Below are 55,492 nucleotides of genomic sequence, written 5' to 3' on the forward strand. Positions count from 1 at the left end.
CTCCGCCTCGGAGACACCCAGGCCGTTGACACGGCGGTTCATGATGTCGACCGCGGTGTCCATGTTGGCCTTGTTGATCGCGGACCCCTGGTCGGCCTTCGCCTTGAGCGTGATGCTCGTACCACCGGCGAGGTCGATACCGAGACGCGGAGTGGTGTTCCCGGACAGGAACATGCCTCCGGTGAGCGCCACGATGGCGATCAGGATGAGGGCCAGCGAGCGCCCTGGTTTGCTCTGGGCGCTCGCGCTCTGGCCCCTCTTAGGTGCTGCCACCTTCTCGTACTCCCTCTCGGGCCGCCCCGCGTCCGGTCGGCGCGGTCGGCCATGACATGGTGTCGGGCTGTTCCGTACGGGAAGCAGACGCCCGGTGGTGCGCGGGGCGTGATTATGCCGCGCGGCGCACCACCGGGGCGTGACTACTTCGCGTCGGAGTCGCCGTCGGTCTTCTTCGGCTCGTCGCCCGCCTTGGCCTCGGCGGCCTCGGCGCCGTCCTCGTCGGCGTCCTTCTTACCGAGGTCGACGGCCTTGTCGTCGGAGGCGGCGGCAGCGGGCGAGTCGGACTCGTCGGTCTCGGTGAGGGAGGAAGCGTCGTCCGGGACGGTGTCGGCGTCGGACTTCAGGTCGTGCTCGATGCCGTGGACGATGCGGTTGTACTCATCGTCGGTGAGGACGGCGCCGATCGCGTTCTTGGCGAAGAGGAGCTCGACGCCCGGGCCTGCGTCGAGGAGGACCGTGTCCTCGCCCACCTCCTTGACCGTCGCGTACATCCCCCCGATCGTGCGGACACCGGAGCCGGGCTGCATCTCGTTCCGCATGTTGGCGGCCTGCTGCTGCTTCTTCTTGGCCGAACGTGTCATCAGGAACATGGCCGCGATGAGCACGATGAACGGGAGAAGGGTATAGGCATTCACGGGACGGAATTTCCTTCGCGCGACCGCGCGGGTGAGCGGCCTGTTGGATGGGGGCTGGTCGGCACCGCCCGCAAAGGCGGCATCGGCGGAGTCTAAGCGAGTCCGCGCGCATGGAACAACGCTCAGCATGGCACCTGGGTTCCTGCTCGAGCCAATGCCCTGGCCGTCACAGAAACATCTCGAACATCTCGGCGCCCTCAGGTTCCGAACAGGTCCTGTTGTCCGCTTCCCCCGGTGGCCGGGCGCGGCGGGGTCAGGCCGAGGTGCGCCCAAGCTGCGGGAGTGGCGACGCGGCCGCGCGGGGTGCGGGCGAGCAGGCCCTCCCGGACGAGGAACGGTTCGGCGACCTCTTCGACGGTCTCGCGCTCCTCCCCCACCGCGACCGCGAGCGTGGACAGGCCGACCGGGCCGCCGCCGAACAGCTTCAGCAGGGCTTCCAGGACGGCGCGGTCGAGGCGGTCGAGACCGCGCGCGTCGACCTCGTAGACGGCGAGGGCGGCCGCGGCGATCTCGCGGGTGATCAGGCCGTCCGCCTTGACCTGCGCATAGTCGCGGACGCGGCGCAGCAGGCGGTTGGCGATACGGGGCGTGCCGCGGGAGCGGCCGGCGATCTCGGCGGCGCCGTCCGCATCGATCCCCACGTCCAGCAGATGCGCCGAGCGGTGCACGACGCGCTCCAGCTCGCGCGGCTCGTAGAACTCCATGTGCGCGGTGAAGCCGAAGCGGTCGCGCAGCGGGGGCGGCAGCAGGCCTGCGCGCGTGGTCGCGCCGACCAGGGTGAAGGGGGGCAGTTCGAGCGGGATGGCGGTGGCGCCGGGGCCCTTGCCGACGATGACGTCGACGCGGAAGTCCTCCATCGCCATGTACAGCATCTCCTCGGCGGGCCGGGACATGCGGTGGATCTCGTCGAGGAAGAGGACCTCGCCCTCCTGGAGGGAGGAGAGGATCGCGGCGAGGTCGCCGGCGTGCTGGATGGCGGGGCCCGAGGTGATGCGGATGGGGGCGCCCATCTCGGCCGCGATGATCATCGACAGGGTGGTCTTGCCGAGGCCGGGCGCGCCGGAGAGCAGCACATGGTCGGCGGTGGCGCCACGCGCGCGTGCGGCCCGCAGGACGAGGTCGAGCTGTTCGCGGACCTTCTCCTGGCCGATGAACTCGCCGAGGTCCTTGGGGCGCAGGGCGGCCTCGACGGCCTGGTCCTCACGGTCGGCGACAGAGCCCACCAGCCGCTCGGCGGCGGGGGTGTCGGTCGTGTCGTCCCAGTTCATGGAGTGTGCCTCGGATCTCGTGGGGGCGCGGGTTCGGGGGCTGTCAGCGGGCGCGGTTCAGGGTCTGCAGGGCCGCCTTCAGGAGCTGGCCCACCTGCGGGGTGCCTCCTGCTGCTTCGGCCTGCGGGGCTACGGCGGCCACCGCCTCGTCGGCCTCGCGGGTCGCGTAGCCGAGGCCGATCAGGGCGGCGTGCAGCTGGTCGCGCCAGCCCTGGGTGACCGGTGCCCCGATCGCGGGGGCCGTCCCGATGGGCTCGCCGAGCCGGTCCTTCAGCTCCAGCAGCAGCTTCTGCGCGCCCTTCTTGCCGATGCCGGGGACGGCGGTGAGCGCCTTCTCGTCGCCGGTGGCGACGGCGCGGCGCAGTGCGTCCGGGGTGTGCACGGCGAGCATGGCCTGGGCCAGGCGCGGGCCGACGCCGCTCGCGGTCTGCAGCAGCTCGAAGACCTGGCGCTCGTCGTCGTCGGCGAAGCCGTAGAGGGTCAGCGAGTCCTCGCGGACGACGAGCGAGGTGTGCAGCTTGGCCGGCTGGCCCATACGGAGCGTGGACAGCGTGTTCGGCGTGCACTGGACGGCCATGCCGACGCCGCCGACCTCGACGACCGCGGCGTCGGGAGCGAGCGCGGCGACCGTGCCGCTGACGAAGGCGATCATGCCGTACGGCCTTTCGTTGCGTTGACTGTGTGGCGGGCGACCGCCTGCTGGAGTCGGTTCTGGGCGGGGGCGCGCCAGATGTGGCAGATGGCGAGCGCGAGGGCGTCGGCGGCGTCGGCGGGCCGGGGCGGCGCGGAGAGTCGCAGCAGCCGGGTGACCATGGCGCCGACCTGTGCCTTGTCGGCGCGTCCGGTGCCGGTGACGGCCGCCTTGACCTCGCTCGGGGTGTGCAGGGCGACGGGGATGCCGCGTCGGGCGGCGCACAGCATGGCCACGGCGCTGGCCTGGGCGGTGCCCATCACCGTACGCACATTGTGCTGGCTGAAGACGCGCTCGACGGCGACGACCTCGGGCCGGTGCTCGTCCAGCCACTGCTCGATGCCCTGCTCGACGGCGAGGAGGCGGTGGCTGAGGTCGGCGTCCACGGCCGTGCGGACGACACCGACGCCGAGCATCGTGAGCGGCCGGCCCGCGACCCCCTCGACGACCCCGACACCACACCGGGTCAGCCCCGGGTCCACCCCCAGTACGCGCACGCGCCCCTCCCCTCCGACCGCTTGCCGATCGCCTGTTCGTGCAGGCTATCGGGTGCCACTGACAAAGCGACGGGCCGACGGGGTGTGTCCCGTCGGCCCGCCCGGCGTCACGCGCCAGCCTTCGCCATGACTTCGTCGCTGACGTCGTTTGCGACCCTCGCCCGGCCGTGCGGCCGAGCGCCTTGCCGCCGTGTCAGTCGATGGCAGCCATGATCTCGTCAGCCACGTCGAAGTTCGCGAAGACGTTCTGCACGTCGTCGCTGTCCTCCAGGGCGTCGATCAGCTTGAAGATCTTCTTGGCGCCCTCCTCGTCCAGCTCTACCTGGACGGACGGCACGAAGCTGGACTCGGCGGAGTCGTAGTCGATGCCGGCCTCCTGGAGGGCGGTGCGGACCGCGACCAGGTCGGTGGCCTCGCTGATGACCTCGAAGGTCTCGCCGAGGTCGTTGACCTCCTCGGCGCCCGCGTCCAGGACCGCGCCGAGCACGTCGTCCTCGGACAGCTCACCCTTGGGGACGATGACGACGCCCTTGCGGGTGAACATGTACGACACCGAACCAGGGTCGGCCATGTTGCCGCCGTTGCGGGTCATGGCGACGCGGACGTCGGAGGCGGCGCGGTTGCGGTTGTCGGTGAGGCACTCGATGAGCACCGCGACGCCGCTCGGGCCGTAGCCCTCGTACATGATCGTCTCGTAGTCGGCGCCGCCGGCTTCGAGGCCGCCGCCGCGCTTGATCGCGGAGTCGATGTTCTTGTTCGGGACCGACTGCTTCTTGGCCTTCTGGACCGCGTCGTACAGCGTCGGGTTGCCGTCGAGGTCGACGCCGCCCATGCGCGCCGCGACCTCGATGTTCTTGATCAGCTTCGCGAAGAGCTTGCCGCGCTTGGCGTCGATCACGGCCTTCTTGTGCTTCGTCGTGGCCCATTTAGAGTGGCCGGACATCTGCCTGTCTCCTTCGCGTAACCCATCTATGAATGAACGCCAGAGATCCTACAAGGACTCGGGTGTCCGGTTGGCGCGCACCATGTCGACGAACAGGGAGTGCACGCGGTGGTCGCCGGTCAGCTCCGGGTGGAACGACGTGGCGAGCGCGTTGCCCTGGCGGACGGCGACGATGTGACCGTCGTGCTCGGCGATCACCTCGGTCGCGGCGCCCACGGACTCCACCCAGGGGGCGCGAATGAAGACGCCCTCCACAGGATCGCCCGGGATGCCCTTCACGTCGACCGCGGCCTCGAACGACTCGTTCTGCCGGCCGAAGGCGTTGCGGCGCACGATCATGTCGATGCCGCCGATCGTCTCCTGGCCCGAGCGCGGGTCGAGGATCTTGTCGGCGAGCATGATCATGCCGGCACAGGTGCCGTAGACGGGCATTCCGTCCTGCACGCGCGCGCGGAGGGGCTCCATCACGCCGAACAGGATGGCCAGCTTGGAGATGGTGGTGGACTCGCCGCCGGGCAGGACGAGGCCGTCGACCTCGGCGAGTTCCTCGGGGCGCCTGACCGGCCTGGCCACGGCGTCAGCCGCGGCCAGGGCGATGAGGTGCTCCCGTACGTCGCCCTGGAGGGCCAGGACGCCTATGACAGGAGTGTTCATGGGGCTCGGGTTACCTGTGCTTACCAGCCGCGGTTCGCGTAGCGCTCGGCCTCGGGGAGGGTGTCGCAGTTGATGCCGACCATGGCCTCGCCGAGGTTGCGGGACGCGTCCGCGATGATCTTCGGGTCGTCGTAGAAGGTGGTGGCCTTCACGATGGCGGCGGCGCGCTTGGCCGGGTCGCCGGACTTGAAGATGCCGGAGCCGACGAACACGCCCTCGGCGCCGAGCTGGCGCATCAGGGCCGCGTCGGCCGGGGTGGCCACGCCGCCGGCGGAGAACAGCACGACCGGCAGCTTGCCCAGCTCGGCGACCTCCTTGACCAGCTCGAACGGGGCGCGCAGCTCCTTGGCGGCGGCGTAGATCTCGTTGTTGTCGCAGCCGCGCAGCTTGGCGATCTCGCCCTTGATCTGGCGCAGGTGGCGGACGGCCTCGACGACGTTGCCGGTGCCGGCCTCGCCCTTGGAGCGGATCATCGCGGCGCCCTCGGCGATACGGCGCAGGGCCTCGCCCAGGTTGGTGGCGCCACACACGAACGGGGTGGTGAAGGCCCACTTGTCGGAGTGGTTGACCTCGTCGGCCGGGGTGAGGACCTCGGACTCGTCGATGTAGTCGACGCCGAGGGACTGCAGCACCTGGGCCTCGACGAAGTGGCCGATGCGGGACTTGGCCATGACCGGGATCGAGACGGCGTCGATGATGCCCTCGATCATGTCCGGGTCGGACATGCGGGCCACGCCGCCGTCCTTGCGGATGTCGGCCGGGACCCGCTCCAGGGCCATGACGGCGACGGCGCCCGCGTCCTCGGCGATCTTCGCCTGCTCCGGCGTGACGACGTCCATGATCACGCCGCCCTTGAGCTGCTCCGCCATACCGCGCTTCACGCGGGCGGTGCCGGTCTCGGGAGCCTGGTTCTCGGTGGTGGACACGGGTGACCTCGCTGATGTGAAAGAGGGCTTCTGCACGGACGAGGAAACGCGAGTAGACCAGGCCACAGCAAGGGCCAATGGCAAGCTGGTGGATCCTTTTCGCTCACAGAGGCGTCGGCATGCGTTCAGGAAACGCGTTCCACCAGGGCCGCCGGGGGCTCGTCGTCCATCTCCACGGCCAGCGGGAACGGGGCGTGGCCGGCCAGCCGGAACCAGCGGACCTTGCGGTGCTCGCGCAGCCTGCGGGCGGCTCCCACGGCGTCGTTGTGGAAGCGGCGGGCCATCGGAACCCGGCGGACCGCCTCGGCCAGCTCACGGGCCGCCGCCTCACCGCCCGGGGCCTCCCGTACGGCCTCCACCTGGGCCGCGTCCTCGAACACCGCGCGCAGCGCCTGGCTCAGCTCGCTCTCGGCGACCTCCCGCTGCTCCTCCTCGGCCTGCCGGGCCGCGTGCGCCGCCTCGTACAGCACGATCGAGGCGGCCGGGTCCAGTACTCCGGAGGTCGCGAGTTCCTGTGCGACGGAGGCCCGGCGCAGCAGCTGCGCGTCGAGCGCGGCCCGCGCGGCGTCCATCCGCACGTGCAGCCGGTCCAGCCGCCCGGCCGTCCAGCTCAGGTACACGCCGATCGCGACGAGTGCGACGAGGATCCAGATCAGGGTTGCGGTCACGGCCGAAGGCTATCGGCACGCTCCGTCCACCCTCACGGCCCGCCGGTCCCCACCGTGCCTGACCGTCCACGCCACCGCCCCTGACCGCCCGCGCAACCCGCTCAAGCCCCGGACCGCCACCCGACCCCGGTGCCGCCCAGCCACACACCCAGCCGGCCAATTACCCCCGCACACCGCCCCTCAGCCCCACACCAGACCGAACCATCACCGCAACCCCCTCAGGCCCCCGACCGCCGCCCGACCCCGCCCAGCCACACACCCGGCCGGCCAAAAGCCCCGGCGCACACCCCGGCCCGCTCGCGGTCCCTCAGTCGCGGGCCAGTCCGAATCGCGCCCGCAGTCCTGACGTGCGCTCGTCCGTCGCGACCGCCGCGGCGCCGGCCGTCACCGTCTCGTAGACGGACAGGATGTCCGCGCCGACCGTCGACCAGTCGAAGCGCCGCACATGGGCACTGCCGCGTTCGCACAGCTCGGCGCGGCGCGCCGGGTCCTCCAGCAGTCGTACGGCCGCCTCGGCGAGCGCGTCGGCGTTCTCGTTGGCGAAGACCTCGCCCGCCTCACCCTGGTCGAGGACCTGCACAAAGGCGTCCAGGTCGGAGGCGAGCACGGGCGCGCCCGCCGACATCGCCTCGACCAGGATGATGCCGAAGCTCTCGCCGCCGGTGTTGGGCGCGACGTACAGGTCGACGCTGCGCAGGAGGCGCGCCTTGTCCTCGTCGCTGATCATGCCGAGGAACTCCACGCGCGAGCGCAGCTCCTTCGGCAGGTCCTCGACGGCGGCCTCCTCGTCGCCGCGGCCCGCGACCAGCAGCCGGGTCTGCGGGCGGACGGCGAGGATCTTCGGCAGGGCCGCCATCAGGACCGGCAGGCCCTTGCGGGGTTCGTCGATACGGCCGATGAAGCCGATGCTGTCGCCCTGCCACTCCGGTTTCGGCTCGGCCTTGGCGAAGAAGTCCACGTCGACGCCGTTGGGGATGACCACCGCGTCCCCGCCGAGGTGCTCGACCAGCGTGCGGCGGGCGTACTCGCTGACCGCGATCCGGGCGCTGATCTTCTCCAGGGCGGCCTGCAGGATCGCGTACGCGGCGATCATCGCGCGCGAGCGGGGGTTGGAGGTGTGGAAGGTGGCCACGATCGGGCCGGACGCCGCCCAGCAGGTCAGCAGGCCCAGCGAGGGCGAGGTCGGCTCGTGGATGTGGACCACGTCGAAGGCGCCCTCGTGCAGCCAGCGCCGTACCCGCGCGGCCGACAGGAAGCCGAAGTTCAGCCGGGCCACCGAGCCGTTGTAGGGCACCGGGACCGCGCGGCCAGCCGAGACGACGTACGGCGGCAGCGGCGTGTCGTCGTCGGCGGGGGCCAGGACGGAGACGTCGTGGCCGTGGCGGATGAAGTACTCGGCGAGGTCGCGGATGTGGAACTGGACGCCGCCCGGCACGTCCCAGGAGTACGGGCAGACGATGCCGATCCTCACGACGGTCCCTTCGCGGGGTCGAGGTCCGCCAGCCACAGGCGCTGCAGCATGTGCCAGTCCTCCGGATGCTCGGCGATCCCGGTGGCGAAGGTGTCGGCCAGCGCCTGTGTCATGACGGACGCCTTCTCGGCCCGGGTGCCTGACTCCGGTACCTCGATCGGGGCATGCACCTGGCCCTGCATGACCGGCGAGTCGTCGTACCAGAGCGTGACCGGGAGCAGCAGCGCGCCGGTCTGCTGGGCGAGCAGGGCCGGGCCCGCGGGCATCCGGGTCCGCTCGCCGAAGAAGTCGACCTCGACGCCGGAGGCGGACAGGTCGCGGTCGGCGACCAGGCAGACCAGGCCGCCGTCGCGCAGCCGCCGCGCCAGGGTGCCGAAGGCGGAGCCGCCGCTGTGCGGCAGGACCTCCATGCCGAGGCCCTCGCGGTAGGCGACGAAACGGTCGTACAGCGTCTCGGGCTTCAGCCGCTCGGCGACCGTCGTGAACGGCGTCGCGAGCTTGGTGGTGACCCAGGCGCCGGCCAGGTCGTAGTTGGCCATGTGCGGCAGGGCGAGGATCACGCCCTGGCCGGAGGCGAGTCCGTCGGTGAGGTAGTGGATGTCCTTGGGGTCGAAGCCGGTCTTCACGCGCTCGCGGCTCCAGGCCGGCAGCCGGAAGGACTCCATCCAGTAGCGCAGGTAGGAGCGCATGCCCGCGCGCGACAGCTCGGCGAGCCGCTCGGGGCCGGCGCCGGGCACCACGCGCGCGTAGTTGGCCTCCAGGCGCAGCACGCCCTTGCCGCGCTGCTTCCAGGCCAGGTCGGCGATGGTCCGCCCGAGACGGACCGCGACGGGCTCGGGAAGCTTCTTGACGGTGCTCCAGCCGAGGCCGTACAGCCCGTCGGTGAGCCGTTCGACGGCGCTCACTTCGCGGCCTCGCTCGGACTCTGCCGGGCCGCGGCCTCCGCCTCGGCGGATTCACGGCGGACGGTGACGACGCGCTGGATCAGCGTGACGAGGCTGCCGGCGGCGACGATCCACAGGGCGATCGGCAGCAGCCACTGGATGCCCGGCACACCGAACTTGTGCAGGCCCGCGAAACCGGCCGCGACCAGCGAGATCACCAGCCGCTCGGCCCGTTCGACGAGGCCGTTGACGGCGACCGGCAGCCCGATCGACTCGCCGCGCGCCTTGGTGTACGACACCACCTGGCCACTGGCCAGGCAGAAGATCGAGACGGCGCACAGGACGTTGTTGTCCCCGTGGCCCGCGTACCAGAGCGCGAAGCCGCCGAAGATCGCGCCGTCGGCGACCCGGTCCAGGGTGGAGTCCAGGAAGGCGCCCCAGCGGCTGGAGCGGCCCAGCTGGCGGGCCATGTTGCCGTCGACCAGGTCGGAGAAGACGAACAGAGTGATCACGACCGTGCCCCAGAAGAACTCGCCCCGGGGGTAGAAGACCAGCGCGCCCGCGACCACACCGGCCGTGCCGATGAGCGTGACCGTGTCGGGGCTCACCCCCCGCCGGATGAGAAACGCGGCGAACGGCGTGAGGACACGCGTGAAGAATGCACGCGCGTACTTGTTCAGCATGGCCTTCCCGAGGGTCGGTGTCGCCGCGGCCCTGGTGGCCGCCGGCTGGCCCATCGTAGCCACGCGCGCGTGTGCGTGACGGGCGGGCACCCACAGCCCGTGGCTTGAAACGTGTGCGCCGCCGTGCGCGGGGCGCGCGCGGCGTCCGTGGCTGTCGTTCGTATGGACGCCACGTGACGGGAGTGGAAAGCTCGAATAACCGCGGGCGTCGCCGGAGCCGCCAGTGCACGCGGGTCCCGCGCGTCCGCGCCCACAGTGACCTCACCGTGCACGGGAGGCAGGATCATGGGCGACAAGACACAAGCACACCACCCCGGGGCCGCCGGCAGGGCTCTGGAGGCCGACCAGCCCGCGTCCGTACGGAACGTGGTACTGGTCGGCCACTCCGGTTCGGGCAAGACGACTCTGGTGGAGGCCCTCGCGCTGAGTGCGGGGGCGGTGAACCGGGCGGGCCGTGTGGAGGACGGCGGCACGGTCTCCGACTACGACGAGATCGAACACCGGCAGCAGCGCTCCGTACAGCTCTCCCTGGTGCCGGTCGCATGGGACGGCATCAAGATCAATCTCCTCGACACCCCCGGATACGCCGACTTCGTCGGGGAGCTGAGGGCCGGTCTGCGCGCCGCGGACGCGGCCCTCTTCGTCGTCTCGGCCTCGGACGGCGTGGACGGTTCGACCAGGATGGTCTGGGAGGAGTGCGCGGCCGTCGGTATGCCGCGCGCGATCGTGGTCACGCATCTGGAGGCCGCGCGCGCGGACTTCGAGGAGATGACCCGCCGTTGCGCGGAGGCGTTCGGCGGCGACGACCCCGACGCGGTGCTGCCGCTGTATCTGCCGCTGCGCGGCCCTGAGGGCCCGGACGGGCACGCGTCCGTTACGGGGCTGGTCGGGCTGCTGTCGCAGAAGCTGTTCGACTACTCGACCGGGGAGCGCAAGGAGTCCGAGCCCGGCGAGGACCAGCTGCCCGACATAGAGGAGGCCCGCAACCGGCTCATCGAGGGGATCATCGCCGAGAGCGAGGACGAGACCCTCATGGACCGCTATCTCGGCGGCGAGCAGGTCGACGTCAAGACGCTGATCCAGGACCTGGAGCGGGCGGTGGCCCGCGGCTCCTTCTTCCCCGTCCTGGCCGCCGCCCCCGCGGCCGAGGGCGCCCGGCAGGGGCTCGGCACGGTCGAGCTGCTGGAGCTGGTCACCGGCGGGTTCCCGACCCCCTTCGAGCATCCGCTGCCCGAGGTCACCACCATCGACGGCACACCGCGCGAGCTGAAACCGTGCGACACCGGCGGCCCGCTGGTCGCCGAGGTCGTCAAGACCGCCTCCGACCCCTATGTCGGCCGGGTCTCCCTGGTCCGCCTCTTCTCCGGCACGCTGCGCCCCGACCAGACGGTGCACGTCTCCGGGCACGGGCTGGCCGACCGCGGCCACGAGGACCACGACGTCGACGAGAAGGTCGGCGCCCTGGCCATGCCCTTCGGCAAGCAGCAGCGTCCGGTGACGCATGCCGTCGCCGGCGATCTGGTGTGCGTGGCCAAGCTCGGCCGGGCCGAGACCGGGGACACGCTCTCCGCGAAGGACGACCCGCTCCTGATGGAGCCCTGGCGGATGCCCGACCCGCTGCTGCCGCTCGCGATCCACGCGCACAGCAAGGCCGACGAGGACAAGCTCTCGCAGGGCCTTTCCCGGCTGGTGGCCGAGGACCCGACGATGCGCCTGGAGCAGAACCAGGACACCCACCAGGTGGTCCTGTGGTGCCTGGGCGAGGCCCATGCGGACGTCGCCCTGGACCGGCTGCGCAACCGCTACGGCGTCCAGGTCGACGTCGTCCCGCACAAGGTCTCCCTCCGGGAGACGTTCGCCAACAGGGCCGCCGGACGCGGGCGGCATGTGAAGCAGTCCGGCGGACACGGCCAGTACGCCATCTGCGAGATCGAGGTGGAGCCGCTGCCGGGCGGCTCGGGCATCGAGTTCGTGGACAAGGTGGTCGGCGGCGCCGTACCGCGCCAGTTCATCCCGTCCGTGGAGAAGGGCGTACGGGCCCAGGCCGCCAAGGGGGTCGCCGCCGGCTATCCGCTGGTGGACGTGCGGATCACGCTGCTGGACGGCAAGGCGCACTCGGTGGACTCCTCCGACGCCGCCTTCCAGACCGCGGGCGCGCTCGCGCTGCGCGAGGCCGCGGCGGACGCGAAGATCCATCTGCTGGAGCCGGTGGCCGAGGTGTCCGTGCTGGTCGGCGACGACTATGTGGGCGCGGTGATGAGCGACCTGTCCAGCCGGCGCGGCCGGGTGCTCGGCACCGAGCAGGTGGGCTCGGGCCGGACCCTGATCCGGGCCGAGGTCCCCGAGTTCGAGATCGGCCGGTACGCCGTGGACCTGCGCTCGCTGTCGCACGGCACGGCCCGCTTCGACCGTGCCTACGCCCGGCACGAGCCGATGCCGCCGCAGATCGCCGAGCGGATCCGCGAACAGGCGGGCGAGAACGGATAGTTCACCGGCCTCGGCCGGGGGTGCGGGCGGGCGGCTTCGGCCGTCCGCCCGCGGGTTGTCGGTGGCGGCGGATACGCTGATCACCTGATCGTGTCCTGCCGCAGTCGTCCGGTTGTGACAGGCAATCGACGCGACGGACCTGTTCAACAGGTGTGCGGAGCCAGGAAGTCGGGAAGGCCGCAGAGACGACGCCGGCGGCCGAGGGGGCGGGAATGTCGTTGGGAACGGAGTGGGACGGGCCGCAGGTGCCCGTCTCGGGCGACGAGGGCCAGGCGGCGACCTCCGCGCTGGCCTCCGCGGCGTACCGGGACAGCATGATCGACGAGATCAAGAAGGCCGACAACGAATGGCATCAGTCGACCGTCAAGGCCGGCCGGATCAAGCTGCTGCGGCCCAACCTGGGTGAGGCGTTCTCGCGGGCCGTGGTCGCCCGGATGCTCGCTTCCGGCCGCAAGCCGCTCATCCAGTCCTTCGGCTCCGAGCCCCAGTTCGTCGTCGAGCACTGCCTCGCGGCCAACAACATCCGCAGGGAGCGCGACAACCGCCTGGCCGCCGTGACGGCCCTGTGCGGTGTCCTGTTCCTACCCGGGCTGATCGGCTGGCTGCTCGTCTTCCAGCTGCGCGCGTTCATCGCCAAGCGCGAGGACAAACGGGCCGGGACGCTCGCCACCGCCCTGCTCGTCGCCGTGTGCGTGCTCGCCGCGCTGTTCCTGATCAAGATGCCGTTCAGCGGCTTCTGGGGGTGGTACGCGCGCGCATCCGTCGTCGTGCCCGTCCTCGGCTGGTTCTGGGCCAAGCAGATCTGCGAGCGTACGGCCAAGGATCTGCGGGCCCGCTGGGACGGCCTGCTCTCGGGCACCAGCGTCGGCGCCAAGGTCCCCGAGGCCGTGCCCCGGGGCCCCGACCAGACCGCGGCCGAGGAGCTGCGCCAGTCCCTGGCCCGGCTCACCGCCGAGCAGCAGTCCAACTCGGTCTTCTACGCCGGCCCCAAGGGCATACTCGGCATGGGCACCCGCTGGGGCGCCTGGCAGCTCGCCGAGGAGCTGGTGCCCGCCGACCCGTCCCGGGAGATCCACCCCTTCCGCAGCTGGGACGTGGTGCGCGCGATCCACGACCAGCTCGCCCTGCTGGAGCGCGGCCCGCTGAACACCGGCGGCTTCCCCAAGCCGTCCATCAAGCACTGGATCGTCACGCCGATCGGTGAGAAGGCCGCAGCGGTGTCCCGGCCCGAGGGCACCGACGTCGAGGCCTTCCAGGTCAAGCCGCACGCGATACAGGACATCTGCAACAAGCAGCAGTTCGGCAGCGGCGACCGGCACTACCTGGGCGTGCAGTGGACGCTGTGGGACGGCCAGCTGGTCATCACCATGCTGATCACGGTGACCGTGCTGCACGAGACGCTGCGGATCGAGGTGACGGGGCATGCCCTGGGACCGGTGAACTCCCTGTTCACATCCAAGCCGGAAGCGCCGACCAAGGAGGTCTCCAAGTCCCTCAAGCCCTGGGAGACCCGTACGGTCAAGCTGCCGCTGGTCGACACCGACGAGGTGGTACGGCTCGCCACGCGCGCCCCGCTGACCTGGTATCCGCCGCTGCTGAACTGGCTCGGCGGCTCACTGGCCCTGCCCGAGCCGTTCGGTCTGCGGCACGCCTGGGCCGACCAGCCGTGGCGGCACCGCTTCATGGCCGACGACGCGCTGCGCGCGGCCACGCCGGTGCTGCGGGTGGTGCACTCGGCGGCGATCAGGGTGCTGCGGGAGCACGGCGTGGACACGGAGAAGTTCGGCACGCGTTCGGGCATCCTCAGTGGGCTGGTCCAGGACCCGACGCCGAGGAAGGCGGACCTCTACGACGCGTGAGCGGTGCCCTCCGCGGAGGGCACCCGGGGCCCTACGCCGGCCAGGCCTCCGCCAGCATCTTCCTGGTGTCGGCCAGCAGCTGCGGCAGCACCTTCGTGTGGCCCACGACCGGCATGAAGTTCGTGTCGCCGCCCCAGCGCGGGACGATGTGCTGGTGAAGGTGGGCGGCGATGCCGGCGCCGGCGACGCTGCCCTGGTTCATGCCGATGTTGAAGCCGTGCGCGCCGGACGCGGTGCGCAGGGCCGTCATCGCCTGCTTGGTCAGCTCGGCCAGCTCGGTGGTCTCCGGCCCGGTCAGCTCGGTGTAGTCCGCGACATGCCGGTAGGGCACGACCATGGCGTGGCCGCCGTTGTACGGGTAAAGGTTGAGCACCACGTACACCAGGTCGCCCCGCTTGACGATCAGCCCGTCCTCGTCGGACTTGGCCTGGATCGAGCAGAAGGGGCAGCCGTCGTCGGCCCCCGGGCCGGTCGGCTTGTTCTCGCCCTGGATGTAAGCCATCCGGTGGGGCGTCCACAGGCGCTGGAACGCGTCCTGCGTCCCCACTCCGATCTGCTGTTCCGGCTCAGTCGTCATGTTAGGCAGCATATGGCTTGCCGCCCCCGAACAGGGCAGGGCCCCCGGCGAGAGGAACTCACCGGGGGCCGCCCGTAGTCGCCGCTCAGACCTGGGCCCGCTCCGCCACGACCTGCGCGATCTTGGCGATGGCTTCGTCGAAGGGGATGCCGTTCTCCTGCGAGCCGTCGCGGTAGCGGAACGACACCGAGCCGTTCGACATGTCCTCGTCGCCCGCGATGACCATGAAGGGCACCTTCTGCTTCTGGGCGTTGCGGATCTTCTTCTGCATGCGGTCCGAGGAGGAGTCCACCTCGACGCGCAGGCCCTTCTTCCGAGCCGCCGCCGCGAACTTCTCCAGGTACTCCACGTGCGCGTCGCCGATCGGGATACCAATCGCCTGTACCGGCGCCAGCCACGCCGGGAACGCGCCCGCGTAGTGCTCCAGGAGGACGGCGAAGAACCGCTCGATGGAGCCGAACAGCGCGCGGTGGATCATGACCGGGCGCTGCTTGGAGCCGTCGGGGCCGGTGTACTCCAGGTTGAAGCGCTCGGGCAGGTTGAAGTCGAGCTGGATGGTCGACATCTGCCACGTACGGCCGATCGCGTCCTTGGCCTGGACGGAGATCTTCGGGCCGTAGAAGGCGGCGCCGCCCGGGTCCGGGACGAGGGGCAGGCCCTGCTTCTCGGCGACCTGGCGGAGGGTCTCCGTTGCCTCCTCCCAGACCTCGTCCGAACCGACGAACTTGGTCTCGTCCTTGGTGGACAGCTCCAGGTAGAAGTCGGTCAGACCGTAGTCGCGCAGCAGGCCGAGGACGAAGGTGAGCGTCTTGTCCAGCTCGTCGGACATCTGCTCACGGGTGCAGTAGATGTGCGCGTCGTCCTGGGTGAAGCCCCGGGCGCGGGTCAGGCCGTGCACGACACCTGACTTCTCGTAGCGATACACCGTGCCGAACTCAAAGAGCCTCAAGGGCAACTCACGGTACGAGCGGCCGCGCGCGTCGAAGATCAGGTTGTGCATCGGGCAGTTCATGGGCTTGAGGTAGTAGTCCACGCCCTCGTCGAGCTGCATGGGCGGGTACATGCCCTCGGCGTACCAGTCCAGGTGCCCGGACGTCTCGAAGAGCTTCCCCTTCGTAGCGTGCGGGGTGTAGACGAACTCGTAGCCCTCTTCCTCGTGGCGGCGCCGCGAGTAGTCCTCCATGACCCGGCGGACGATGCCGCCCCTGGGGTGGAAGACGGCGAGGCCGGAGCCGATCTGCTCCGGGATGGAGAAGAGGTCCAGCTCGGTGCCGAGCTTGCGGTGGTCGCGCTTCTCGGCCTCGGCGAGGAAGTCCAGGTACGCCTTCAGCTCGTCCTTGGACGGCCAGGCGGTGCCGTAGATGCGCTGGAGCATCGGGTTCTTCTCGCTGCCGCGCCAGTAGGCGGCCGCGTTGCGCATCAGCTTGAACGCGGGGATCAGGCGGGTCGAGGGCAGGTGGGGACCGCGGCAGAGGTCCTTCCAGCACAGCTCGCCGGTCTTGGCGTCCAGGTTGTCGTAGATCGTCAGCTCGCCGGCGCCGACCTCGACGTCCGCGCCGTCGTCGTGCGACGCCGAGCCCTTGAGGCCGATCAGCTCCAGCTTGTACGGCTCGGAGGCCAGCTCCTCACGGGCCGTCTCGTCGGTGACCACGCGGCGGGAGAAGCGCTGCCCGCGCTTCTGGATCTCCTGCATCTTCTTCTCGACGGCCTTGAGATCCTCGGGCGTGAACGGCTTCTCGACGTCGAAGTCGTAGTAGAAGCCGTCCTTGACGGGCGGGCCGATGCCCAGCTTGGCCTCGGGGAACAGCTCCTGCACGGCCTGCGCCATGACGTGCGCGGTGGAGTGGCGCAGGATGTTCAGGCCGTCCTCGGAGGAGATCTCGACGCCCTCGATCTCCTCACCGTCGACCGGCTCGTAGCTGAGGTCCTTCAGCTCGCCGGCCACGCGCGCGGCGATGATCGAGCGCTCGCCCGCGAAGAGGTCGGCGGCCGTAGTGCCCGTCGTCACCACGCGTTCTTCCCGCTCGGAATCGCGTTGGATGATCACACGGACGTCTGACACCGGTCTCTCCTGACTGCAGGTGGGGTGCGGCGCCGTACCAGGAGCGCGCGCACAGGCGATCGTACCGACCCGACGGCACCGACCGCGAAACGGTCACCCTCAGTCCTCGTCCCCGTACGCCCCCGGCGCCCCGTCCCCGCAGGCCTCCTCGAAGAAGTCGAGGTTCTCCTGCAGGGCCTTCATCAGCCGGTCCCGCTCGGCCTCGTCGACCTGCACGGGTACGACCCCGGAGGCGCCGGTGAGCCGGCGGAAGCCGCCCCGCCGCTCCAGCCGGCCGTGCACCCGCACCGGAAGTCCGACGAGGTGGGCGTGGCCGGCTATGCGGTAGTCCTCCTCGTCCAGGGTGACGCGGACGTGCGGCACCTCGGCGCCCGCGAGGACGCGCAGCCGTACGGTGCCCTCGCCGCCGGGCCCGGAGCGGCGCATGCGGACGACGGCGCCGGTGATACGGACCGGTACGGAGGGTTCCTCGCGCAGATAGCGGGCGGCGGCCTCGCGCAGGACGGGCAGGTCGCCGGGGGAGAACTCGACGGGTTCGGCGGAGGGCGCGCAGCCGTCGGGGACGCCGGCGCCGGGTGCCCAGGCGACGGCGATCCGGGCGCCCTCGGTACCCCGGACGAGCGTGGCGAGCGCCTCGGTCAGTTCGCGGCTGACGCCGGCCTCGACCGCGCCGTCGAAGGCGTCCATGCCGCCGGTGGCCCGCTGGTAGTCGATGGCCTCACGGGCCGCGTACAGGGCCTGGTGGAGGCGGACGGCGAGCGGCCGGCCGATGGGCACGGGCGCGAAGGCGGTGAGGTGCCGGCCCTCGGCGGCGGGGCCGACGAGGACGTCCTCCAGGAGGGCGGCGGCGGCGCGGCGGTGCCGGGCTCCGTAGTACCCGGCACGCGCGCGTGTGGCGAGCGCGGCGGCGAGGAGCATCTGCCGGACGGCGCCGCGCAGTTGCTCGTCGGCCGTCCAGGGCGCGGCGCCGACCGGTCCGCTCGGGGTGTCGCGCCACCAGCGGATCTCGTCACTGGGTACGGCGAGGGAGATCAGTACCTCGCGGGCGGCGGGTGTCTCGCTGCGGGCGAGGGCGTCGAGGGCCTCGCCGAGCAGGTCGTCGCTGTCGGGGAAGGCGCGGCTCTCCGGCACCAGGAGGCTGGTTCCGCCGCCGCCCGGCCCCGGTGGGGTCCAGCGGCCGTAGCGTCCCGGGGCTCCGCCGCGCCGCTGCCAGCCGTGCCGGTGCAGCAGTGCGCCGAGCACGGCGGGGTCGACCTGGGCGGGGTCGGGGGGCCGGTGCCAGGCGGGGTCGTCCGGATGCGGCCGAGCCTGGCGTGGCAGTTCCTCGTACGGGCGGATCCTCATGGCCTGCCTCCCGTCCCGACCCGCGTCATGATCTCGCAGAGCGCCCGGTCGTCGAAGATGCGCGAGGTCGGGATCCGCACGTTGGTCCGGTGCCGGCCGGTGACGGCGTGGCCGGCGAGGTTGACCCAGTAGCAGCAGTGCCTGAGGTCGAGCCGGTCGTGGCTGGCGCGCAGCCAGTCGTCCTGCGAGCGCGGGACGAGCATGACGACCAGGATCTTGTGCACCGAGACCGGGGTGCGGGCGAGCTTGCGCAGATGGTCGTTGTCGAGGGTGAAGGAGAAGGAGCGCCCCGGAGGGTTGGGCGCGACCTGGTACGTGGCCTTGAGCTGCACCTTGATGGTGACCTCGTCGTCGACGGTGTGTCCGGGCGCGCTGTGGCTGACGTGCCAGTCGATGCCGTTGTCCGGGAAGGGCTGGGACAGCGAGCATCCCGCTGCGGCGGCGACCGCGTGCAGATAGCCGACCTGCAGTGTCTCCATGCACGCCGTGGTGGCGAGTGTGCCGCGGACGGTGCCCGGGCGATCGGGCAGCAGCCCGCCCCGCTCGGGCTGCGCTATGGCCATGACCAACAGCCTTCCAGGCAATGAGTGTCCCCGCTGAGGGCCGCTGAACTGCAAAGACCCGTACTCCTGTTGTCTCCCCCCGGCGTACGGCGCAAACAGCCCGGGTATCACCAAACGGGCAGAAGACGGAACGTCACCTGCCTTAGGTGAACGAGGAGTTGGGTTGGGATGACGTACTGGTACGAGGGGCCGTTGGCCGCTTTCGACACGGAGACGACGGGCGTGGACGTCGAGACCGACCGGATCGTGTCGGCCGCCGTCGTCGTCCAGGACGCGCCGGGGACCCGGCCCCGGGTCTCCCGCTGGCTGGTCAACCCGGGGGTGCCGGTGCCGGAGGCGGCGACGGCGGTGCACGGGCTGACGGAGGAGCACCTGCAGCGCAACGGCCGCTGGCCGGCGCCGGTGATGTACGAGATAGCCGAGCAGCTGGCGGAGCACGCGGCGATGGGCCGCCCGCTGGTGGTGATGAACGCGCCGTTCGATCTGACGCTGCTGGACCGGGAGTTGCGCCGGCACCGGGCGTCGTCGCTGGACCGCTGGTTCGAGTCGGTGCCGCTCAAGGTGCTGGACCCGCGGGTGCTGGACAAGCATCTGGACCGCTATCGCAAGGGCCGCCGCACGCTGACCGACCTGTGCGAGCACTACGGCGTGACGTTGCAGGACGCGCACGACGCCGCGGCGGACGCACTGGCCGCCCTGGATGTCGTACGGGCGCTGGGCCGCCGTTTCGCGACCCGGCTGGAGCGGCTGACACCCGCCGAGCTGCACACGCTGCAGGCCAACTGGCACGCGGCGCAGGCCCGCGGGCTGCAGGCCTGGTTCGCGCGCAGCGGCTCGGACGAGATCGTCAGCACGGACTGGCCGCTGCGTCCGGAGCTGCCGGCGGCGGCGTGAACACGTGAAAGGCCGGTCCGCATGTGCGGACCGGCCTTCTCCCGGTGGGCGATACTGGGTTCGAACCAGTGACCTCTTCGGTGTGAACGAAGCGCTCTCCCACTGAGCTAATCGCCCGGGAACGCACTGAACAATACAGGTCGAGGCGCCGATCCTTCAAACCGCTTCGAGATACCTGATCAGTCCCCGCCGTCCGGCCCGCATCATCAGCCGGTGGTTGGCGCGGAAGACCGGCCGCCCCGGTACCGCGAGCCGCCTGAGCAGGGGCTTGCGTACGTCGACGACCTGGTCGTACCGGGCGAGGGTGCCGGTGCCGTCTGCGGTGACCGTCCAGCGAGCCCAGCCGTCGATGTCTCCGGAGAGGGCGATACGCAGCACCCCGGCGTCCGGGTCGCGGCACGTCTGACGTGCGGTGAAGGTCATGTCGTACGGCAGCACGGACCGGATGGTGACGACACCGGTGCCGGCGTCCAGCAGGGTCACCGCCCGGACCTGGGGCCACCAGCGGGGATAGTCCTCGGGCCGCTCCAGCACGGCGTACACGGCCGCCGGCGGGGCGGGCAGGGACCACAGGCTGAGGAAGCGGTAGTGGTTCCAGTCCATGCGGGGAGTCTGCCCGTCCGGACGCGGGCTGTCTGAGTACGCGTACTCATGCGTCGCGCCGTGGCGCGGGACACACTCGGGAGGCGAGCGCCGCCGCCCGTGCGACGGCGCTCCCCCAGCCCGCTAGCCGGGCATCCTGTCCCCCAGCAGCGCCAGGTTCTCGATGGCCGCGAGACCGTAGAGCGCGGTGTCGTTGCTGGACACCCAGCTCGCCTCGGTGCCCTCGACCAGGGTGGCCGGTCCGGTCAGCTTCTCGGTCTTCCACGGCGAGGACTCGGTGTAGCCGTCGGAGCCGTAGAACTTGGTCCAGGCGCGCTTGGCGAGGGTGGCGTCACCGGTCTGTACGGCGGCGTAGGCGTCGAGGCGCGAGTGCCCCTGGAAGAGCAGCAGGGTGCCGAAGTCGGAGCCGTAGCGGGCCTGCTGTTCGGCCTTGGTGGCGTTGAAGTAGCGGCAGTAGTCCAGGTAGGCCGCCTTGAACGCGGCCATGTCGACCAGGTGGATCAGCTCGGCGCACAGCTCGCCCAGGCCGAAGACCGCCGAGAGGTGGGACACGGAGACCACCGGCTTGTCTGCGACGGCGAACTCGCCGGTGTCGAGGTCGTACAGCCCGCTGCCCTGGACGAAGCCGTTGGGCTGGGCGGCGATGCCCTCCATCGTGGACAGCACGCGCGCCTTGGCCTTCTCCCACTTGGGGCCCTTGCGTTCCCACTCGGTCAGCCAGGCCGACACCAGGCCGCTCCAGTCCGTGCCGAAGCCGATGGACAGCGCGTGCCGGTCGGGCGTGTAGGGGGCGGTGCGGACCTTGCGCTGGGGGTCGAGGACGAGGAAGGTCTCGTCGGAGTCGACGTTGGCGTGCATGAGGTCGCCGACGCGTTCGTCGGCGGTGAGGAAGTAGTAGAAGCGCCGGTACGTCGTGTTGGCGATGCGCTGCTGTTTGGCGCTGTCGCCGAAGTGCTGTACGCCGTGCCGGGTGCCGAGGCCCGCCCATGTGCCGAGGTGGTAGACGTCGACCTCGCCGGTGTGCCGGGTCATCGACTCGGCGAAGCGGAAGATGTCGGAGCGGCCGCTCCTGAGATACGCGTACCAGAGCCACAGGTCGGGCGAGAGTTCGGAGTTGTCCCAGGCGTAGCCGCCGATGTCGTAGCGCCAGACGTGCCGGGTGGCGTCGTAGGTGTGCATGATGTCGCCGTAGTCCCAGAAGCCGTACCAACGGCGCGTCTCCACCTGGTCCTTGTAGTAGGTGAAGAGGAAGTCGAGGTGGTCCTCGATCTTCGCCTTGGCCGGGGTGGAGCGGTCCGGTTCGCTGAACAGGCCGGGGCCGAAGACCTTGGCCTTGATCAGCTGCCGGGGCGGGGCGGCGAGCTGCGGCAACACCCTTACGGCCGCGACCTGTTGAGCGAGGGTGTCGGCGTCGGGCGTGGAGTCGTTGGCCCAGAAGAGGAGTTCGGAGGTGCGGGCGATGCCGTACGGGGTGCCGAACTCGGGCTCGTAGTCCTCGTAGGTGATGTTGAGGCCTTCGAGCTGCTTGGCGTAGGTGTCCTGGCCCATGCCGTCGTGGTAGAAGCGCAGGTCCATCGGCTGGGCCTCGGGCGACCAGAGCCAGAGGGTGACGGTCGCCGCGTCGGTGTGGGCGTCGCGGATGTCGAGCTGGGCGGGGAACTTCTCCCAGAAGTCGCGCAGCCCGAAGGAGAGTCCGCCGCTCGCGCCGCCGACGTACCCGAAACCGGAGGCCCGCTTGCCGCCCCCGGCGCCGATCCAGCCGTAGCCCTGCCTGGTGCGCTTGCGGACGGTGAAGCCGTCGGCGGAGAGCTGGGCGAGGGTGTAGTCGCCCCAGTGCGGGATGTACTGCAGGCGGGTGGTGACTCGCTGGTCCCAGGTGGCGGGGTCCGGCAGCTTCCGGCCCTCGTACTGGGCCGTCTGGACGGCCGCCCCGGGGTCGCGGCGCAGGCCGGTGATGCCCTGGACGGCCTCGCGCAGCAGTCCGGTGCCCTCGCCGCCGATGCGGATGTGCCGGTCGTAGGCCGCGTCGCGCATCGGCACGGTGAAGCGGACGCCGAGCCCGCGGATGAAGTCGCCGCTCGCCTTGCCGGGCTCCTGCTTCCCGTCATAGGTGATGGTGTGCACCATGCGGAAGGAGCCGGCGCCGGCGTAGAAGTACAGGCGGAGGGAGAACGGCAGCCAGCTGCGGTCGCCTTTGCGGTGCTTGCCGTCGATGCGGACGACCGCGCGGACGGGGCCGTCCTGTTCGACGGTCACCTCGTCGATGGCGCCGTCGAACCGTTCGGACTTCACGGTGCCCTGGTCGTCGTCCTCGATCTCCGGCTGACGGATGAGGACGAGCCTGCCGTCCTTGGCGATCTCGGTGGAGCCCCGGGTGACGGACTTGACGAGGGTCGAGCCGTTCTTGCCGAGCCTTGCGGTGATGACCCCGGTGGAGACATCCACGGTGCCGCCGCCGGTGTCGACGGTGACCTTCTGCGCGGGCTCGGCGGGTGTGCCCGCGGTGAGGGTGAGCTTTCCGGTGCCCGAACTCACCGCGTGCGCCGTCCACTTGAGGGAGCCGTCGGGCCAGTAGGCGAGGGGCCACGTCTGGACGGGGACGTCCTTGCCGCCCTCGTCGGTGAGCGCGAAGGCCTGGTCCTCCTGGTAGGCACCCATGGGCCAGGGCACGCCGGTCGTGGAGCCGGGCGCCGCGCCGAGGCCGCCGTCCTCCAGCCAGTCCAGGGTCACGGGGTCGGCACCGCCTGCCGCGGTGGCGGGCGCGGCCTGCGCGTCCCGGGCCCCGAGCGCCCAGCTGAACTGGGTGGCGGCGCCGACCACGGCGGCCGCCTTGAGGAGGCATCTGCGGGGGATGGGGGACATGGCCTTCCTTCCATAGCTAGTCAGTCAGGGACATGACAGAACAACCGCCGGGTGGCTCCGCCTTGCACATCGGCACCGGCCACTCAGCGGCGCCGGTACCGCTCCTCCACGGCGACGGCCGCCGCCACGACGGCCCCGAGCACCGGGACCGCCAGCGGGGCGACGAGCAGGGCCGAACAGACGGTGAGGACCGCGCCACCGACCAGCAGAAGTGATCCGGCGGGGTCGCGCACGGTACGGCGCCCGGCCGCGGTGAGCAGCGTCCGCCATCGCTCCCCCGGCGCCCAGACCGCGGTCGCGCGCAGTCCGGCCACAGCTAGCCCGATCAGCGCCAACAGCCCGACGGCCCCCGCCGGCGGCCCGCCGGGCAGTCCGGCGCGTACGGCCTGTACATCGATCCGGGCCAGCGCCGCGACGACCCAGCCCGCGAGCCCCACCGCCCAGCCGCCGTGCAGCGCGGCCCGGAAGTCGGCGGCGAACTCCCGCACGCCGCCGCCCCGGTGGCCGGTACGACGCCGCAGATGCCGGGCGCCGGCGGCGAGCGCGGCCGGGTAGGTGACGACCCCGAGGGAGGCCACCGCGATCCACACGCCGGTGAGCAGGCACTCGGCGAACACGGCGAACCTTCCCCAATCCCTCGGCTCCGCTCGGGCCGGGGAGGCCCCTATGCCGAAGACCGGCTCCCGACGCGGCTTCCCCCGTGCTGGGGCCATGGCTCACCCCTTCAGTCCGGAGGTCGCCATCCCGTCGATCAGATACCGCTGGAAGGCGAGGAAGAACAGCAGCACGGGCAGCAGCGCGACCAGCGACATCGCGATCATCCCGCCGTAGTTTGCGGCCACGCCGTCGGAGTCGCGGAACATCATCAGCCCCAGGGAGACCGTGTACTTGCCGGGCTCGTTGAGGTAGATCAGCGGGCCCATGAAGTCGTTCCAGGCGTTGATGAAGGTGAAGATCGCGCTGGTGATGAGCGCGGGGCGGCACAGCGGCAGCACGATCGACCAGTAGATGCGCACATGCCCGCAGCCGTCGAGCCGGGCGGCCTCGTCCAGCTCCCTCGGCAGGCTCCGCATGAACTGCACCATGAGGAAGACGAAGAACGCCTCGGTGGCGAGGTACTTGCCGATCAGCAGCGGGGCATAGGTGTTGACCCAGCCCAGCTTCTGGAACATCACGTACTGCGGGATCAGCAGCACGTGGTACGGCAGCAGCAGCGTGCCGATCATCAGCGAGAAGAGCAGGTTGCGGCCGGCGAACCTGATGCGGGCGAACGCGTACGCGGTCAGCGAGCAGGAGACCAGGACGCCGACGACGGCGCCGACGGCGTAGACGAGCGAGTTCTGGAAGAAGGTCCAGACCGAGACGTCCGCGATGCCGTCGGCGAGGCCCTTGAAGTTGGACAGGATCGGGTGGGACGGGAACAGCGTGAGGCTGTTGATGATGTCCTTGCCCGGCTTGAACGAGGCGCCGAGGACCCAGATCACCGGGTAGAGGATGACGGCGAGGATCAGCAGGGCACCGAGGTGCCAGGCGAGGGATCCGGTGCGCTTGCGAGAGGGACCGGGGGAAGTCATCGGGCGTCCTCCTCGTAGTGCACCCACTTCTTCTGGGACCAGAAGAGGACGGCCGTCACCAGGGCCACGGCGAGCAGCAGCATCCAGGCCATGGCGGAGGCGAAGCCCATCTGGGCGTTCCTGAAGCCCTGCTGGTACAGGTAGCAGGTGTAGACGAGGGTGGCGTCGGCCGGGCCGCACTGGGTGTTGGAGACGACGTAGGCCGAGCCGAAGATCTGGAAGGAGTGGATGGTCTCCAGGAGCACGTTGAAGAACAGCACCGGGGAGATAGTCGGCAGAGTGATGTTCCAGAACTTCCTCAGCGGTCCGGCACCGTCCATCTCGGCCGCCTCGTACAGCTCCCTCGGCACCTGCTTCAGCCCCGCCAGGAAGATGACCATGGGTGCGCCGAACTGCCACACCGTCAGCGCGACCAGGCAGTACAGCACCCAGTCGGCGTTGCCGACCCAGCCGCCGACATGCCAGCCGAAGAAGGACTGGGTACGGTCCACGATCGCGCCGTCGGAGAAGAGCGACCGCCACACGAAGCCGACCGAGACGCTCGCGCCGATGAGCGAGGGGGCGTAGAAGGCGGCCCGGTAGAAGGCCTGGCCGCGGCGGCTCTGCGCGAGCAGCAGGGCGACCCCGAGGGCGAGCAGCAGCTTCAGCGGGGTGCCGATGACCACGTACTTCGCCGTCACCTCCACCGACTTCTGCCAGCGGGGGTCGTCGAACATCTTGGTGAAGTTGCCGAGCCCGACCCACGTCGGGGTGTTGAAGAGGTTGTAGTCGGTGAACGCGAAGTACAGCGAGGCGACCATCGGGCCCGCGGTCAGCAGCAGGAAGCCCGCGATCCACGGGGACATGAACAGGTAGCCGGCGAGGTTCTCGCGTCGGCGGCCGGGCCGCCGCCCGGCGGCGGGGGCGGCCGAGCGCGTCCTGCGGGCGGCGGGCAGGGAGTCCTTGACGAGCGTCACGGCAGGTCCCCTAGGCCTGGAAGGCGGCCGCGGACTCGGTGAAGAACTGCTTCACCGAGTCCGCGACCTTCGTCTTGCCCTGTCCGAGGTCGCCGCCGATGCGCAGGAAGGCGGCCTCGATGGTGTCGGCACCGGAGGGGTGCGGAGTGATCGTGCCGAGGACGCCCGCCTTGGCGGTGTCCTCCTCGTACTGCGCGATCTCCTTGTTCACCGGGTCCGTCGGCTTGTACGCCGCGAACTGCTCGGTGCTGGCGAGGATGCCCCGGTCGTAGCCCATGATCCGGCCGGCCTCGGGGTCGTGGACCATGAAGTCGATGAACTGCGCGACCTCCTTGGGGTGCGAGGTGCGGGAGGAGGCGCTGAGCATCAGGGAGGCGAGGTACTGGCCGGTGTGCTTGCCGTCCGTGGTGGGGATCGGCGCGAGGCCGTAGGTGCTGTTGCCCTCGGACGCGTAGCGGACGGTGAAGTTGTCCCAGGTGAACTCCGAGGCACCGTGGCCCGCGGAGAGGGAGGACTTGGGGTAGTCCTGGGCGACGACCTTCGGGTCGGTGACGATGCCGGCCTTGACGCGGTTGTAGCCGTCGGTCCACCACTCCGTCAGATCGGCCTGGTCGAAGCCGAGTCCGTCCTTGGCGTAGAACGCCTTGCCGTTCTGGCGGAGGTAGAGGTCGTACAGGTACATGACGGTGAAGTAGCCGGTGTCCCCGGGGACCTTCGTCCGGTCGTGGATGGTCTTCAGGGCCTTGAAGTAGTCGTCCCAGGTCCACCCCGTGTGCGGCTCGACGCCGGCCTTCTGGAACACCTTCTTGTCGACGACGAGTGCCATCGTGTTGGAGCCGACAGGAATTCCCAGCTGCTTTCCGTCGACCTCGCCGACCTTCGCGACACCGTCCCGGAAGTGATCCAGAGTCAGATTACCTGCCTGAACCTGAGACTTGAGGTCGAGCAGAATTCCGCGCTTGTCGTACTTCCGGAGAAAAGTGACGGCATTTTGGAAAACGTCTGGGGGATTTCCGCCGGCGGCCTGGGTCTGGAACTTCTCCCAGAACGATTGATACGTCTGGAAATCCGTCTTGACCTTGATCTTCGGATACTTCTTCTCGAAGAGCGCGATGGTCTGATTGATCTTCTTGGCCCGCTCCTCGGCACCCCACCACGAGTAACGGATCGTCACCGTCCCGTCCCCTGAACCGCTTTCGCCGCCGCACCCGGTCGTCGCGGCGAGCCCGAGCGCGGCCGCCGAGGCCCCGGCCGCCTTCAGGACCGTACGCCTCTCAAGATTCCTGCTGGTTCCCATGGTCGGGCCCTCCCCGCAGCGTCGTTCCCGGTTCCCCTGCGTCATGAATCGTTTCAAGTAAGCGCTTGCTGGCACAAGGTACGGAGGGGTCCGGGGTGCGTCAATGATTCGCACAGGATTTTCTTCCGGCCCGCGCGGCGTGGGGGCGGCCAGCCGTGCGTCACCGCAGGTGAGCGGGGCAGAACCTGCGGGCCGAACGGAGGGGTCGGGAGGTGGTGATGGGACGGCGGGGTCGGGTGGAGGAGTCGGATGGAGGGGGCGGATGGAGGGGGTCTCGTACGGCCGGGGGGGGCGGAAGGCGGGGGCCGGAAGGCGGGGATCAGGTGGGAGGGATGTCAGTCGGGCAGGGTGGCGAGCCAGTCGGTCAGGATCCGGTTCGTCTCCTCGGGGCGCTCCTGCTGGACGAAGTGGCCGCAGCCGTCGAGGATGTGCGAGCCGAGGAGGCCGGGCAGGGTCTCGGGATGCGCCGTGACCGCGTCGGCCAGCCAGGCGAGCGAGGCGTCCAGGGCGCCGCCGACGAACAGCGCCGGCTGGGTGAGCGGGGCACCCGCGTGACCGGCCAGGTCCACCCAGTCCCGGTCCATGTTCCGGTAACGGTTCAGCGCGCCGGTCATGCCCGTCCGCTCGAACTCCCCCGCCAGGAAGTCGAGGTCGCCCTCGCCCAGCCAGGCCGGGAGCGGGCCGGTGGGGAAGCGTTCCCGCATGGTGCCGCCACGGCCGACGAAGTGCGGGTCGGGGGCGCCGGGCGCGGGCAGGGTGCCGGCGGACAGGGCCGCGTAGAAGCCCGCGAGCCAGCCGCGCACATCCGGCTCGATCTCCGCCTCGGCCCGGCCGGGCTGCTGGAAGTACGCGACGTAGAACTCCTCGTCACCGCCCATCCGCGCGAAGACCTCGCTGGGGCGCGGGCCGCCGGGCGGGCTGTACGGCACGCCCAGCAGGGCCACGGCGCGAAACACGTCGGGCCTGGTCAGCGCGGAGGCGGCGGCGATGGTCGCGCCCAGTCGTGCCCGACGATCACTGCGGACCGCTCCCCCAGCGCCTCCACCGCGGCGACGTTGTCCGCGACCAGGTCGAGCATCCGGTACGCGTCCACGGCCGCCGGCCTGGAGGAACGGCCGTAGCCGCGGACGTCCACGGCCACGGCGCGGTAGCCGGCGGCGGCCAGGGCCGGCAACTGGTGCCGCCAGGAGTACCAGGACTCCGGGAACCCGTGCACCAGCAACACCAGCGGGCCGCGCCCCTGCTCCACGAGATGCACACGGCCGGCCGGGGACGGCACCAGGCGGTGGGCTGCGGGGGCGCTGACGGGTCCGGGGGCGGGGGCGTCGGCGGGGGCGGGGGCGGGGTTCTCGGGCATGGGGCCTCCTGGGGCGTTGGGGGCGCGGGACGCGTTGGCACGAGGGCGATGGGCCGGTGGGGGTGGGGTCCGGTGGGGGGCGGGGTCCGGTCCCGTCGCAGCCTGTGTCGACGATCGTGCGGTGGGAGGCTCGGTGGGCACGAGGGATGTTGCCGGTTCGGCAAAAACGGACGGCACGCCCGGCCTGGCGCAGGAAGCCCGCGCACCCGGTCTCGGCGCAGGACACACCCTGGAGCCGCCGCTCGCCTGCCCCGCTCGCCGTGATGCCGGCCGCCCGCAACGACCGGTCGCACCGCCCCGCCCCGTCGCGCCCGCCGGAGTCGGCTCAGCGCGGGTCCGCGAACCCGGCTCGGACGCGCATACGCCGACGGCCCACCTGCTCTGTCGCAGATGGGCCGTCGGTCCGGGTGGGCGATACTGGGTTCGAACCAGTGACCTCTTCGGTGTGAACGAAGCGCTCTCCCACTGAGCTAATCGCCCGGGCGCAGAAAGAACATTACCCGATGTCAGGGGGTGCTTCCGACCAGGGGCCGGGGCGCCGGACGGCCGGGCGCGGAGCCGGGCGGGGGAGCCGGATCACTGATTCTTGATCTTCCACGGCATGACGAGGCCGAACTTCCACAGGTAGATCCCGGCCAGCGCGCCCATGATCACCAGCCCGACCACGGTCAGCGTGATGTTGCGGCGGCGCACCCGGGGATCGAGGGCCCGCTGGGCGGCCTCGGTGACCTTGCGCTTGGTCCAGCGGAGGACGAGCTGCGCCCAGACGAACTCGGTCGCCCAGATCGCCATGCCTCCGAAGATCACCACCCAGCCGGGTCCCGGCAGCGGCAGCATGATGATCCCGGCGACGACGACCGCGAGGCCGACCACGAAGACGCCGACCTGCCAGCTCAGATGCAGCAGCCTGCGGGCCTTGATGAATGCGGGCGCCCGGGAGCCGAGCCCGGCGCTGTCCTCGGGCCCCGTCACCTGTCCAGCTTCCTGTCCGGCCCCCCGTTCGGCCTCCTGTTCGACTTCCCGCCGGTTCGCCTTCGCCTTGTCCGCCACGGCGACCTCGTGCGGCTCGTCACTCCCCGTATTCATACGGACAAACCCTACCGGAGTGAATCCGGTCACCGGAATGGTCGTAGATCTCGTACGAGTTCTCGGCCGGAAGAGTTACGTAAAGACACGCAAAACCCTCAGAGGGGTTTACAACGGCATCGTAGGTGGCATGTCGATTTCGCCGACGTGCGAATCCCCGAGCGCACACTGAGCGAAAGGCCCTGGCGCTTATGAACACCACGGTCAGCTGCGAGCTGCACCTGCGCCTCGTTGTGTCGAGCGAGTCCTCCCTGCCTGTCCCCGCAGGCCTGCGGTACGACACGGCCGACCCCTACGCCGTGCACGCCACCTTCCACACCGGAGCCGAGGAGACCGTCGAGTGGGTGTTCGCCCGCGACCTCCTCGCCGAGGGGCTTCACCGGCCCACCGGCACCGGCGACGTCCGCGTCTGGCCGTCGCGCAGTCATGGTCAGGGCGTCGTGTGCATCGCCCTGAGCTCCCCGGAGGGGGAAGCACTGCTGGAGGCCCCGGCGCGGGCTCTGGAGTCCTTCCTGAAGCGAACCGACGCCGCCGTGCCGCCGGGCACGGAACACCGGCACTTCGATCTGGATCAGGAGCTGTCGCACATCCTGGCGGAGAGCTAGGTCGCGCCCGCCGAAAGCAGCCCGGCGCCGTCCACTCGGGGAGACGGCTCGGGCCAGGACAACCGCATACGGCACAGCCGGGCGCCGTCACCGTGACCGTCTCACGGGACGGCGCCGAGCTGTGCGCGCCCGGCTCGGCTCCAAGGGCCTGAACCGTGCGGGCCGCCGCGGTCGGTACGGGAACCGTCGCGGGCGTCGGGGCGTTCTACGGGCGATCGAGGTCGGGCGGAGCCCGGTGCCCCGGGCGGGGTAGTCGCTACCATCGGCCAGCATCGGCGGGCGTCCGCCCGACCCTCAGGCCAGGGAGCGAAACGTGCTGATCACCCACGACACCCGGTGCGCACTCGACACCGTGGTGGATCTGGTGAACACCGCGCCGGAGGACGACGCGGCGGCCGACGGACTGCCCGATGTCCCGGCTCTCGCGGATTTCGTACGAAACCACGAGGTCAGCGATGTCGGTGTGCTGTCGGAGTCCGATCTCTCCGCGGTGCGCAGGGCCCGGGGGCGCTTCGCGGCGATCTTCGCCGCCCCGGACGCCCGTTCCGCCGCGGTGCTGATCAACGAGCTGGTGGCCGCGGCGGGCACCACCCCGCGCCTGACGGACCACGACGGCTACGACTGGCATGTGCACTACTTCGCCCCCGGAGCCTCGGTCGCCGACCATCTCGCCGCCGACTGCGGGATGGCGCTGGCCTTCTTCGTGGTCGCCGGGGAGCAGGAGCGGCTGCGGCGCTGCGAGGCACCGGACTGCCGGCGCGCCTTCGTCGACCTCTCCCGCAACCGCTCCCGCCGCTACTGCGACAGCCGCACCTGCGGCAACCGGCTGCACGTGGCCGCGTACCGGGCCCGCCGGAAGGAAGCGACGGACTGATCCTGGGCGGAGCGCCGCCAGGAGCTGCCGCGGTCGCCTGCGCGAGGGGCCGTTGCGGAGGCTCACGCCGAGGTCGGGGCGACGTCGGTCCCGGCGGGTGGCGCCGGGACGGACGTGTACGGCTCACAGCAACAGCAGGTCGTGCAGCGCAGCCATGAGGAGCAGACACCCGATCACCGCAAGGAAGATCATCAGCGGTGGCTGGGATAGGGCGAAGAGGCACCCGCGCGGCTCGTCCTTCGGCGGCGCGGCCTCGCTCTCTGTCGTGTCCAGCATCTCGCGGAGATCATGACGCAGGAGGGACCCCGTGCGCGATCAACACGCCTGCGATATGCGGGAGTTGCCGCAATCCGCGCCGTCTCGTCCGACTTGCTTCGGGTTGTGAACGGTTCCGGACGCCCGCGCGACGCTCTGTGTCGTTTCAGTCCGAGCGGGCCGGCGGGGCGGCGGCAGCGATGCGGTGGCATGCGGTCGTCATATGCCGTGCTTCTTCAGGATGGCCTCGATGTCACTGAAGTCCTCGCCCGAGCCGGTGGCGCGCGGGGCGGTGGCGGACCCGGTCGCGGGCCGGCTGCCCGCGCCCAGGGAGGGTGCGGAGGCACCCGGAGCCACGGCCTCGGCCCGGTCGCCACGGGCCGCCTTGCGCTGGGCCCGGGTGCCGCCGCGCCGGCGTTCGACCGCCCGGGTGCTCGCGAACAGGAGCCAGGCCGCGCCCAGCACCCCGAAGCCGGCCCAGGCGGTGGGGCTGAAGGCGGTGTCGGCGAGCCAGCCGACGACCCCGGTCATCACGAGGCCGACCGGCACCAGCGAGTAGGCCGCGATACGGGTCGCCGCGAGGAAACGCTTGCGGTAGGCCGTGACCACCGCGATGCCCAGGCCCGCCGCGGACGCGGCGGAGCAGACGGTTTCGGCAATCATCCGGTCCTCCTGGCGGGCTCGGTCGGGTGGCAGGCGGCACTCGGCGGACGCGGCACACCTGCACGGCACACCGTCTCCGTCCCCTCCATCCTGCACCGCCGCGTCCTCGCTGTGCCACGGCCTCGCGGGACATCAGGGACATCTCCGGGTCCTCTCCTACTGGAGTGCCGGTGCACCGTCCCGATTGGGTCGCCCGCGTCCGGCCTGGAAGACTGGTCGGCATGAGCGACTCCTCCCCCGTACGCACCGACGCCCTCGTCCTCGACGTCTGGTGCGAACTGCAGTGCCCCGACTGCCGCACCGCCCTGGACGACGTCCGCGCCCTGCGCGCCCGCTACGGCGACCGGCTGGAGCTGCGGCTGCGGCACTTCCCGCTGGAGAAGCACAAGCATGCCTTCGCCGCGGCGCAGGCCGCCGAGGAGGCGCTGGAGCAGGGCAAGGGCTGGCCGTACGTGGAGGCCGTGCTGGAGCGGGTCGAGGAGCTGGACCGCAAGGGCGAACCCTTCCTGGTCGAGATCGCCCGTGAACTCGGCCTGGACGCCGAGGAGTTCGACACCGCGCTGATCGACGGCCGGCACATCCTGATCGTGGACGCCGACCAGGCCGAGGGCAAGGCGATCGGCGTGACCGGCACGCCGACGTACGTCATCGGCGGCGAACGCCTCGACGGCGGCAAGAGCCAGGAGGGGCTGCGCGAGCGCGTCGAGGAGATCGCCGAGCGGCTGCTGGGCGGCCGGGAGGCCTGAGCCCGCGACGGGAATCGTCGGGCAGGCCCTAGAGCAGGGGCTTGGCGAGGGTGCGGACCGTCGTCTCGTAGCCGAGTGACTCGTACAGCCGCTCGGCCGGGGTGTTGTCCGCGTGCACGTTCAGCCCGAGGACCGGCCGATCGGCCTCGATCGCCTGGCGCTCCGCGAGCAGCATGAGCGTGCGGCCGTGTCCCCGGCCGCGATGGGCCGCGTCGGTCCTGACGTCGAACACGAACGCCCTGTCGTCCCGCAGGGCCAGCCACAACGTGCCCACCCGGGCTCCTTCGTGCTCCAGAACGCTGAAGAGCATGCCGTCGGTCGCGAGACCGTGCGGCAGCAGGTGTTCGTGGTCGCGGCGGGCCTTGGCGTGGGCCGCGTCCTCGGGCACACCTCGCTCGATCCACATGCGCGCGTAGTGCTCGCTCTCGTACTCGTGCCACGCGTCGTACTCGGCGTCGGTCATGGGCCGCGCGCCGCTGCCGGCCGGCAGTTCGGGCGGGGTGGTGCCGAGGCGCTTCTCCATGCCGCGGTTGCGCAACGTGTAGCCGAGGGCGCCGAACAGCCGCAGGGCGACGTCCGCCGAGGCGGGGACGGACGTCTCGATCTGCGTGCAGCCCCAGCCGCGCGCCACCTCCTCGGCGGCGAGCGCGGCCACCGTGCCCCGGCCGCGCCGCCGGTCGGGCTCGGCTATCCACAGGTCGACGACGCGTGCCGTCGAGTCGCCGAAGGACGGCGAGGTGCCCAGGTGGATCTCGCCGACCGGGCGGCTGTTCACGCACACCTGGTAGCGCCGGGAACGGGTGCCGTCGGGGTTCTGCTGGAGCGGCTCGACCGGCCGCAGGGTCGTGGTCATCACTGGTGTTCTACCCACGGGCGACCACCGAGTCAGCCCGTTTCCCGGGCCACGACCACGAAACGGGCTCAGGGGTCCAGGTCCTCGCCGGAACGCTCGGCGAAGATCCGCATGGCCTTGGCGGTGACCGGGCCCGGGGTGCCGGGCAGCTCGCGGTCGTCGATCCGGTGCACGGCCTGGACGTCCCGCAGGGTCGAGGTGAGGAAGACCTCGTCGGCGCGGTGCAGGACGTCCAGCGGCAGGTCGGTCTCCCTGGCGCCCGTCCACTCGACGGCCAGCGCGCGGGTGATGCCGGGCAGGCAGCCGGAGGCGAGGGGCGGGGTGTGGATCTCGCCGTCCAGGACGACGAAGACGTTCGACCCGGTGCCTTCGCAGAGCTGTCCGACCGTGTTGCCGAACAGCGCCTCGGAGGCCCCGTGTTCATGGGCGCGGCTCAGCGCGACGACGTTCTCGGCGTACGAGGTGGTCTTCAGGCCGGTGAGGGCGCCGCGCTCGTTGCGGGTCCACGGCACGGTGATCACGGCGGTGGTGTCGGGGCGGCGGGTGGTCTCGCCGAGGGCGACGACGAGGGTCGGGCCGTGCTCGCCGCGGTCGGAGCCGAGCGGGCCGTGGCCGCCGGTGTAGGTGATCCGCAGCCGGCCGAGCGGCATCGGGTTCGCCGCCAGGACCGCGGCGCAGGCCTCGCGGATCTCGTCGTGGTCGGGGTCGGGCAGGCCGAGGCCACGGGCCGAGCGGCTCAGCCGGTCCAGGTGCCGGGTGAGCGCGAACGGCTCGCCGTCGACCGCTTTCAGCGTCTCGAAGATGCCGTCGCCCACGGTCAGCCCGTGGTCGAAGACGGAGACAAGGGCGGACTCCAGGTCTCGCAGCCCGCCGTCCAGCCAGATCCTCATGCGAACACCCCTCCGCTTGCCTCGTACACTCCCGACGCTATCGCGAGCAGCCGGGACGCCTTCAGCTCGGTCTCCCGCCACTCTCCCTCGGGGTCCGAGCCCCAGGTGATGCCGGCGCCGGTGCCGAAGCGCAGGACACCCTCGGCGCGGTCGATCCAGAACGTGCGGATGCCCACGGCCAGCTCGCCCACGCCCCGGTCGGCGTCGACCCAGCCGATGCCGCCGCAGTACGGCCCGCGCGGGGCCGTCTCCAGGGACTCGATGATCCGCAGGGCGCTCGACTTCGGCGCGCCGGTCACCGAGCCCGGTGGAAAGGCGGCCGCGAGCAGTTCCGGCCAGCCGGCCCCGTCCCGCAGCTCGCCTCGGACCGTGGAGACCAGGTGGACCAGGCCCGGGTGCTTCTCCACGGCGCACAGGTCCGGGACGCTCACGCTGCCGGTCGTGCTGACCCGCCCGATGTCGTTGCGGACCAGGTCCACGATCATCACGTTCTCGGCGTAGTCCTTCTCCAGGAGGTCCGCCTCGGTGCGTCCGGTGCCCTTGATCGGCCCCGACTCCACGACTCTGCCGTCGCGGCGCAGGAACAGCTCGGGCGAGGCGGTGGCAATCTCCACGCCGTGCTCCGGCAGCCGGATCGTTCCGGCGTACGGCGCCGGGTTGCCGCGGGCCAGCAGTGCGGTCAGGGCGTCCACGTCGGCGTCCGGGGCGACCGGCGCGCTGAGCACCCGGCAGAGGTTGGCCTGGTAGACCTCGCCGGCCGCGATGTACTCGCGGATCCGGCGGACCGCCGCCGTGTACGCGGCCCGGTCCAGGGAGGTGGACCAGTCCCCCGCCGCCGGGCCCCGCCAGCCGCCCGGCACCGGCAGCGGCACCGGCTCCTCGTGTACGTCCGCGAAGCGGGCGCAGGTCAGCCGTCCCTCGAAGTCCGCGCAGACGGCCCAGAAGCCCGCGGAGTCCAGGGCGGCGGGGTCACTGGTGACGTCGAGGAGACGGGTGGCTACGCGGTCGCCGAAGCGGGCCAGAGCAGGGAGAGGGGGAGCGTGGTGGAGCACGTGGTCGAGTCTAGGCGGGTGGCCGAAAGGTGGCGCCGGGGTGACCCCGAGGGGCCCTGACCACGTCGTCCGCCGGACGCGGCGCAGCACGCTGGGCAAACGCGTTTTTGTACTGGCCCGGGAATCCGCTAGAGTTCAACACGTCGCCGGGACGCGGAAGCGGACCGAAACGACAGGCGGACGTAGCTCAGTTGGTAGAGCGCAACCTTGCCAAGGTTGAGGTCGCGAGTTCGAGCCTCGTCGTCCGCTCGAAGGAAGAAGGGGTCATCCCGATCCCCTACACTCCTGGTGGAGTGGCCGAGAGGCGAGGCAACGGCCTGCAAAGCCGTCTACACGGGTTCAAATCCCGTCTCCACCTCCAAGGACGATTAGCTCAGCGGGAGAGCGCTTCCCTGACACGGAAGAGGTCACTGGTTCAATCCCAGTATCGTCCACTGGATCTTCTCGCAAGATCCACGGGTCTTCTCGAAGATCCCCACCCGCGCGATTAGCTCAGCGGGAGAGCGCTTCCCTGACACGGAAGAGGTCACTGGTTCAATCCCAGTATCGCGCACTGTCTGTGACTCCCAGGTCACAGCCCGCGGACGATTAGCTCAGCGGGAGAGCGCTTCCCTGACACGGAAGAGGTCACTGGTTCAATCCCAGTATCGTCCACGCATCAAGAAGACCCCGGCCGCATCCACGGCCGGGGTCTTCTTCGTGTGCCCGCCTCGCTCAGCTGGAGAAGAGCATGTGGGCCCAGCTCTTGTGGCCGTGATGACCGTGGTGGCCGTGTTGCTCGTAGTGCCCGTGGCCGCCGTGGCCGCCGTGGTGACCGCCGTGCGGGGCGCCCCAGGCGGGCGCGTGCGGGGCCGGGTACGGCTGCGGGGCGGGCGGGGCCGGCGGGACGGACTTGGACCACTGGGACTCCAGCTGGGTCAGCGCCTCCAGCTCGCCGTAGTCGAGGAAGATGCCGCGACAGCCGCTGCACTGCTCGATCTGGACGCCGTTGCGGTTGTAGGTGTGCATCGGCGCATGGCACTTCGGACACTGCATGGGCGACTCAACTCCTCGCCGGTCGGTACTGCTTCGGGTTCCCCAGGGACAGACTCCGCCCGGCCCCGGCCGGTTGCGGCCTAGTCCGTGCATTCGGGCGCCAACTGGTGCGGAATCGACGCCATTCGGACACAGGCGTCGACGACTTGCCGTTCCACCTCGTCCAGCGGGCGGCCGGCCGTCCGCGCCTTGGCGAGGGCGAGGGCGGCCGTCTGCACGGTCAGCGCGCGGGCCGGGACGTCCAGGGCGGGCCAGGGGTCACCGGCCGCGGGTACGGCCGGGCCGCCTGCCTGCTGGTACGCGCCGAGGAAACGGGTCCAGTCGTCGTGCGGGAGGAGCCCGCAGGCGTACCAGGCGGCGGGCCGGGCGAGGTCCCAGGCCGGGACGCCGGTGCCCAGGTCGTCGACGTCGATCAGCCGCCAGGGGCCGTCCGGTGCGGGGTGGCGGACGAGCTGGCCGAGGTGCAGATCGCCGTGGCAGAGGGCGGGGGTGCCGGGCATGGGGGCCTCGGCGCGGGCCCACGCGGGCAGGGCGGCCCAGGACCGCAGGACGGGGCCGGCCGCCGGATGGGGCGCGTCCTCCAGGGCCGTCCGCAGCCGGGCGACGGCGCGGGCCGCCTTGGCGGGGCCGCGCATCGGGGGCAGACCGGCGGGCGGGGCCGTGCGGTGCAGGCGGGCGAGGAGGGTGGCCGTGGCCTCCCAGGGAGCCGAGTCCGGGGCATCGGGGTCCACGGGAGTGCCGTACGGCCAGAAGGTCACCAGGCGGTCCCGCAGGGGGGCGGGAGCCGGGAGGAGCGGGGGCAGGAGGACGTCCGGGAGGCGGGCGGCCGCGGCCAGGCGGAGGGCCAGCTCGGCGGGGTCCGCCCCTGGGGCGTGGGCCTTGGCGACGGTACCGGCATGCCGTACGACGACGGCGTCCGGGCGTTCGGCCAGGGGGACGGTGCCGCAGGCGCAGGCTGTGCCCTCGTCCGGGTGGGCGACGGCTCTGACCTTCGCGGTGAGCGCGGGGAGGAGGGTCAACGGGGGCCTCTGCGGTCGGGGGCGAGGGTGAGCGTACGACGCTCCGGCGAGTGGGGGTGTCCTCGGTGCGGGGTACACCCGGACCCGGAAGACCTACTGCCCCATGGACGTACCGCCCCCGTAAATGGCGCACAAACGGCGCATGCCGGCGCAGCTCCCCAGCTGCGCCGGCATTTGTGCCGTCCGCCGCACCCCCGTCCCCACGGGGTTTCCTGGATGGATGTCCCCGCCCGGACCGCTCTTCCGGGCCTGGGGTCGCCGCTCAGCGCCCCAGCATCGCACCCACGGACGACGCCTGTGTGGCCACCGTCTCCCAGCCGTCGAAGACGAGCAGGAGCAGGGCCGCCAGGGGAAGGGCCATGATCGTCGCCACCAAGGGGTGGCGGCGGCCCGTCCGGCGGAGTGCGAGCGTCATGCGTCGCGGTGCCGGGTGGGCCATGGTCCCTCTCCTGACCGTGTCGGTTGTCTTCGTCGGTTGTCTTCGGCAGCGGCGGGTGTCTGACCTCGGGGGACGAGTGCTGCACCCGCCGCTTGACCTCAAATCTAGGCGCGGGGCGGGCAGCGGGCGTCATGCCCTCGTACCGATTGCCGGGCCTCCCGGAGGATGAGCCATGAGCTGGGACGTACTCCCCTGGGTGGAGACGCGGGTCCGGGTCTCGGGGTCTTCCCGGAGGGGGACGCCCGCCGTGTCGGTCATGTCCGAAGCGTCCGACGGGCCTGTCCGGCGGACTCGTGGCCGGTCATGCCCGAAGCGCCCGGCGGGGCGGGAGGAGTGACTTCGATCACTCCGGCCGGGGGTGGGACGTACGCTGTGTCCGGTTCGCGGTCGGCCGGCCGGCCGGTCCTCCCGAGTGCCCCGGGTGTTCGTGCGGCGGGTGTGCGGCCCGGCACCACCTGCCGTCTCGTTACCTCAACGCCCGTGCGCCCGTGATCGGTTGAGGGCGCTGGAGGCTCAATGCCCCGCGAGCCGCCGACTTCCTGACCGTGTCTCACCTGGCCCCGGGGACCGGCACAATCCGTGCCGCCCGGAGGGCGCGGCCTCTGCGCGCCAGCGGCCGTGGAAACGTAAGCTGTGCCACGTCACAGAGACCGGGCAGCGGGGATGAACATGGCGATGATGCGCCTGAGGCGCGAGGACCCGCGCGTCGTCGGCTCGTTCAGGCTTCACCGACGGCTCGGCGCGGGCGGGATGGGTGTGGTCTACCTCGGCTCCGACAAGAAGGGGCAGCGGGTCGCGCTGAAGGTGATCCGGCCCGATCTGGCGGAGGATCAGGAGTTCCGGTCGCGTTTCGCCCGCGAGGTCTCGGCGGCTCGGCGGATCAGGGGCGGCTGCACGGCCCGGCTGGTCGCCGCGGACCTGGAGGCCGAGCGGCCCTGGTTCGCCACACAGTACGTGCCCGGCCCCTCCCTGCACGACAAGGTCACCGACGAGGGCCCGCTCGGCGCGGCCGACACCGCGGCGATCGGCGCCGCGCTCTCCGAGGGTCTGGTCGCGGTGCACGAGGCCGGTGTCGTCCACCGTGACCTGAAGCCGTCCAACATCCTGCTGTCCCCGAAGGGGCCGCGGATCATCGACTTCGGCATCGCCTGGGCCACCGGCGCCTCCACGCTCACCCACGTCGGCACGGCGGTCGGCTCCCCCGGCTTCCTCGCCCCCGAGCAGGTGCGCGGCGCGGCCGTCACCCCGGCGACGGACGTCTTCTCGCTCGGCGCGACCCTGGCCTATGCCTCCACCGGCGACTCGCCGTTCGGGCACGGCAGTTCCGAGGTGATGCTGTACCGGGTGGTGCACGAGGAGCCGCACCTGCACGGCGTGCCGGACGCGCTCGCCCCGCTGGTGCGGGCCTGCCTGGCGAAGGACCCCGACGAGCGGCCCAGCACGCTGCAGCTGTCGCTGCGGCTCAAGGAGATCGCCACCCGTGAGGCGCAGGGCCTGGCCGACGTACGACCGCCCGCGCCGCGCGCCGCGGAGGCGGACCGGCCCACCGGGCGGCTCGTCGACACCTACCCCGAGCCGCAGCGCACCCAGCGGCGCACCTCCCCGAGCACGCCGGTGCCCCGTGGCGGCGCCCACTCCCGTGGCGCCGCACCGGCGCGCGGCGCGGCGCCCTCGCGGGGCGGCAGCGCATCGCGCGCCGGCGGTACGGGTGCCTCCGCGCGGCCGGGCGCGGCACGCCCGACCCCGGCTCCGCGCGGCGCCGGGGCGCGCTCGGGCAACGGGGGCCGTCCCGCCACGCGCGGTGGTCCCGGGCGGCCGGGGCCGCGTCCGACGGGCAGCGGGCTGCGGCCGGCCAATCCCCGGCTGCTGCGCCAGCGGCTGTTCGTGTTCGTGGTGGTGACGCTGCTCGTGGCGCTCGGCATCGCGGTGGCGCAGGGCTGCCAGGGTCCCGCACGCGGTCTGGGCGACGACCGCGGAAGGCCGCAGCAGCGCGCCCACCAGGACTACCCGTCGGCGGACACCGACCAGCCGGTGCCCGAACAACCGGTGCCCGAGCAGCCGGTGACCGACCAGCTCCTGCGCGACCGGCAGGCGTCCCCGATGGCCGGCCTGCACGAGTCGACGCTGAGCCGGGACTTCGGGAAGTGACCCGGGTCCGGGAAACGACCGGGCGGCGAGCGGCGCACCGGGAGCCCGGCGGGGAAGGTCAGGAGTCCGGGCGGCCGGTGGCCACGGCGTAGAAGGCGACCGCGGCGGCCGCTCCCACATTGAGCGAGTCGACGCCGTGGGACATCGGGATGCGGACCCATTCGTCGGCGGCGACCAGGGCCTGGGTGGACAGTCCGTCGCCCTCCGCACCGAGCATCAGAGCCACCCGGTCCATCTTGTGCGGGGCGGCCTCGTCAAGCGACCGCGCCTTTTCGTCCGGGGTGAGCGCGAGCAGCGTGAACCCGGCCTCGCGCACCGACTCCAGGCCCTTCGGCCAGGTCTCCAGACGGGCGTACGGCACCGAGAACACCGCGCCCATGGACACCTTGACGCTCCGGCGGTACAGCGGGTCGGCGCAGTCGGGCGACAGCAGGACCGCGTCCATTCCGAGGGCAGCCGCCGAGCGGAAGATCGCGCCGATGTTGGTGTGGTCGTTGACCGACTCCATGACCACGATCCGGCGTGCGGAGCGCAGCAGCTCACCGGCCGTGGGCAGCGGCTTGCGCTGCAGGGAGGCGAGCGCGCCGCGGTGCACGTGGTAGCCGGTGACCTGCTCGGCGAGTTCGGGGCTCACGGCGTAGACCGGGGCGGGAAGTTCGTCGATGACGTCGCGCATGACGTCGATCCACTTGGCCGAGAGCAGCATGGAGCGCATCTCGTAGCCCGCTTCCTTGGCCCTGCGGATGACCTTCTCGCCCTCGGCGATGAACAGGCCCTCGGCGGGCTCGCGCTTGCGGCGCAGCTCGACGTCGGTCAGGCCCGTGTAGTCACGCAGGCGCGGGTCGTCGGGATCCTCGACGGTGATGAGATCGGCCACAGGGTGATACTGCCTTGTCCTGGGTGCGGTGCCAACGGCTGGGAACGGGTGTGTTACCCCGGGTTACGCGTGATCGAGCCACGAGCGGTCACGCGGTCGGCGCCGGTCCGACCGTCACGACGTCACCGATGACGATGACCGCCGGGGGCTTCACGTCCTCGGCGCGTACCGTCTCGGCGACCGTGGCGAGGGTGGCGTCGACGCGGCGCTGTGCGGCCGTCGTGCCCTCCTGGACGAGAGCGACGGGGGTCGCCGGCGACTTGCCGTGCGCGACGAGCGTCTCCGCGATCTTCCCGATCTTGTCGACGCCCATCAGGATCACGAGCGTGCCGGTCAGTTTGGCGAGGGACGGCCAGTCGACCAGGGAGCGCTCGTCGTCGGGGGCCACGTGGCCGCTGACGACCGTGAACTCATGGGCGACGCCCCGGTGGGTGACCGGGATACCGGCCGCGCCCGGCACGGAGATCGAGCTGGAGATACCGGGGACGACGGTGCAGGGGATGCCGGCCTCGGCCAGCGCCTGGACCTCCTCCATGCCCCGGCCGAAGACGAAGGGGTCGCCCCCCTTGAGCCGTACGACCGACTTACCCTGCTTGGCGTGCTCGATGAGCGCGTTGTTGATGGCCTCCTGGGCCATGTACCGGCCGTACGGGATCTTCGCCGCGTCGATCACCTCGACATGCGGCGGGAGTTCGGCGAGCAGGTCGCGCGGGCCGAGCCGGTCGGCGATGACGACGTCCGCCTCGGCGAGCAGCCGGCGGCCGCGGACCGTGATCAGGTCGGGGTCGCCGGGGCCGCCGCCGACCAGGGCGACGCCGGGGGTGCGGGTGCGGTGGTGGGGCGCCACCAAGGTGCCGTCGCGCAGGCCCTCCACCACGGCGTCCCGGATGGCGGCGGTGTGGCGCGGGTCGCGGCCTCGCGCGTCCGTGGTGAGGACGGCGACCGTGACACCCTCGCTGTGGCCGGTCGCCGGGGTCCAGGCGGTCGCCCGGTCGGCGTCGTCGGAGCGGACGCACCACACGCGGTGGCGCTCCGCTTCGGCGGAGGCGGCGACGTTGGTGTCGGGGTCACTGGTGGCGATGAGGGCGTACCAGGCGGCCGCGAGGTCGCCGTCCGTGTAGCGGCGCCTCTCCCAGGTGATCTCGCCCGCGTCCGCCATCGCCTCGACGGAGGGGGTCGCCTCCGGGGACACGAGGACGATGTCCGCGCCCGCTGCGATCAGGGCGGGCAGGCGGCGCTGGGCGACCTGGCCGCCGCCGAGGACGACCACGCGGCGACCGGAGAGACGGAGGCCTACGGGGTAGGCGGGGTGTTCGGCCATGAGGGGCGGCTCCTCGGACAGCTGTGCAGTGGGCGCGCTGCGACTCCGGAGCGGCCCTGACGTGCGGATTTTACGGTGTGCGCAGGACACACCGCACGGGTGGTCCGGCAGTTGAACACCGGGCCACCCGCTGTGGTGGCGGCTACTTCTCGGTGACTCCCGCCGAATCGAACGTGGCCACCTCGTGCATCGCCCGCGCCGTGCTCTGGACCAGCGGCAGGGCCAGCAGCGCGCCAGTGCCCTCGCCCAGGCGCAGGTCGAGGTCGACCAGGGGGCGCAGGCCCAGCTTGTTGAGGGCGGCCACATGGCCCGGTTCGGCGCTGCGATGGCCGGCGATGCAGGCCGCCAGCACCTCGGGGGCGATGGCCCGGGCGACCAGGGCCGCGGCACCGGCGCTGACGCCGTCCAGGATCACCGGCGTCCGCAGGGAGGCGCCGCCGAGCAGGAGGCCGACCATGGCCGCGTGCTCGAAGCCGCCGATCGCCGCGAGGACGCCGACCGGGTCGGCCGGGTCCGGCTGGTGGAGTTCCAGGGCGCGCCGGACGACCTCGGTCTTGCGGGCCAGCGTCTCGTCGTTGATGCCGGTGCCCCGGCCGGTGACCTCCGCCGGGTCGGCACCCGTGAAGACGGAGATCAGCGCGGCGGACGCCGTCGTGTTGGCGATGCCCATCTCACCGGTGAGCAGCGCCTTGTTCCCTGCCGCCACCAGGTCGCGGGCGGTCTCGATGCCGACCTCGATGGCCGCCTTGGCCTCCTCGCGGGTCATCGCGGGGCCCGTGGTCATGTCGGACGTACCACCGCGGATCTTGCGGGGCAGCAGGCCCGGGGTGGCCGGGAGGTCGGCGACGACGCCGACGTCCACGACGCACACCTCGGCGCCGACCTGGTTGGCGAAGGCGTTGCAGACCGCTCCCCCGCCGAGGAAGTTGGCCACCATCTGGGCGGTCACCTCCTGCGGCCAGGGGGTGACGCCCTGGGCGTGCACGCCGTGGTCACCGGCGAAGATGGCGACGGCGGCGGGCTCCGGGATCGGCGGCGGGCACTGCCGGGACAGCCCGGACAGCTGTGCGGAGATGATCTCCAGCATGCCGAGCGCGCCGGCCGGTTTGGTCATGCGCTTCTGCCGCTCCCAGGCCTCGCCGAGGGCCTTGGCGTCGAGCGGGCGGATCTGTGCGACGGTCTCGGCAAGCAGGTCGTGGGGTTCCTCTCCGGGCAGGGCGCGGCGGCCGTACGTCTCCTCGTGCACCACCCAGGACAGGGGGCGCCGCTTGGACCAGCCGGCCTGCATCAGCTCGGGCTCGTCCGGGAACTCGTCGACGTACCCGACACACAGGTACGCGACGACCTCCAGATGCTCGGGCAGGCCGAGCGCGCGGACCATCTCCCGCTCGTCGAAGAAGCTGACCCAGCCGACGCCGAGGCCTTCGGCGCGGGCGGCGAGCCAGAGGTTCTCCACCGCGAGCGCCGAGGAGTAGGGCGCCATCTGCGGCTGGGTGTAGCGGCCGAGGGTGTGGCGGCCGCCGCGGGTGGGGTCGGCGGTGACGACGATGTTGACCGGGGTGTCGAGGATGGCCTCGATCTTCAGTTCCTTGAACTGCTTGGCCCGGCCCTTGGGCAGCGACTTGGCGTACGCCTCGCGCTGTCGCATCGCCAGTTCGTGCATCGTCCGCCGGGTCTCGGCGGAACGGATGACGACGAAGTCCCAGGGCTGCGAGTGCCCCACGGAGGGCGCCGTGTGGGCCGCCTCCAGGACACGCAGCAGCACCTCGTGCGGGATGGGGTCGCTGCGGAAGCCGTTGCGGATGTCGCGGCGCTCGCGCATGACCTTCAGGACGGCCTCGCGCTCGGCTTCGGCGTAGCCGGGCGCGGCGGGGCCGGTGGACCGGGGTGCTTCCGCCACGGCAGCCGTGCTCTCTTCTTCCTGGTCGGCGGCCCTGGTCTGCAGGTCCTCCGCTTGCTGTACGACATCGGGGGCGGGCTCCGCGCCCGGTGCCCCGGGGGCGACGCCTCGCTCGCCCTCGCGCGGCGCGGGCACCATGGCCACCGGCTGCGGCGCGTCCTGCGCGGGCAGGACCAGGGGCTGCGGCGGGGTCGGCGCCAGATGCGGGGTGGTGGGCACCTGGCCCTCGACCTGCACGAACTGCCCGAGCGGCTGCTCCGGACGCGGCTCCTGCGGAACCTCGGACGTCAGCGGCTCGACCGGCGCGTCGAAGACCGGCTGCCCGGGCGTGTCCGGGTGCGCGGGTGTCTGCGAGTCCGGCTGGGCGGGTGTCTGCGGGTGCGCGACCGCCTCGGGGTGCGCGGCGGAACCGCCGTCCGGCAGGGGCTCGGCTTCAGCCGCGGCAGGCACGGGGGCGACGTCGGCAGGCTGCTGTGCCTGCGGGCCGGCGGGAGCGCCGGACTCGGTCACGGGGGCCGCTTCGGTGGCGGCGACGACCTGGTGGACGGGGCCCTGGGCGGCCGGCCCGGGCTGGGGCGCGACGGCGGGCTCGGCCTCCGGGGCGCTGGGCACGGCCTGAGCGGCGGGTGCGGCGGGCGCGGCAGGCACGACGGGTTCGGCCAGCTGGGGGCCCTGAGCGGGGTAGAGGTGGGGCTCGGCAGCGGCGACGGCCGGGGCCGGTACGGCGGCCTGGGCCGGGGTGGCGACGGCGGCCTCGGCCTCCGCCGTCTCCGGCGCGGCTACGGGCGCGGGTCCAGGGGTGCCGGACGCGGGCATGGCCGGGGCCACGGCCTCGGGGGCCTGTACGACTTCGGCCTCGGGGACTTGTACGGCTTCGGCAGCGGGCGCCGGCTGAGCATTGGTCGGCTGACCGTCCACCGCGCTCGTCTCAGCGGCTACCACGCCGGGCTCGACCGTTGCCACGCCGGGCTGAGCGTCCTCCACGCCCGGCTGCGGCTCCACGGGCGCTGCGGCGGGCGTGGCCGGGGCGTGCTGCGCGGGGACGACCGTCTCGCCCTGGGCCGGAACGGCCTCGGGGGCGACCTGGGCGGCGTCGGACGCCTCCGGTGCGGGAGCGGTGTCCGCAGTCTCGGCGACCGCAGGGGCCTGCCCGGCGTCGGTGGCCGGCTGGGCCGCCACCTCGGACGGCTGGACGGGCTGGGCAGCGGCGCTGACCTGCACGCCCTCCTGCACGCCCGCTTGCGCGTCTGCCTGCGTCCCGTCCGGCACGGCCTGAGCCGCCGGTTCCTGGACGGCTACGGCACCCTGCTCCACCGGCTGCGTCACCGTTTCCTGCGCGGGGACCGCCGTCTCCGGCGCGTACGGCTCCTCCGCGGCGACCGGCGCGGTCTCGGCAACGGCATCCCCCGCGGGCGGACCGGTCTCCGTCACCGCCGCCTCCTCGGCCACGGGCACGGGCACGGCCACGCCGTCGCCCGAAGCACCGTCAGCGGCGACCGGCCCGCCGTCCACCGCGGCCGTGCCCTCGGCGGGCTGCCCGTCGGGCTCACCCTGGCCGGCCTCGGCGGAAGACTGAGGGGCACTCTCCGGCCCCTGCTCCGCGACGAACGGGGCGACGCCCTCAGCGGGCACCGCGTCCGAAGGAGCCCCCGCAGGAGCCGTGTACACCCCGTCGTGACCGTGCGCGGGCTGCACGCCGTCGTGTCCGTGCACCACTTGAGCGGTGTCCGGACCCTGCGCGGCCGCCTGGTCGGTGAGACGGGCGACGGCGGCCTGGGCGGCGTCGGCCGGGTCGGCGGGGTCCGCGGGGGCGGTGGCCGGAGCAACCGTTTCGGCAGCCGGTGCCTGTGCGCCGACCTGGGCCACGGCGGTCGGTGCCGGTGCGCCGGCCTCGGCCGTCGCGGGGGCGGTGGGCGCCGCGCCCCAGGGAGCCGCGCTCTGCGGGGCCATGTCGCGAAGCGGCTGGGCGTCGAGGTACTCGGGCCCGGTCGCGGGCGGGCCGGGCTGCCGTACCGGCGCTCCGGCCGGGCCGCGGTCGGCGAGGGAGCGGACCGGGCTGGCGGAGGCGTCGGGGATGGGCGGGCCGAGGTGCAGCGGCCGGCGCGGCGGCTGCGCGGCGGCCGGCTGGTCCTGCGGGGCCGAGAGGATGGGCGACGGCGGCACGGACGCCGGGGCCGGGTTCGGCAGACGGACGCCATTGAGGTCGACGGAGCCGCTGTCGCGGCCGGCCGTCTCGTGCGGGCCCGGCTCATGGACGGCCTCGACGACCGGTTCCGGAGCGGGTGGCGGCACCTCGTTGCCCCACGCGCCCTGGGCACCCGGCAGCAGCAGGTCTTCGTCCTCGGCGGGTGACTCGGAGAGGTAGGTGTACGCACCGTGCGCGGGAACGCCCGGCTGCTCCACCATGCCTGCGCTCTCCGGCTGCCCCTCGGCCGGGACCTGGCCGGTGTCGGTCATGCGTACCCCTCGCCCATCGGTTTCGTGCTCCTACGACCAGCTCACCCGGAACGGCGCACCGACCGCCCGTAGTGAAGAACGAGCGTCCGTGCCCAGCGGCACGAACGACCCGCCGGAAAAGGCGACAAAGCCATTCAGTGGCATTGTCCCGGCCGTTCCGCCGTCGCGACAGCATGATCCGCGACAGCCCGCTGTGGACTGCGCCACGTTGCGCATCCACCGGTTCCGCAGTACCACACCCACCCCAAAACGGGCGCGCTTTCCGGACATTGGCGAACGAAGTTCCGGGCCGCCCGGTGTGGCACAACGATCGGCCAGCCTACCGCGCGCAGTACGACAACAGGATCACGGGGCGCGGTCCGGTAGGACGCCGCTGAGCAGGAACGCGACACTCCGTTCGGTCTCGGTCCAGGCGCGGGTGTCGAGTTCGACGGACTGCAGCAGCGCGCACTCGACCCGGTATCCGTGCTCGGTCAGGTCGCGCCCGACGAGTTCGGCCGCGTCGCGGGTCGCCGCGTGTGTGACGATGCGCTGCGGGCGCCGGTCGGCGACCGCGGAGACGACGGCCGCTCCCCCGCCGCCGACCCGGACCACGTCGGGTTCGGGGAGGTTCTCCAGGACGTGCGGGGCGATGCCCTGGACCACTTGGAGCTGGACGCCGAAGCGGCGCGCGACGGCATCGGTCCGGGCGCAGGCCCGCGGGTCCCGGTCGACGGCGATGACGGCCGCGCCGGCGCGCGCGGCCTCGACGGCGAACGCGCCGGAACCGCTGCCGATGTCCCAGACGAGGTCGCCGACCCGGGGGCCGAGGCGGGCGAGTTGTGCGGCGCGCAGCAGTTCCGTCTCGCCCTCGCCGAGACCGCGACCGAGACTGGGGCCTGGTCCAGGCCCGGGTCCGGGCCGCTCGGCGTACGTCTCGTCGGGCTGTACCCAGCCGCGCGGGCCCGTGCCCGGGTCGCGGCCGGCGATCCAGTCGCCGCTGTCCGCCGCGCCGCCTCGTGCGGCGGGTCCGCCGATGACGATGACGACGTTGGGGTCGCGCCAGGTGTGGTCGGGGGCCTTGTCGGAGGTGACGACGGTGACCTGCTCGCGTTCGGTGCCCAGTTCCTCGCAGATGACGAAGGTCCGGTGGACGCCCTCCAGCAGGAGCCCGAGTTCGGCGGGTCCGGCGCCCGGTGCGGTGAGGACGGCGACCTTGGTGTGGGCGCGGCAGACGTTGACGGCGCGGCGCAGGGTGCGCGGGTGGGCGACGACCACCTGGGCGTCGTCCCAGGGCATGCCGGCGCGGGCGAAGGCGGCGGCGACCGAGGAGACGGCGGGGACGACCTCGACCTCCAGGCCGAACTCCGGTGCGCGCAGGGTGCGTACGACGCCGAAGAATCCGGGGTCGCCGTCGGCGAACACGACGGCGGTGCCACGGTGGGCGGCGATCCGGCGGGCGGCGAGCGCGACGCTGCCCAGGCGGACGCGTTCGGCGGTGGGCGGCACCTCGGGCAGCGCCAGGTGGTGGGGCGCGCCGGCCACGAGCGTGGCGGCGCCGAGGGCGGCGCGTGCCGCTTCGGTCAGCGGCGAGCCGTCCCAGCCGATCACCGTGACCCGGTCGGCCATCGTCGTCTCTCCAGGTCGTCGCAGGTCGTCAGGGGTAGGGGCCGCGTGGCCCGGCTCCGTGAGCGTACCCGGTGATGCTCAGGGACTCAGTTCCAGTCCGAGTACGCGCTGAAACCGTCCGTGTCGGCGAGCTGCCCGCCGGCCCCGGCCAGGTCTTCCGGCAGCAGGCTCCAGACGATGACATCGGTGCGGACGTCCGTCCATGTCCCGTCCGGGGTTCTGCTGCGGGCTATCCAGGCACCGCGCAGTACGCCTTCGCTGATACAGCCGATCTTCTGGGCCACCTGCTGGGACGCGGTGTTGTCGGCGGCGGTGCGCAGCTCCAGGCGCTCGAACTTCTGGTCGTGGAACAGCCATTGCGCGGTGGCCAGAGCGGCCTCGGAGGCGTAACCCTCGCCGCGGGCCCACGGGGCGATGACGTAGGCGATCTCCGTCGAGCGCACCCGCCAGTCGGTGTTGCTCAGATGGACGGTGCCGACCAGGCGCTGGGTGAGGAACTCGTCGACGGCGAACACCGTTCCGCGGCCGTCGGCACGTTCGGCCGGGGCCTGCCTCATGATCCAGTCCCGGGCGTCGGCCGTGGTGTAGGGCTGGGGGACGGAGGTCCAGGTGGCGACCAGTTCGTCGTTCATCATCTCGGCGAAGGCCTCGATGTCCGACTCCTCGAAAGGGCGCAGGACCAACCGCTCCGTGCTGATGGAGACGTTGGGAAAGGTGCCACTCATGCGCCACTCCGTAACTTCGGAAAAACCTTCAGAGCCTGCTGAACTGCCCAGCATGCAGCATGAAACCACTGAACCGCACAACGGGGTCCACACCCGGTGAGGGAGTGGACCCCGTGCGTGGCGAAACGCCGTATACGTGCCGTCAGCTGTCAGAAGGAGGGGATGACCGAGCCCTGGTACTTGTCCTCGATGAACTTCTTGACCTCGGGCGAGGTGAGGAGCTTGGCGAGCTTCTTCACCCGCGGGTCCTTCTCGTTCCCCTTCTTCACGGCGAGGAAGTTGGCGTACGGGTTGTTCTTCGCGGACTCCAGGACGAGCGCGTCCTTGGCGGGCTTGAGGCCCGCGGAGATCGCGTAGTTGCCGTTGACGACCGCGGCGTCCACGTCGTCCAGGGAGCGCGGGGTCTGCGCCGCCTCGACCTCCTTGAACTGGAGGTGCTTGGGGTTCTTGGCGATGTCCTGCGCGGTGGCCTCGTTGCCGGCGCCGGCCTTGAGGGTGATGAGCCCGCCCGCGGCGAGCAGCTTCAGGGCGCGGGCCTCGTTGACGGCGTCGTTCGGGACGGCGATGGTCGCACCGCTCTTGAGGGCGTCGGCCTTCTTGACCTTGTGGGAGTAGAGGCCGAGCGGCTCCAGGTGCACCGTGACGACGGGCACGACGTGGGTGCCGTGCTTGCTGTTGAAGTCGTCCAGGTACGGCTGGTTCTGGAAGTAGTTGGCGTCCACCGAGCCGTCCTCGGTCGCCGTGTTCGGCGTGATGTAGTCCGTGAACTCCTTGACCTCCAGGTCGAGGCCCGCCTTCTTCGCCAGGTTCTTCTTGACGAAGTCGAGGATCTCGGCGTGCGGGGTCGGGCTCGCGGCGACGACCAGCGGGCCGCTGTAGTCGTGGGAGCCGGAGGAGCTGCCGGAGCCGCAGGCGGTCAGCCCGAAGGTGAGGGCTCCGGCGGCGAGGACGGTGGTGGTGAACTTGGCGGTGTTACGCACGAAAAGTGCCTTTCCTTAAGGGTGGTGCGACCCCGAATCGGGGCTGTCGGCGCGAAGCGCCGTCGTTGAGGGGTGGTGGTCGGGTGACGGGTGGGCGTACGGGGAGTCTTGGGGGTGCTAGGCGGCCTTGCCGACGTCGGCGGCCTTCTTGACGTCGGCCTCCTTCGCCTTCAGCAGGCGGAGCCTCGGCGCCGGGCCGGAGCGGCCGCCGCGGCTGTGCAGGGAGCGGGCCGCGAAGTCGCCGGCGAACTGGATCAGGGAGATCACGACAGCGAGGATCGCAATGGTGATCCACATCAGCTCGGTCTCGAAGCGCTGGTAGCCGTAGCGGACGGCGAGGTCGCCGAGGCCGCCGCCGCCGACCGTGCCGGCCATGGCGGAGTAGCCGATCAGGGCGATGATCGTGGTGGTGGTGCTGGCGATCAGCGAGGGCAGGGCCTCGGGGACGAGCACCTTGCGGACGATCGTCCAGGTGTTGCCGCCCATGGACTGCACGGCCTCGACGAGACCGTTGTCCACTTCGCGGACGGCCGTCTCGACCAGCCGGGCGAAGAACGGCATACCGCCGATGGCGAGCGGCACGATCGCCGCGGTCGTACCGATCGTGGTCCCGGTGACCCAGCGCGTGAAGTTCATCAGCGCGACCATCAGGATGATGAACGGCATGGACCGGCCGATGTTCACGATCTGGCCGATCACCTTGTTGGCGAGGACGTTCTGCAGCAGGCCGCCCCGGTCGGTGAGGACGAGGAGGACGCCGAGCGGGAGGCCGACGGCGACGGCGATCAGGGTGGACCACAGCACCATCGAGAGCGTCTCGGAACACGCCTGGGACAGCAACGGCTGCATCTCGGACCAGGTCACTTGGCACCTTCCTTCACCAGCAGAGCCTCCTGGCCCACCACGTCGATCTGCAGGCCCTGTTCGCGCAGGAACCCGATCGGCACCACGTTGTCCTCGTAGCGGCCGGGCAGTTCGATGCGCATGCGGCCGATCTGCAGGCCGCCGACGGTGTCGATGGCGGCGCCGAGGATCGAGATGTCGATGTTGTAGGTGCGCGCGAGCTGGGAGACGACCGGCTGGGTGGCGGCCTCGCCGTGGAAGGTGACGTCGAGGACAGTCCGGTCCTCGTCCGTGCGCTCGCCGCTCACCGGGAACAGCGCGGCGGCCAGCTCGGAGCCGGGGGTGGCCAGCAGCTCGCTGACCGTGCCGGACTCCACGATCCGGCCCTTCTCCATGAGGGCGGCGGAGTCGCAGATCGACTTCACGACGTCCATCTCGTGGGTGATGAGCAGGACGGTCAGGCCCAGCTGCCGGTTCAGGTCGCGCAGCAGCTGGAGGATGGAGCGGGTGGTCTCGGGGTCGAGGGCGCTGGTGGCCTCGTCGGAGAGCAGCACCTTGGGGTCGCCGGCGAGGGCGCGGGCGATGCCGACGCGCTGCTTCTGGCCGCCGGAGAGCTGGGCGGGGTAGGCCCCCGCCTTGTCGGCGAGGCCGACCAGGTCGAGCAGTTCCAGCGCCTTGCGGGAACGTTCCTTGCCGGACTTCCCGAGGATCTCCAGCGGCAGCTCGACGTTGTCCCGCACGGTCCGCGAGGAGAGCAGGTTGAAGTGCTGGAAGACCATGCCGATACGGCTGCGCGCCTGGCGCAGTTCCCGGCCGGCGCGCGGGCCGCGCCCGGCGAGGGCGGTGAGGTCCTGCCCGGCGACGGTCACGGTGCCGGAGGTGGGGCGCTCCAGCAGGTTGACGCAGCGGATGAGGGAGGACTTGCCGGCGCCGGACTGGCCGATGACGCCGTAGACCTCGCCTTCGCGAACGTGCAGGTCGACGCCGTCGAGGGCGGTGACCTCACGGCCGCGGGAGCGGTAGACCTTGGTCAGGCCCGAGGTGGTGATCACAGGATTTCCGTCACTGTCGAGTGCGCGGGCGTGGGTGTGCCCGGGCACGGGTGCATGCGGTTCAGGCATGGAGAGTGGGGGTGCGTCGCGTACGGACTACGGCGCACGGACATGCCACGGCTCTCGCTTCGGGGCGCGAGGCTCAGCTGATGCGGGGGCCCTCTAGAAGGCGCACATTCGGCACATCAGGCGACACATACAACGAGCACCGGGCGTCATGGTCGCCTCGGTCGCAAAGGTGCGGCAGCTCGTCGTGGTCATGCGATCAGTAAAGCAGACGTACGGTCCTGACCGGCCGCCGCTGTCCGGATAGTGGACAGCGGCGGACAGCCCCGTCCGGGCGCTCAGCGGCGCACGGAGACTTCCACACCTCGGTCGGTGACCAGTGCGGACAAGGCCGACAGGTCCTTCACCACGAGGTCGGCGTCCAGCTCGTCCTCGAGGTGGGTTGTGGCCAACGCCACGGTGGTCATTCCGGCGGCCCGTCCGGCCTGCAGTCCGGCCGGGGCGTCCTCGAAGACCACGCAGTGGGCGGGGTCGACGCCGAGGTGCCGGGCGGCGAGCAGGTAGGGCTCGGGGTCGGGCTTGCCGCGCGTGATGTCGTCGGCGGCGATCAGCGTCTTGGGCAGGATGCCGACGGCGTCCAGGCGGGCCTCGGCGAGCCGCCGGGTGGCGGAGGTGACGACGGCCCAGCGGTCGGCCGGCAGGGAGTCGAGGAGGTCCCTGGTGCCGGGCAGCAGCCGCACCCCGCCCTCGGGTACGTCCGCCACCTCCAGCTGCTCGACCCGGGCGACCGCCTCCGGCACCAGGTGGGCGGGCAGCAGGTCGGCGACTATCTCGGCGGCGGGCCGCCCGTGCAGCTCCACGCGCCCGAACTCCTCGGCGGTGATCCCGTACTCCCCGGCCCAGCAGGTCCAGCAGCGCTCGACGGAGTCGAGGGAGGAGACGAGGGTGCCGTCGTTGTCGAAGAGGAGGGCGTGCGCATGGATCTTCATGGTCTAGACCCTACGGCGTACGGCGGGGTCGGCGGCCGGCGCCCGTTTCCGCCGTAATAAGGTCACCGCATGCTCAATGCCCTGACGCTGGTGACCGGTGTCGCCGCGCTGCTGCTCGCCGCCTGGTGCGGCTGGGCCGCCCATCGGGACCAGCCGACCAAGGACTGGCACTTCATCGGCATGGCCGTGGTGTCGCTGCTGGCGGTGATCCAGCTGGTGGTCGGGATCGTGCAGCTGGCGCGGGGCGAGAAGCCGGAGCAGGGCACGACGATCTTCGTGGCGTATCTGCTGGGCGCGTTCGCGTGCGTTCCGGCGGCGGGGTTCATGTCACTGGCCGAGCGGACCCGCTGGGGCTCGGTGACGGTCGCCGCCGGCGGTGTGGTGCTGGCTGTGCTGGAGGTGCGGCTCTATGACATCTGGGGAGGCTGAGGTGACGGCCGTGGAGGAGAAGCCGACCCGGTTGATCAGCGGTCCGGGCATGCTGCTCGTGTGGTTCTACGGCGTGATGGTCGTCGGCGCGGTGTCACGCTCGGCGTACCAGATCAGCACGGACTTCCACCGGGCGCCGCTGCCCTATGCGCTGTCGGCCGTGGCCGGGGTGGTGTACGGGTTCATCACGTACACGCTGATCCGGGGCGGGGAGACCGCTCGGCGGGCCGCACTGGCGTGCTGCGCCGCCGAGCTGGCGGGTGTGCTGATCGTGGGCACCTGGACCCTGGTCGACCGCTCGGCGTTCCCGGACACGACGGTCTGGTCGTACTACGGGGCGGGCTACATCTTCATTCCGGTGCTGCTGCCGCTGTCCGCCATGTACTGGCTGCGCAGGGCCCGGAACACCGTCAAGCCGTAGCCGCGTACGTCCCCGCCTGCTTCTCCAGGATGATCAGCTCCACTCCGTCCGCACCCTTGGAGCGGCCCACCGTCTCGTAGCCGGAGCGGCGGTACAGGCGGAGGTTGCCCTCGCTGCGGTGGCCGGTGAAGAGGCGGAAGCGGGTGGCGCCGCGCTGCTCGGACAGGGCCGTCTCGGCCGCGCGCAGCAGCCGCGCGCCGATGCCGTGGCCCTGCAGGCGCGGGTGGACGCAGAGCTTGCCGATGGCGGCCGCGCCGTCCTCGGTGACCCTGCCGCGCACGGAGCCGACCACCTCGTCGCCGAGCCGGGCGACGAAGACGCAGTCGGAGGCGACTTCCGCCCGGACGGAGTCCAGGGTTTGGACGAGCGGGTCGATGCGGTAATTGCCGTACAGCGCCGCCTCGCTCTGGAAGCACAGGTACTGGAGCCTGAAGATCTGCTCCGCGTCCTGCTCGGTCGCCACCGAGATGGTCACGCTCATGCCCATGTGCGCACGCCTCCCGCTCACCTGATCACCTGTCGTCCCTCACTCCTATCCCCGCGCTTCGCGGGCCGCAACCTCCGGCGTGAGCAATCGGCGCAGACATCCCAGACATCTGGAGCGTTCAGGGCCAAGGCTGCCCTGTGAGATACCCAACTCCCCCGCGATCTCCCGGTATGTCAGGTCCTCCGGGGAGAGCAGGGCCTCGATGAGCCGGGGGCAGCGGCCGGGCAGCCGGCGCACCGCGTCGCGCAGCGCCCGGCGCCGGGCGGCCGCGAGGACGTACTGCTCGGGGTCGGTGCGCAGGTCGTCGGCCGGCTCGGCGCCGTACGGACGTTCCCGGCGGGTGGTGCGGCGGCTGCGGCGGGCCTCGGCGCGGACGGCCTTGCGCAGCCAGCCCTGTGGATCCGGCGGCGGCCCCTCGGCCTCCAGGTGCTCCAGCAGGCGGAGCCAGACGGCCTGCTCCAGATCGCCCGGCTCACTCCCGGCGGCATATGCCTCGGCCGAGGCCTCGGCGGTGAGCAGCGGGTGCAGTGCGGCCACCAGGTAGTCGTGCGTCATATGCGGAACGACGCGCCGCCCCGGAAGCAGGTTTCCGGGGCGGCGCACAGTCAGCCCGAACGGGGGGCGACGGGGCTGCGGGTTGACGCGGTCAGCCGGCCAGGAAGTCGGCGCGGGCGAGCACGCCGGTGTCGGCGTTGTCGGTGAAGACACCGTCGATGCCGGTCGCGAAGTACGTCTTGAACGCACCGAAGGGGTCGCCGTAGGCGTCGGCCGCGCTGCCCTTGCGGTACTCGGCCGGGAGGAACGGGTTCTCGTTGCGCATGGTGTAGGGGTGCAGGACCAGGCCCACCTTGTGCGCGTCGGCGACCAGGGTGGTCGGCTCGGTGAGGTTGCCGTTCGCGTCCTTCGGGATGACCAGGTCCAGCGTCGGGCCGATGCCCTGGGCGTAGCCGGCCATCTCCCGCAGGCCCTTGGGGGTGATCAGGTCGGCGACCGTGCGCGGGTCGCCCGCCTCGACGAAGTCGTAGGGGCGGCTGTTCGCCGTGGACAGCAGCACGACGAGCGGGTTGTCGACCAGCTGGTTCAGCTTCTGGATGCTGCTGGGCTCGAAGGACTGCAGTATGACCGGCGCGTTCCGGCCGTCCTTGCCGTACTTGCGCAGCAGCTTCGCCACCCGCTCCTCCAGGCCGAGGCCCAGCTTGCGGAAGTAGGTGGGGTGCTTGGTCTCGGGGTAGATCCAGACCTGCTTGCCGCGCTTGCGGGTCTGCTCGTCCTGCCACTTCAGGACCTCTTCGAACGTGGGTATCTCCCAGCGCCCGTTGTAGAGGGTGTTGTGGGGGCGGTTGGCCGGGATGCGTTCTACCGCGCGAAGGGTCTTCAGTTCGGCGAGCGTGAAGTCCTCGGTGAACCAGCCGGTGGTCGCGACGCCGTCCAGCATCTTGGTGGTCTTGCGGTCGGCGAACTCCGGGTGCGCGGCGACGTCCGTGGTGCCGCCGATCTCCGGCTCGTGCCGGCAGACGAGATGGCCGTCCTTGGTGGGCACCAGGTCACCGGCCTCGACGACGTCGGCGCCCAGGTCCAGGGCCAGGTTGTACGAGCCGAAGGTGTGCTCCGGGCGGTAGCCGCTGGCGCCCCGGTGACCGATGATCGTCGGCACCGGCAGGCTCTTCAGCCCCCGGCCGCCCCGCCCTGCCGTACCGGCCT

General features: G+C 71.6%; 52 protein-coding genes, 7 tRNA genes and 1 pseudogene (2 of these 60 cut by a window edge). 14 read left to right on the forward strand and 46 right to left on the reverse strand.

Translation table 11 applies throughout. The annotated features are described in order from the left end of the window. From secD to pgsA, 12 genes are all read right to left on the reverse strand, one after another. Positions 1-273: the start of a protein translocase subunit SecD gene (gene secD, locus AB0L75_RS16810; protein WP_365181429.1), read on the reverse strand. The gene continues 1,515 nt to the left of window position 1, outside the view; the window shows 273 of its 1,788 coding nt (coding positions 1-273); its start codon is at positions 271-273; its stop codon lies off the left edge, out of view. Between the two features lie 143 nt (positions 274-416). Next, positions 417-911: a preprotein translocase subunit YajC gene (gene yajC / locus AB0L75_RS16815; protein WP_365181430.1), complete on the reverse strand. Its 495-nt coding sequence runs from the start codon at positions 909-911 to the stop codon at positions 417-419. A gap of 197 nt (positions 912-1,108) precedes the next feature. Then, positions 1,109-2,179 carry a Holliday junction branch migration DNA helicase RuvB gene (gene ruvB, locus AB0L75_RS16820; protein WP_365181432.1) on the reverse strand — a complete coding sequence of 357 codons (1,071 nt, stop codon included), beginning with the start codon at positions 2,177-2,179 and terminating at the stop codon, positions 1,109-1,111. 43 nt (positions 2,180-2,222) lie between these two features. After that, positions 2,223-2,831 carry a Holliday junction branch migration protein RuvA gene (gene ruvA / locus AB0L75_RS16825; protein ID WP_365181434.1) on the reverse strand — a complete coding sequence of 203 codons (609 nt, stop codon included), beginning with the start codon at positions 2,829-2,831 and terminating at the stop codon, positions 2,223-2,225. Then, positions 2,828-3,367 (reverse strand): crossover junction endodeoxyribonuclease RuvC, encoded by a 540-nt coding sequence (ruvC, locus tag AB0L75_RS16830; protein WP_365181436.1) that lies wholly within the window; start codon positions 3,365-3,367, stop codon positions 2,828-2,830. Before ruvC ends, ruvA begins: the two co-directional genes overlap by 4 nt. A 193-nt stretch (positions 3,368-3,560) precedes the next feature. Next, positions 3,561-4,310 (reverse strand): YebC/PmpR family DNA-binding transcriptional regulator, encoded by a 750-nt coding sequence (locus tag AB0L75_RS16835; protein WP_365181438.1) that lies wholly within the window; start codon positions 4,308-4,310, stop codon positions 3,561-3,563. 48 nt (positions 4,311-4,358) lie between these two features. Then, positions 4,359-4,964, reverse strand: a complete 606-nt coding sequence (gene pdxT, locus AB0L75_RS16840) for a pyridoxal 5'-phosphate synthase glutaminase subunit PdxT (protein ID WP_365181440.1) — start codon at positions 4,962-4,964, stop codon at positions 4,359-4,361. 20 nt (positions 4,965-4,984) lie between these two features. Continuing rightward, positions 4,985-5,890, reverse strand: coding sequence for a pyridoxal 5'-phosphate synthase lyase subunit PdxS (gene pdxS, locus AB0L75_RS16845; protein ID WP_071378264.1), 906 nt, complete (start codon positions 5,888-5,890; stop codon positions 4,985-4,987). Positions 5,891-6,015: 125 nt separating this feature from the next. Further along, positions 6,016-6,558, reverse strand: a complete 543-nt coding sequence (locus AB0L75_RS16850) for a hypothetical protein (RefSeq protein ID WP_365181442.1) — start codon at positions 6,556-6,558, stop codon at positions 6,016-6,018. A 307-nt stretch (positions 6,559-6,865) separates the two neighbouring features. Beyond that, positions 6,866-8,029 carry a glycosyltransferase family 4 protein gene (locus AB0L75_RS16855; protein ID WP_365181444.1) on the reverse strand — a complete coding sequence of 388 codons (1,164 nt, stop codon included), beginning with the start codon at positions 8,027-8,029 and terminating at the stop codon, positions 6,866-6,868. Next, positions 8,026-8,934, reverse strand: coding sequence for a phosphatidylinositol mannoside acyltransferase (locus AB0L75_RS16860; RefSeq protein ID WP_365181446.1), 909 nt, complete (start codon positions 8,932-8,934; stop codon positions 8,026-8,028). The genes AB0L75_RS16855 and AB0L75_RS16860 overlap by 4 nt, the downstream gene beginning before the upstream one ends. Continuing rightward, positions 8,931-9,650 (reverse strand): phosphatidylinositol phosphate synthase, encoded by a 720-nt coding sequence (gene pgsA / locus AB0L75_RS16865; protein WP_365181719.1) that lies wholly within the window; start codon positions 9,648-9,650, stop codon positions 8,931-8,933. The genes AB0L75_RS16860 and pgsA overlap by 4 nt, the downstream gene beginning before the upstream one ends. A 231-nt stretch (positions 9,651-9,881) precedes the next feature. Here pgsA and AB0L75_RS16870 point away from each other — a divergent pair, with 231 nt between their 5' ends. Both AB0L75_RS16870 and AB0L75_RS16875 read left to right on the forward strand, forming a co-directional pair. Then, positions 9,882-12,083, forward strand: coding sequence for an elongation factor G-like protein EF-G2 (locus AB0L75_RS16870; RefSeq protein WP_365181448.1), 2,202 nt, complete (start codon positions 9,882-9,884; stop codon positions 12,081-12,083). Between the two features lie 212 nt (positions 12,084-12,295). Beyond that, positions 12,296-13,942, forward strand: a complete 1,647-nt coding sequence (locus tag AB0L75_RS16875) for a hypothetical protein (protein WP_365181450.1) — start codon at positions 12,296-12,298, stop codon at positions 13,940-13,942. 31 nt (positions 13,943-13,973) lie between these two features. Here the strand turns inward: AB0L75_RS16875 and AB0L75_RS16880 are convergent, their stop codons facing one another. The 4 genes from AB0L75_RS16880 to AB0L75_RS16895 all read right to left on the reverse strand — a co-directional run bounded on the left by AB0L75_RS16880 (position 13,974) and on the right by AB0L75_RS16895 (position 18,488). Beyond that, positions 13,974-14,531: an HIT domain-containing protein gene (locus AB0L75_RS16880; RefSeq protein ID WP_365181452.1), complete on the reverse strand. Its 558-nt coding sequence runs from the start codon at positions 14,529-14,531 to the stop codon at positions 13,974-13,976. Between the two features lie 73 nt (positions 14,532-14,604). Beyond that, on the reverse strand, positions 14,605-16,581 hold the full coding sequence (gene thrS / locus AB0L75_RS16885; RefSeq protein WP_365181454.1) for a threonine--tRNA ligase: 1,977 nt from the start codon (positions 16,579-16,581) through the stop codon (positions 14,605-14,607). A gap of 99 nt (positions 16,582-16,680) precedes the next feature. Beyond that, positions 16,681-17,925, reverse strand: coding sequence for a hypothetical protein (locus AB0L75_RS16890; protein ID WP_365181456.1), 1,245 nt, complete (start codon positions 17,923-17,925; stop codon positions 16,681-16,683). After that, the gene (locus AB0L75_RS16895; RefSeq protein WP_365181458.1) at positions 17,922-18,488 is read right to left on the reverse strand and encodes a DUF4365 domain-containing protein; all 567 of its coding nucleotides are present in this window, start codon (positions 18,486-18,488) and stop codon (positions 17,922-17,924) included. The genes AB0L75_RS16890 and AB0L75_RS16895 overlap by 4 nt, the downstream gene beginning before the upstream one ends. A 168-nt stretch (positions 18,489-18,656) precedes the next feature. Between AB0L75_RS16895 and AB0L75_RS16900 the strand changes: the two genes are divergently transcribed. Next, on the forward strand, positions 18,657-19,382 hold the full coding sequence (locus AB0L75_RS16900) for a 3'-5' exonuclease (protein WP_365181460.1): 726 nt from the start codon (positions 18,657-18,659) through the stop codon (positions 19,380-19,382). 45 nt (positions 19,383-19,427) lie between these two features. Here the strand turns inward: AB0L75_RS16900 and AB0L75_RS16905 are convergent. The 10 genes and pseudogenes from AB0L75_RS16905 to AB0L75_RS16950 all read right to left on the reverse strand — a co-directional run bounded on the left by AB0L75_RS16905 (position 19,428) and on the right by AB0L75_RS16950 (position 29,117). Beyond that, positions 19,428-19,499 (reverse strand) — tRNA-Val (locus AB0L75_RS16905). A gap of 39 nt (positions 19,500-19,538) precedes the next feature. After that, positions 19,539-19,985 carry an SRPBCC family protein gene (locus AB0L75_RS16910; RefSeq protein ID WP_365181462.1) on the reverse strand — a complete coding sequence of 149 codons (447 nt, stop codon included), beginning with the start codon at positions 19,983-19,985 and terminating at the stop codon, positions 19,539-19,541. A gap of 123 nt (positions 19,986-20,108) precedes the next feature. Further along, a complete protein-coding gene (locus tag AB0L75_RS16915; protein ID WP_365181464.1) occupies positions 20,109-22,847 on the reverse strand; it encodes a Tat pathway signal sequence domain protein in 2,739 nt (912 codons plus the stop codon). A gap of 83 nt (positions 22,848-22,930) precedes the next feature. Next, complete coding sequence (locus AB0L75_RS16920; protein WP_365181466.1) at positions 22,931-23,560, reverse strand: hypothetical protein; 630 nt, start codon at positions 23,558-23,560, stop codon at positions 22,931-22,933. 3 nt (positions 23,561-23,563) lie between these two features. Next, a complete protein-coding gene (locus tag AB0L75_RS16925) occupies positions 23,564-24,421 on the reverse strand; it encodes a carbohydrate ABC transporter permease (RefSeq protein ID WP_365181468.1) in 858 nt (285 codons plus the stop codon). Then, a complete protein-coding gene (locus AB0L75_RS16930; RefSeq protein ID WP_365181470.1) occupies positions 24,418-25,377 on the reverse strand; it encodes a sugar ABC transporter permease in 960 nt (319 codons plus the stop codon). Before AB0L75_RS16930 ends, AB0L75_RS16925 begins: the two co-directional genes overlap by 4 nt. Positions 25,378-25,387: 10 nt before the next feature. Further along, positions 25,388-26,674 carry an extracellular solute-binding protein gene (locus AB0L75_RS16935; protein ID WP_365181472.1) on the reverse strand — a complete coding sequence of 429 codons (1,287 nt, stop codon included), beginning with the start codon at positions 26,672-26,674 and terminating at the stop codon, positions 25,388-25,390. Between the two features lie 335 nt (positions 26,675-27,009). Continuing rightward, positions 27,010-28,031: pseudogene (locus tag AB0L75_RS16940) on the reverse strand (alpha/beta hydrolase). 408 nt (positions 28,032-28,439) lie between these two features. Then, positions 28,440-28,511, reverse strand: a tRNA-Val gene (locus AB0L75_RS16945). Positions 28,512-28,607: 96 nt separating this feature from the next. After that, entirely contained in the window at positions 28,608-29,117 is a 510-nt protein-coding gene (locus AB0L75_RS16950) for a TIGR02611 family protein (protein WP_365181474.1), read from the reverse strand. Positions 29,118-29,308: 191 nt separating this feature from the next. Between AB0L75_RS16950 and AB0L75_RS16955 the strand changes: the two genes are divergently transcribed. Together AB0L75_RS16955 and AB0L75_RS16960 are read left to right on the forward strand one after the other, a co-directional pair. Next, complete coding sequence (locus AB0L75_RS16955; protein WP_004002642.1) at positions 29,309-29,722, forward strand: SsgA family sporulation/cell division regulator; 414 nt, start codon at positions 29,309-29,311, stop codon at positions 29,720-29,722. A 313-nt stretch (positions 29,723-30,035) separates the two neighbouring features. After that, entirely contained in the window at positions 30,036-30,596 is a 561-nt protein-coding gene (locus tag AB0L75_RS16960; protein WP_365181476.1) for a CGNR zinc finger domain-containing protein, read from the forward strand. Positions 30,597-30,719: 123 nt separating this feature from the next. Here AB0L75_RS16960 and AB0L75_RS16965 read toward each other — a convergent pair whose 3' ends face one another. Beyond that, positions 30,720-30,872 (reverse strand): hypothetical protein, encoded by a 153-nt coding sequence (locus tag AB0L75_RS16965; RefSeq protein ID WP_167361970.1) that lies wholly within the window; start codon positions 30,870-30,872, stop codon positions 30,720-30,722. A gap of 198 nt (positions 30,873-31,070) precedes the next feature. Then, positions 31,071-31,514 (reverse strand): hypothetical protein, encoded by a 444-nt coding sequence (locus AB0L75_RS16970; RefSeq protein WP_365181478.1) that lies wholly within the window; start codon positions 31,512-31,514, stop codon positions 31,071-31,073. Positions 31,515-31,735: 221 nt separating this feature from the next. On the opposite strand from AB0L75_RS16970, the gene AB0L75_RS16975 reads away from it, so the two are divergent. Beyond that, positions 31,736-32,260 carry a DsbA family protein gene (locus tag AB0L75_RS16975; RefSeq protein ID WP_365181480.1) on the forward strand — a complete coding sequence of 175 codons (525 nt, stop codon included), beginning with the start codon at positions 31,736-31,738 and terminating at the stop codon, positions 32,258-32,260. A 28-nt stretch (positions 32,261-32,288) separates the two neighbouring features. Here AB0L75_RS16975 and AB0L75_RS16980 read toward each other — a convergent pair whose 3' ends face one another. The 3 genes from AB0L75_RS16980 to AB0L75_RS16990 form a co-directional block, all read right to left on the reverse strand. Further along, a complete protein-coding gene (locus tag AB0L75_RS16980) occupies positions 32,289-33,113 on the reverse strand; it encodes a GNAT family N-acetyltransferase (protein ID WP_365181482.1) in 825 nt (274 codons plus the stop codon). A 68-nt stretch (positions 33,114-33,181) separates the two neighbouring features. After that, positions 33,182-34,003: an aminodeoxychorismate lyase gene (locus AB0L75_RS16985; protein WP_365181484.1), complete on the reverse strand. Its 822-nt coding sequence runs from the start codon at positions 34,001-34,003 to the stop codon at positions 33,182-33,184. After that, a complete protein-coding gene (locus AB0L75_RS16990; RefSeq protein WP_365181486.1) occupies positions 34,000-35,055 on the reverse strand; it encodes a chorismate-binding protein in 1,056 nt (351 codons plus the stop codon). The genes AB0L75_RS16985 and AB0L75_RS16990 overlap by 4 nt, the downstream gene beginning before the upstream one ends. Positions 35,056-35,231: 176 nt before the next feature. Here AB0L75_RS16990 and AB0L75_RS16995 point away from each other — a divergent pair. The 5 genes from AB0L75_RS16995 to AB0L75_RS17015 all read left to right on the forward strand — a co-directional run bounded on the left by AB0L75_RS16995 (position 35,232) and on the right by AB0L75_RS17015 (position 35,709). Continuing rightward, positions 35,232-35,304 (forward strand) — tRNA-Gly (locus tag AB0L75_RS16995). Between the two features lie 38 nt (positions 35,305-35,342). After that, positions 35,343-35,416: transfer RNA gene (locus tag AB0L75_RS17000), tRNA-Cys, on the forward strand. A 1-nt stretch (position 35,417) separates the two neighbouring features. Further along, positions 35,418-35,489: transfer RNA gene (locus tag AB0L75_RS17005), tRNA-Val, on the forward strand. Positions 35,490-35,536: 47 nt separating this feature from the next. After that, positions 35,537-35,608 (forward strand) — tRNA-Val (locus AB0L75_RS17010). Between the two features lie 29 nt (positions 35,609-35,637). Further along, positions 35,638-35,709 (forward strand) — tRNA-Val (locus AB0L75_RS17015). A 60-nt stretch (positions 35,710-35,769) separates the two neighbouring features. Here AB0L75_RS17015 and AB0L75_RS17020 read toward each other — a convergent pair. The 3 genes from AB0L75_RS17020 to AB0L75_RS17030 all read right to left on the reverse strand — a co-directional run bounded on the left by AB0L75_RS17020 (position 35,770) and on the right by AB0L75_RS17030 (position 37,548). After that, positions 35,770-36,090: a zf-TFIIB domain-containing protein gene (locus tag AB0L75_RS17020; protein WP_365181488.1), complete on the reverse strand. Its 321-nt coding sequence runs from the start codon at positions 36,088-36,090 to the stop codon at positions 35,770-35,772. 80 nt (positions 36,091-36,170) lie between these two features. Next, entirely contained in the window at positions 36,171-37,109 is a 939-nt protein-coding gene (locus AB0L75_RS17025; protein WP_365181490.1) for an aminoglycoside phosphotransferase family protein, read from the reverse strand. 262 nt (positions 37,110-37,371) lie between these two features. Next, on the reverse strand, positions 37,372-37,548 hold the full coding sequence (locus tag AB0L75_RS17030; protein WP_365181492.1) for a hypothetical protein: 177 nt from the start codon (positions 37,546-37,548) through the stop codon (positions 37,372-37,374). Between the two features lie 663 nt (positions 37,549-38,211). Here AB0L75_RS17030 and AB0L75_RS17035 point away from each other — a divergent pair. Continuing rightward, positions 38,212-39,696 (forward strand): protein kinase, encoded by a 1,485-nt coding sequence (locus AB0L75_RS17035; RefSeq protein WP_365181494.1) that lies wholly within the window; start codon positions 38,212-38,214, stop codon positions 39,694-39,696. 58 nt (positions 39,697-39,754) lie between these two features. Here AB0L75_RS17035 and AB0L75_RS17040 read toward each other — a convergent pair whose 3' ends face one another. From AB0L75_RS17040 to AB0L75_RS17080, 9 genes are all read right to left on the reverse strand, one after another. After that, positions 39,755-40,573 carry an RNA methyltransferase gene (locus AB0L75_RS17040; protein ID WP_365181496.1) on the reverse strand — a complete coding sequence of 273 codons (819 nt, stop codon included), beginning with the start codon at positions 40,571-40,573 and terminating at the stop codon, positions 39,755-39,757. Positions 40,574-40,661: 88 nt separating this feature from the next. Next, entirely contained in the window at positions 40,662-41,894 is a 1,233-nt protein-coding gene (gene cobA, locus AB0L75_RS17045) for a uroporphyrinogen-III C-methyltransferase (protein WP_365181498.1), read from the reverse strand. A 142-nt stretch (positions 41,895-42,036) separates the two neighbouring features. Then, positions 42,037-46,251 (reverse strand): nicotinate-nucleotide--dimethylbenzimidazole phosphoribosyltransferase, encoded by a 4,215-nt coding sequence (gene cobT, locus AB0L75_RS17050; RefSeq protein WP_365181502.1) that lies wholly within the window; start codon positions 46,249-46,251, stop codon positions 42,037-42,039. A gap of 345 nt (positions 46,252-46,596) precedes the next feature. Further along, entirely contained in the window at positions 46,597-47,859 is a 1,263-nt protein-coding gene (gene cbiE / locus AB0L75_RS17055; RefSeq protein ID WP_365181504.1) for a precorrin-6y C5,15-methyltransferase (decarboxylating) subunit CbiE, read from the reverse strand. Positions 47,860-47,945: 86 nt separating this feature from the next. Further along, on the reverse strand, positions 47,946-48,584 hold the full coding sequence (locus tag AB0L75_RS17060) for a GNAT family N-acetyltransferase (RefSeq protein ID WP_365181506.1): 639 nt from the start codon (positions 48,582-48,584) through the stop codon (positions 47,946-47,948). 149 nt (positions 48,585-48,733) lie between these two features. After that, on the reverse strand, positions 48,734-49,564 hold the full coding sequence (locus tag AB0L75_RS17065; protein ID WP_365181508.1) for a MetQ/NlpA family ABC transporter substrate-binding protein: 831 nt from the start codon (positions 49,562-49,564) through the stop codon (positions 48,734-48,736). Between the two features lie 117 nt (positions 49,565-49,681). Further along, positions 49,682-50,428 (reverse strand): methionine ABC transporter permease, encoded by a 747-nt coding sequence (locus AB0L75_RS17070; RefSeq protein ID WP_365181510.1) that lies wholly within the window; start codon positions 50,426-50,428, stop codon positions 49,682-49,684. Further along, positions 50,425-51,459 carry an ATP-binding cassette domain-containing protein gene (locus tag AB0L75_RS17075; protein ID WP_365181512.1) on the reverse strand — a complete coding sequence of 345 codons (1,035 nt, stop codon included), beginning with the start codon at positions 51,457-51,459 and terminating at the stop codon, positions 50,425-50,427. The genes AB0L75_RS17070 and AB0L75_RS17075 overlap by 4 nt, the downstream gene beginning before the upstream one ends. A gap of 344 nt (positions 51,460-51,803) precedes the next feature. Next, entirely contained in the window at positions 51,804-52,454 is a 651-nt protein-coding gene (locus AB0L75_RS17080; protein WP_365181514.1) for an HAD family hydrolase, read from the reverse strand. A 69-nt stretch (positions 52,455-52,523) separates the two neighbouring features. On the opposite strand from AB0L75_RS17080, the gene AB0L75_RS17085 reads away from it, so the two are divergent. Together AB0L75_RS17085 and AB0L75_RS17090 are read left to right on the forward strand one after the other, a co-directional pair. Next, complete coding sequence (locus AB0L75_RS17085) at positions 52,524-52,883, forward strand: hypothetical protein (protein WP_067134221.1); 360 nt, start codon at positions 52,524-52,526, stop codon at positions 52,881-52,883. After that, positions 52,864-53,304, forward strand: a complete 441-nt coding sequence (locus AB0L75_RS17090; RefSeq protein ID WP_365181517.1) for a hypothetical protein — start codon at positions 52,864-52,866, stop codon at positions 53,302-53,304. The genes AB0L75_RS17085 and AB0L75_RS17090 overlap by 20 nt, the downstream gene beginning before the upstream one ends. On the opposite strand, the gene AB0L75_RS17095 is transcribed toward AB0L75_RS17090, so the two are convergent. The 3 genes from AB0L75_RS17095 to AB0L75_RS17105 all read right to left on the reverse strand — a co-directional run. Continuing rightward, the gene (locus AB0L75_RS17095; protein WP_365181721.1) at positions 53,294-53,791 is read right to left on the reverse strand and encodes a GNAT family N-acetyltransferase; all 498 of its coding nucleotides are present in this window, start codon (positions 53,789-53,791) and stop codon (positions 53,294-53,296) included. The genes AB0L75_RS17090 and AB0L75_RS17095 overlap by 11 nt on opposite strands. 45 nt (positions 53,792-53,836) lie before the next feature. Further along, positions 53,837-54,346 (reverse strand): sigma-70 family RNA polymerase sigma factor, encoded by a 510-nt coding sequence (locus AB0L75_RS17100; protein ID WP_365181519.1) that lies wholly within the window; start codon positions 54,344-54,346, stop codon positions 53,837-53,839. Positions 54,347-54,437: 91 nt separating this feature from the next. Beyond that, positions 54,438-55,492 carry the 3' portion of a glycerophosphodiester phosphodiesterase gene (locus AB0L75_RS17105; protein ID WP_365181521.1) on the reverse strand. Its footprint extends 124 nt past the window's final position, so only the last 1,055 of its 1,179 coding nucleotides appear in the window; the start codon falls outside the window, past its right edge; its stop codon occupies positions 54,438-54,440.

The sequence above is a fragment of the Streptomyces sp. NPDC052101 genome, from assembly GCF_040680235.1.
GTDB lineage: Bacteria > Actinomycetota > Actinomycetes > Streptomycetales > Streptomycetaceae > Streptomyces.

What these genes read in the sequence shown, in the direction of transcription:
- ruvB (WP_365181432.1), bottom strand. Translation starts at nt 2,179, where the DNA reads ATGAACTGGGACGACACGACCGACACCCCCGCCGCCGAGCGGCTGGTG.
- ruvA (WP_365181434.1), bottom strand. Translation starts at nt 2,831, where the DNA reads ATGATCGCCTTCGTCAGCGGCACGGTCGCCGCGCTCGCTCCCGACGCC.
- AB0L75_RS16835 (WP_365181438.1), bottom strand. Translation starts at nt 4,310, where the DNA reads ATGTCCGGCCACTCTAAATGGGCCACGACGAAGCACAAGAAGGCCGTG.
- pdxT (WP_365181440.1), bottom strand. Translation starts at nt 4,964, where the DNA reads ATGAACACTCCTGTCATAGGCGTCCTGGCCCTCCAGGGCGACGTACGG.
- pgsA (WP_365181719.1), bottom strand. Translation starts at nt 9,650, where the DNA reads ATGGGCCAGCCGGCGGCCACCAGGGCCGCGGCGACACCGACCCTCGGG.
- AB0L75_RS16870 (WP_365181448.1), top strand. Translation starts at nt 9,882, where the DNA reads ATGGGCGACAAGACACAAGCACACCACCCCGGGGCCGCCGGCAGGGCT.
- AB0L75_RS16875 (WP_365181450.1), top strand. Translation starts at nt 12,296, where the DNA reads ATGTCGTTGGGAACGGAGTGGGACGGGCCGCAGGTGCCCGTCTCGGGC.
- AB0L75_RS16880 (WP_365181452.1), bottom strand. Translation starts at nt 14,531, where the DNA reads ATGCTGCCTAACATGACGACTGAGCCGGAACAGCAGATCGGAGTGGGG.
- AB0L75_RS16890 (WP_365181456.1), bottom strand. Translation starts at nt 17,925, where the DNA reads ATGAGGATCCGCCCGTACGAGGAACTGCCACGCCAGGCTCGGCCGCAT.
- AB0L75_RS16895 (WP_365181458.1), bottom strand. Translation starts at nt 18,488, where the DNA reads ATGGCCATAGCGCAGCCCGAGCGGGGCGGGCTGCTGCCCGATCGCCCG.
- AB0L75_RS16900 (WP_365181460.1), top strand. Translation starts at nt 18,657, where the DNA reads ATGACGTACTGGTACGAGGGGCCGTTGGCCGCTTTCGACACGGAGACG.
- AB0L75_RS16910 (WP_365181462.1), bottom strand. Translation starts at nt 19,985, where the DNA reads ATGGACTGGAACCACTACCGCTTCCTCAGCCTGTGGTCCCTGCCCGCC.
- AB0L75_RS16915 (WP_365181464.1), bottom strand. Translation starts at nt 22,847, where the DNA reads ATGTCCCCCATCCCCCGCAGATGCCTCCTCAAGGCGGCCGCCGTGGTC.
- AB0L75_RS16920 (WP_365181466.1), bottom strand. Translation starts at nt 23,560, where the DNA reads ATGGCCCCAGCACGGGGGAAGCCGCGTCGGGAGCCGGTCTTCGGCATA.
- AB0L75_RS16925 (WP_365181468.1), bottom strand. Translation starts at nt 24,421, where the DNA reads ATGACTTCCCCCGGTCCCTCTCGCAAGCGCACCGGATCCCTCGCCTGG.
- AB0L75_RS16935 (WP_365181472.1), bottom strand. Translation starts at nt 26,674, where the DNA reads ATGGGAACCAGCAGGAATCTTGAGAGGCGTACGGTCCTGAAGGCGGCC.
- AB0L75_RS16950 (WP_365181474.1), bottom strand. Translation starts at nt 29,117, where the DNA reads ATGAATACGGGGAGTGACGAGCCGCACGAGGTCGCCGTGGCGGACAAG.
- AB0L75_RS16955 (WP_004002642.1), top strand. Translation starts at nt 29,309, where the DNA reads ATGAACACCACGGTCAGCTGCGAGCTGCACCTGCGCCTCGTTGTGTCG.
- AB0L75_RS16965 (WP_167361970.1), bottom strand. Translation starts at nt 30,872, where the DNA reads ATGCTGGACACGACAGAGAGCGAGGCCGCGCCGCCGAAGGACGAGCCG.
- AB0L75_RS16970 (WP_365181478.1), bottom strand. Translation starts at nt 31,514, where the DNA reads ATGATTGCCGAAACCGTCTGCTCCGCCGCGTCCGCGGCGGGCCTGGGC.
- AB0L75_RS16975 (WP_365181480.1), top strand. Translation starts at nt 31,736, where the DNA reads ATGAGCGACTCCTCCCCCGTACGCACCGACGCCCTCGTCCTCGACGTC.
- AB0L75_RS16980 (WP_365181482.1), bottom strand. Translation starts at nt 33,113, where the DNA reads ATGACCACGACCCTGCGGCCGGTCGAGCCGCTCCAGCAGAACCCCGAC.
- AB0L75_RS16985 (WP_365181484.1), bottom strand. Translation starts at nt 34,003, where the DNA reads ATGAGGATCTGGCTGGACGGCGGGCTGCGAGACCTGGAGTCCGCCCTT.
- AB0L75_RS17020 (WP_365181488.1), bottom strand. Translation starts at nt 36,090, where the DNA reads ATGCAGTGTCCGAAGTGCCATGCGCCGATGCACACCTACAACCGCAAC.
- AB0L75_RS17030 (WP_365181492.1), bottom strand. Translation starts at nt 37,548, where the DNA reads ATGGCCCACCCGGCACCGCGACGCATGACGCTCGCACTCCGCCGGACG.
- AB0L75_RS17035 (WP_365181494.1), top strand. Translation starts at nt 38,212, where the DNA reads ATGAACATGGCGATGATGCGCCTGAGGCGCGAGGACCCGCGCGTCGTC.
- cobA (WP_365181498.1), bottom strand. Translation starts at nt 41,894, where the DNA reads ATGGCCGAACACCCCGCCTACCCCGTAGGCCTCCGTCTCTCCGGTCGC.
- cobT (WP_365181502.1), bottom strand. Translation starts at nt 46,251, where the DNA reads ATGACCGACACCGGCCAGGTCCCGGCCGAGGGGCAGCCGGAGAGCGCA.
- cbiE (WP_365181504.1), bottom strand. Translation starts at nt 47,859, where the DNA reads ATGGCCGACCGGGTCACGGTGATCGGCTGGGACGGCTCGCCGCTGACC.
- AB0L75_RS17060 (WP_365181506.1), bottom strand. Translation starts at nt 48,584, where the DNA reads ATGAGTGGCACCTTTCCCAACGTCTCCATCAGCACGGAGCGGTTGGTC.
- AB0L75_RS17080 (WP_365181514.1), bottom strand. Translation starts at nt 52,454, where the DNA reads ATGAAGATCCATGCGCACGCCCTCCTCTTCGACAACGACGGCACCCTC.
- AB0L75_RS17085 (WP_067134221.1), top strand. Translation starts at nt 52,524, where the DNA reads ATGCTCAATGCCCTGACGCTGGTGACCGGTGTCGCCGCGCTGCTGCTC.
- AB0L75_RS17090 (WP_365181517.1), top strand. Translation starts at nt 52,864, where the DNA reads ATGACATCTGGGGAGGCTGAGGTGACGGCCGTGGAGGAGAAGCCGACC.
- AB0L75_RS17095 (WP_365181721.1), bottom strand. Translation starts at nt 53,791, where the DNA reads ATGGGCATGAGCGTGACCATCTCGGTGGCGACCGAGCAGGACGCGGAG.
- AB0L75_RS17100 (WP_365181519.1), bottom strand. Translation starts at nt 54,346, where the DNA reads ATGACGCACGACTACCTGGTGGCCGCACTGCACCCGCTGCTCACCGCC.